The sequence below is a fragment of the Citrobacter sp. Cf087 genome (assembly GCF_030334285.1).
In the GTDB taxonomy this organism is placed as follows: domain Bacteria; phylum Pseudomonadota; class Gammaproteobacteria; order Enterobacterales; family Enterobacteriaceae; genus Citrobacter; species Citrobacter freundii.
In genome coordinates, this window is the sequence record NZ_JAOWED010000031.1 from 549,381 (window position 1) to 607,051 (window position 57,671).

Annotated in this window: 47 protein-coding genes (2 of these 47 cut by a window edge); 36 read left to right on the plus strand and 11 right to left on the minus strand. The window is 50.2% G+C overall.

Annotated features, from left to right (window positions below; all coding sequences use genetic code 11):
• The 8 genes from trhP to OGV57_RS19235 form a co-directional block, all read right to left on the minus strand.
• Positions 1-992, minus strand: partial view of a prephenate-dependent tRNA uridine(34) hydroxylase TrhP gene (trhP, locus tag OGV57_RS19200; protein ID WP_044701894.1) — the 5' portion only. 370 nt of this gene lie to the left of the window's left edge; 992 of the gene's 1,362 nt are visible here — the first part of the coding sequence; its start codon is at positions 990-992; the stop codon falls past the left edge of the window.
• A gap of 159 nt (positions 993-1,151) precedes the next feature.
• A complete protein-coding gene (locus OGV57_RS19205) occupies positions 1,152-1,484 on the minus strand; it encodes a YegP family protein (RefSeq protein ID WP_003841759.1) in 333 nt (110 codons plus the stop codon).
• A 135-nt stretch (positions 1,485-1,619) separates the two neighbouring features.
• Entirely contained in the window at positions 1,620-2,342 is a 723-nt protein-coding gene (gene baeR, locus OGV57_RS19210) for an envelope stress response regulator BaeR (protein ID WP_003036797.1), read from the minus strand.
• The gene (gene baeS / locus OGV57_RS19215; protein ID WP_003841761.1) at positions 2,339-3,742 is read right to left on the minus strand and encodes an envelope stress sensor histidine kinase BaeS; all 1,404 of its coding nucleotides are present in this window, start codon (positions 3,740-3,742) and stop codon (positions 2,339-2,341) included. Before baeS ends, baeR begins: the two co-directional genes overlap by 4 nt.
• Positions 3,742-5,154, minus strand: a complete 1,413-nt coding sequence (locus tag OGV57_RS19220) for an MFS transporter (protein WP_003036790.1) — start codon at positions 5,152-5,154, stop codon at positions 3,742-3,744. The genes baeS and OGV57_RS19220 overlap by 1 nt, the downstream gene beginning before the upstream one ends.
• Positions 5,151-8,231, minus strand: coding sequence for a multidrug efflux RND transporter permease subunit MdtC (mdtC, locus tag OGV57_RS19225; protein WP_054528567.1), 3,081 nt, complete (start codon positions 8,229-8,231; stop codon positions 5,151-5,153). Before mdtC ends, OGV57_RS19220 begins: the two co-directional genes overlap by 4 nt.
• Entirely contained in the window at positions 8,232-11,354 is a 3,123-nt protein-coding gene (locus OGV57_RS19230; protein WP_003844339.1) for an MdtB/MuxB family multidrug efflux RND transporter permease subunit, read from the minus strand.
• Positions 11,354-12,601, minus strand: coding sequence for an MdtA/MuxA family multidrug efflux RND transporter periplasmic adaptor subunit (locus OGV57_RS19235; RefSeq protein WP_054528566.1), 1,248 nt, complete (start codon positions 12,599-12,601; stop codon positions 11,354-11,356). Before OGV57_RS19235 ends, OGV57_RS19230 begins: the two co-directional genes overlap by 1 nt.
• Before the next feature lie 278 nt (positions 12,602-12,879).
• Between OGV57_RS19235 and OGV57_RS19240 the strand changes: the two genes are divergently transcribed.
• Positions 12,880-12,939 carry a type I toxin-antitoxin system Ibs family toxin gene (locus OGV57_RS19240; protein WP_106672390.1) on the plus strand — a complete coding sequence of 20 codons (60 nt, stop codon included), beginning with the start codon at positions 12,880-12,882 and terminating at the stop codon, positions 12,937-12,939.
• Positions 12,940-13,038: 99 nt separating this feature from the next.
• On the opposite strand, the gene yegD is transcribed toward OGV57_RS19240, so the two are convergent.
• Positions 13,039-14,391 carry a molecular chaperone gene (yegD, locus tag OGV57_RS19245; RefSeq protein ID WP_003841770.1) on the minus strand — a complete coding sequence of 451 codons (1,353 nt, stop codon included), beginning with the start codon at positions 14,389-14,391 and terminating at the stop codon, positions 13,039-13,041.
• A 136-nt stretch (positions 14,392-14,527) separates the two neighbouring features.
• Between yegD and alkA the strand changes: the two genes are divergently transcribed.
• The gene (alkA, locus tag OGV57_RS19250) at positions 14,528-15,397 is read left to right on the plus strand and encodes a DNA-3-methyladenine glycosylase 2 (protein WP_003841772.1); all 870 of its coding nucleotides are present in this window, start codon (positions 14,528-14,530) and stop codon (positions 15,395-15,397) included.
• Here alkA and OGV57_RS19255 read toward each other — a convergent pair.
• Positions 15,365-18,694 (minus strand): diguanylate cyclase, encoded by a 3,330-nt coding sequence (locus tag OGV57_RS19255; RefSeq protein ID WP_054528692.1) that lies wholly within the window; start codon positions 18,692-18,694, stop codon positions 15,365-15,367. The genes alkA and OGV57_RS19255 overlap by 33 nt on opposite strands.
• A gap of 315 nt (positions 18,695-19,009) precedes the next feature.
• Between OGV57_RS19255 and udk the strand changes: the two genes are divergently transcribed.
• The 3 genes from udk to asmA all read left to right on the plus strand — a co-directional run bounded on the left by udk (position 19,010) and on the right by asmA (position 22,204).
• The gene (gene udk / locus OGV57_RS19260; protein ID WP_003036776.1) at positions 19,010-19,651 is read left to right on the plus strand and encodes a uridine kinase; all 642 of its coding nucleotides are present in this window, start codon (positions 19,010-19,012) and stop codon (positions 19,649-19,651) included.
• A gap of 91 nt (positions 19,652-19,742) precedes the next feature.
• Positions 19,743-20,324, plus strand: a complete 582-nt coding sequence (dcd, locus tag OGV57_RS19265) for a dCTP deaminase (RefSeq protein WP_003036774.1) — start codon at positions 19,743-19,745, stop codon at positions 20,322-20,324.
• Between the two features lie 26 nt (positions 20,325-20,350).
• Complete coding sequence (asmA, locus tag OGV57_RS19270) at positions 20,351-22,204, plus strand: outer membrane assembly protein AsmA (protein WP_054528565.1); 1,854 nt, start codon at positions 20,351-20,353, stop codon at positions 22,202-22,204.
• Between the two features lie 44 nt (positions 22,205-22,248).
• On the opposite strand, the gene OGV57_RS19275 is transcribed toward asmA, so the two are convergent.
• Positions 22,249-23,832 (minus strand): TerC family protein, encoded by a 1,584-nt coding sequence (locus OGV57_RS19275; protein WP_003841782.1) that lies wholly within the window; start codon positions 23,830-23,832, stop codon positions 22,249-22,251.
• Between the two features lie 655 nt (positions 23,833-24,487).
• Between OGV57_RS19275 and OGV57_RS19280 the strand changes: the two genes are divergently transcribed.
• The 31 genes from OGV57_RS19280 to OGV57_RS19430 all read left to right on the plus strand — a co-directional run.
• On the plus strand, positions 24,488-25,627 hold the full coding sequence (locus OGV57_RS19280) for a polysaccharide export protein (protein WP_003036765.1): 1,140 nt from the start codon (positions 24,488-24,490) through the stop codon (positions 25,625-25,627).
• Positions 25,628-25,632: 5 nt separating this feature from the next.
• Entirely contained in the window at positions 25,633-26,082 is a 450-nt protein-coding gene (gene wzb / locus OGV57_RS19285; protein ID WP_003036763.1) for a low molecular weight protein-tyrosine-phosphatase Wzb, read from the plus strand.
• Positions 26,079-28,241 (plus strand): tyrosine-protein kinase Wzc, encoded by a 2,163-nt coding sequence (gene wzc, locus OGV57_RS19290; RefSeq protein ID WP_054528564.1) that lies wholly within the window; start codon positions 26,079-26,081, stop codon positions 28,239-28,241. Before wzb ends, wzc begins: the two co-directional genes overlap by 4 nt.
• 72 nt (positions 28,242-28,313) lie before the next feature.
• The gene (gene wcaA / locus OGV57_RS19295; RefSeq protein ID WP_003036760.1) at positions 28,314-29,156 is read left to right on the plus strand and encodes a colanic acid biosynthesis glycosyltransferase WcaA; all 843 of its coding nucleotides are present in this window, start codon (positions 28,314-28,316) and stop codon (positions 29,154-29,156) included.
• A 2-nt stretch (positions 29,157-29,158) separates the two neighbouring features.
• A complete protein-coding gene (gene wcaB, locus OGV57_RS19300; protein WP_003844327.1) occupies positions 29,159-29,647 on the plus strand; it encodes a colanic acid biosynthesis acetyltransferase WcaB in 489 nt (162 codons plus the stop codon).
• Positions 29,644-30,861: a colanic acid biosynthesis glycosyltransferase WcaC gene (wcaC, locus tag OGV57_RS19305; protein WP_044701909.1), complete on the plus strand. Its 1,218-nt coding sequence runs from the start codon at positions 29,644-29,646 to the stop codon at positions 30,859-30,861. Before wcaB ends, wcaC begins: the two co-directional genes overlap by 4 nt.
• Entirely contained in the window at positions 30,836-32,053 is a 1,218-nt protein-coding gene (gene wcaD, locus OGV57_RS19310; RefSeq protein WP_054528563.1) for a colanic acid polymerase WcaD, read from the plus strand. The genes wcaC and wcaD overlap by 26 nt, the downstream gene beginning before the upstream one ends.
• A 5-nt stretch (positions 32,054-32,058) precedes the next feature.
• On the plus strand, positions 32,059-32,805 hold the full coding sequence (wcaE, locus tag OGV57_RS19315; RefSeq protein ID WP_054528562.1) for a colanic acid biosynthesis glycosyltransferase WcaE: 747 nt from the start codon (positions 32,059-32,061) through the stop codon (positions 32,803-32,805).
• Between the two features lie 9 nt (positions 32,806-32,814).
• Positions 32,815-33,369 carry a colanic acid biosynthesis acetyltransferase WcaF gene (gene wcaF, locus OGV57_RS19320; RefSeq protein ID WP_003841800.1) on the plus strand — a complete coding sequence of 185 codons (555 nt, stop codon included), beginning with the start codon at positions 32,815-32,817 and terminating at the stop codon, positions 33,367-33,369.
• A gap of 24 nt (positions 33,370-33,393) precedes the next feature.
• On the plus strand, positions 33,394-34,515 hold the full coding sequence (gene gmd / locus OGV57_RS19325; protein ID WP_003036748.1) for a GDP-mannose 4,6-dehydratase: 1,122 nt from the start codon (positions 33,394-33,396) through the stop codon (positions 34,513-34,515).
• A gap of 2 nt (positions 34,516-34,517) precedes the next feature.
• A complete protein-coding gene (fcl, locus tag OGV57_RS19330; protein WP_054528561.1) occupies positions 34,518-35,483 on the plus strand; it encodes a GDP-L-fucose synthase in 966 nt (321 codons plus the stop codon).
• Positions 35,484-35,485: 2 nt separating this feature from the next.
• Positions 35,486-35,965 carry a GDP-mannose mannosyl hydrolase gene (locus tag OGV57_RS19335; protein WP_054528560.1) on the plus strand — a complete coding sequence of 160 codons (480 nt, stop codon included), beginning with the start codon at positions 35,486-35,488 and terminating at the stop codon, positions 35,963-35,965.
• Positions 35,962-37,185: a colanic acid biosynthesis fucosyltransferase WcaI gene (gene wcaI / locus OGV57_RS19340; RefSeq protein WP_003844321.1), complete on the plus strand. Its 1,224-nt coding sequence runs from the start codon at positions 35,962-35,964 to the stop codon at positions 37,183-37,185. The genes OGV57_RS19335 and wcaI overlap by 4 nt, the downstream gene beginning before the upstream one ends.
• A gap of 2 nt (positions 37,186-37,187) precedes the next feature.
• Complete coding sequence (cpsB, locus tag OGV57_RS19345; RefSeq protein WP_054528559.1) at positions 37,188-38,624, plus strand: mannose-1-phosphate guanyltransferase; 1,437 nt, start codon at positions 37,188-37,190, stop codon at positions 38,622-38,624.
• A gap of 136 nt (positions 38,625-38,760) precedes the next feature.
• Positions 38,761-40,131, plus strand: a complete 1,371-nt coding sequence (gene cpsG, locus OGV57_RS19350) for a colanic acid biosynthesis phosphomannomutase CpsG (protein ID WP_054528558.1) — start codon at positions 38,761-38,763, stop codon at positions 40,129-40,131.
• A gap of 54 nt (positions 40,132-40,185) precedes the next feature.
• Positions 40,186-41,580, plus strand: a complete 1,395-nt coding sequence (gene wcaJ, locus OGV57_RS19355) for an undecaprenyl-phosphate glucose phosphotransferase (RefSeq protein ID WP_049002530.1) — start codon at positions 40,186-40,188, stop codon at positions 41,578-41,580.
• A 1-nt stretch (position 41,581) separates the two neighbouring features.
• Positions 41,582-43,060, plus strand: coding sequence for a colanic acid undecaprenyl disphosphate flippase WzxC (gene wzxC, locus OGV57_RS19360; RefSeq protein ID WP_054528557.1), 1,479 nt, complete (start codon positions 41,582-41,584; stop codon positions 43,058-43,060).
• A 23-nt stretch (positions 43,061-43,083) separates the two neighbouring features.
• A complete protein-coding gene (wcaK, locus tag OGV57_RS19365) occupies positions 43,084-44,364 on the plus strand; it encodes a colanic acid biosynthesis pyruvyl transferase WcaK (protein ID WP_054528556.1) in 1,281 nt (426 codons plus the stop codon).
• The gene (gene wcaL, locus OGV57_RS19370; RefSeq protein ID WP_003841815.1) at positions 44,361-45,581 is read left to right on the plus strand and encodes a colanic acid biosynthesis glycosyltransferase WcaL; all 1,221 of its coding nucleotides are present in this window, start codon (positions 44,361-44,363) and stop codon (positions 45,579-45,581) included. Before wcaK ends, wcaL begins: the two co-directional genes overlap by 4 nt.
• Positions 45,582-45,592: 11 nt before the next feature.
• On the plus strand, positions 45,593-46,987 hold the full coding sequence (wcaM, locus tag OGV57_RS19375; RefSeq protein ID WP_286531580.1) for a colanic acid biosynthesis protein WcaM: 1,395 nt from the start codon (positions 45,593-45,595) through the stop codon (positions 46,985-46,987).
• Between the two features lie 165 nt (positions 46,988-47,152).
• On the plus strand, positions 47,153-48,046 hold the full coding sequence (gene galF, locus OGV57_RS19380) for a GalU regulator GalF (protein ID WP_049002535.1): 894 nt from the start codon (positions 47,153-47,155) through the stop codon (positions 48,044-48,046).
• 372 nt (positions 48,047-48,418) lie between these two features.
• Positions 48,419-49,504 carry a dTDP-glucose 4,6-dehydratase gene (rfbB, locus tag OGV57_RS19385; protein WP_054528554.1) on the plus strand — a complete coding sequence of 362 codons (1,086 nt, stop codon included), beginning with the start codon at positions 48,419-48,421 and terminating at the stop codon, positions 49,502-49,504.
• Positions 49,504-50,403, plus strand: a complete 900-nt coding sequence (gene rfbD, locus OGV57_RS19390; protein ID WP_054528553.1) for a dTDP-4-dehydrorhamnose reductase — start codon at positions 49,504-49,506, stop codon at positions 50,401-50,403. Before rfbB ends, rfbD begins: the two co-directional genes overlap by 1 nt.
• Positions 50,404-50,454: 51 nt before the next feature.
• Positions 50,455-51,333: a glucose-1-phosphate thymidylyltransferase RfbA gene (gene rfbA / locus OGV57_RS19395; RefSeq protein ID WP_048218077.1), complete on the plus strand. Its 879-nt coding sequence runs from the start codon at positions 50,455-50,457 to the stop codon at positions 51,331-51,333.
• 1 nt (position 51,334) lies between these two features.
• Positions 51,335-51,889 (plus strand): dTDP-4-dehydrorhamnose 3,5-epimerase, encoded by a 555-nt coding sequence (gene rfbC, locus OGV57_RS19400; protein WP_054528552.1) that lies wholly within the window; start codon positions 51,335-51,337, stop codon positions 51,887-51,889.
• Positions 51,886-53,142, plus strand: a complete 1,257-nt coding sequence (locus tag OGV57_RS19405; protein ID WP_054528551.1) for a flippase — start codon at positions 51,886-51,888, stop codon at positions 53,140-53,142. The genes rfbC and OGV57_RS19405 overlap by 4 nt, the downstream gene beginning before the upstream one ends.
• Before the next feature lies 1 nt (position 53,143).
• A complete protein-coding gene (locus tag OGV57_RS19410; protein WP_071684319.1) occupies positions 53,144-54,292 on the plus strand; it encodes an O-antigen polymerase in 1,149 nt (382 codons plus the stop codon).
• Positions 54,258-55,160, plus strand: a complete 903-nt coding sequence (locus OGV57_RS19415) for a rhamnosyltransferase (protein ID WP_054528550.1) — start codon at positions 54,258-54,260, stop codon at positions 55,158-55,160. Before OGV57_RS19410 ends, OGV57_RS19415 begins: the two co-directional genes overlap by 35 nt.
• Before the next feature lie 50 nt (positions 55,161-55,210).
• On the plus strand, positions 55,211-56,062 hold the full coding sequence (locus tag OGV57_RS19420; protein WP_257672816.1) for a rhamnosyltransferase: 852 nt from the start codon (positions 55,211-55,213) through the stop codon (positions 56,060-56,062).
• Positions 56,063-56,092: 30 nt separating this feature from the next.
• A complete protein-coding gene (locus OGV57_RS19425) occupies positions 56,093-57,202 on the plus strand; it encodes a glycosyltransferase family 4 protein (protein ID WP_226791411.1) in 1,110 nt (369 codons plus the stop codon).
• A gap of 23 nt (positions 57,203-57,225) precedes the next feature.
• Positions 57,226-57,671 carry the beginning of an FAD-dependent oxidoreductase gene (locus OGV57_RS19430; RefSeq protein ID WP_054528547.1) on the plus strand. 670 nt of this gene lie beyond the right edge of the window, so 446 of the gene's 1,116 nt are visible here — the first part of the coding sequence; the start codon lies at positions 57,226-57,228; its stop codon lies off the right edge, out of view.

Here is a 57,671-nt window from a genome sequence, read left to right on the forward strand (position 1 = left end):
TGCGCCAGGCCTTCCAGCGTTTCCAGCAGTTGCGGGTCGAACGGTTTACCGGCTGCGGCATCATCAATGGCTTTACGATAGACCTGCGCGGTACGTGCACAGTAATAGTACGACTTGGTGCGGCCTTCGATCTTCAGGGAATGCACGCCCATCTGCGTCAGGCGCTCAACGTGGGCAATGGCACGCAAATCCTTCGAGTTCATGATGTAAGTGCCGTGTTCGTCTTCGAATGCGGTCATGTACTCACCCGGGCGCTGGGCTTCCTCAATCATAAAGACTTTGTCTGTTGGTGCGCCAATACCCAGCGTGGGTTCGACGTTTTGTACCGGGATAGGCTCGTACTTATGCACGATATTGCCCACTACATCTTCTTTCCCTTCCTGCACGTTGTATTCCCAGCGGCAGGCATTGGTACAGGTACCCTGGTTTGGGTCACGCTTGTTGATGTAGCCAGAGAGCAGGCAACGGCCGGAGTAAGCCATGCACAGCGCGCCGTGAACGAAGATCTCAAGCTCCATATCCGGCACCTGGGTGCGGATCTCTTCAATTTCTTCCAGCGACAGCTCACGGGAGAGGATCACGCGGGTTAGCCCCATCTGCTTCCAGAATTTCACCGTCGCCCAGTTTACGGCGTTAGCCTGTACCGAAAGGTGAATGTCCATGTCAGGGAAGTTTTCGCGCACCAGCATAATCAGACCAGGGTCTGACATGATCAGTGCATCCGGCCCCATTTCCACCACCGGTTTCAGATCACGAATGAAGGTCTTCAGCTTGGCATTATGTGGGGCAATGTTAACCACCACATAGAATTTTTTACCCAATTCATGGGCTTCATTAATACCGAGCTGCAGGTTTTCGTGGTTGAATTCGTTGTTGCGTACGCGCAGTGAGTAACGCGGTTGGCCCGCATACACAGCGTCTGCGCCATAGGCGAAAGCGTAACGCATGTTTTTCAGCGTTCCCGCCGGGGAAAGGAGTTCCGGTTTAAACATAATTTTCTCGTTCTGATGACAGGTCAGACTCGCCTCACTCAATGAGGCGGTTAGGGGAGTGCCCCCATATTAAGGGCGGGCATTGTAGCGCTGCAGGGAAGGCAGGTAAAGAAAAACGCCGGGCGACAGCGTTGCGTTACCCGGCTGAGCGAGTAATTATCAGGTCTTATCTTTTATCGTCTGACTGACACCATTGGTCTTAACCGAAGTAATACCGGTCTCGCGTGACTGTTCATTCGCATACAGTTGACTGCTACCAATAATCTGGTGGTTTGCAGCTTTCAGGTTGAAATGTAATTTTCCATTAGCCGCTGTTTTTTTCTCATAACGCTCATCCAGAGGGCTGTTAGCCTGGACAGATGCGATCCCTTTTTCCGCAGCGCCTTTGGTAGTGTAAAGCTCGCTGGTAAGGATTATTTCCCCGTTCCCAGCTTTAAGAACAAAGCGGTACTGATCATCGCTACTTTTACTTAATTCAAACCAACCAGCCATATGAACTCCTTGATTAAAAGTTTTAGATCAAACAGTTATTGACGACAGTGTTGTCAGAAAGAGTATGAGCGATATTTGGAGAGTTGCTAGTCACCAGGGCCCCATGGAGCAGCGGGCCCTGAAGGGCAGAAGTGTTTAAGCAATTCGGCAGGCGTCGGCTTCCCAGCGATACCCCACGCCATAGACCGCGCGGATAAACGACTGCTCAGCATCCAGCGACTCCAGCTTGCGTCGCAGGTTCTTAATATGGCTGTCGATGGTGCGGTCGGTAACGACGCGATAATCGTCATAGAGATGGTTAAGTAATTGTTCTCGGGAGAATACTTTTCCCGGCTCATGTGACAACGTTTTAAGTAAGCGGAATTCGGCGGGCGTTAAATCGAGCATCTTCCCACGCCAGGAGGCCTGAAAACGGCCTTCATCGACGATAAGCGGGCTTTCTGCATCCATTTGTTGTAGTTCGCGCTGCGGTTTGCATCGGCGCAGGATCGTTTTAACACGCGCGACGACTTCGCGCGGGCTGTACGGTTTACAAATATAATCATCTGCACCGATCTCCAGCCCCAGCAGGCGATCAATCTCTTCGATTTTAGCGGTTACCATCATGATGGGGACTTCTGAGAAGCGGCGGATTTCCCGACACAGGGTCAGACCATCGGTACCGGGCAGCATCAGATCCAACAAGATCAGATCGGGCGGTGTTTGGCGCACGTAAGGCAGAACCAGGTCGCCGTGGCTGATGAGCGTAGGAGCGTAGCTCGCTGCCCGCAGGTAGTCGATGAGCAGTTGCCCCAGCTTGGGTTCGTCTTCCACGATCAGAATACGCGGCGTGTTTTCATCAATGGGTAACTCAGTCATACATCTCTCTGTAAATCGCGTTCCAGCGGTAACTCTACTGTAATGCTAACCCCACCAAAAGGCGAATGGGCGGCGCGGATCAGACCATTATGCGCTTGTACGATATTGACGCAAATCGCCAGCCCCAGTCCGGAACCTCCGCTGGCGCGGTTACGCGAGCCTTCGGTGCGATAAAATCGTTCAAACAGCTTCTGTAACTGCTCGTCACTTACGCCGGGAGCGGAATCTGCGAAGGTTAATAACACCATACGTTCGCGTTGTTCGGCGCTGATGTGCAGCCCGCCACCGCTGTCGGTATAACGCAGACTGTTTTCCAGCAGATTGTTGAACAACTGCATCAGACGATCCCTGTCGCCAAATACCGTCATGCTGTCCGGGAGCGAGAGTTGAAGCGTTAGTCCACGACTGGCAAAGCGTTCACGAAATGCGCCGCTTGCCACCTCAAGCAGCGGGATAAGATCCAGCGATGATTTCTGATAGGCCAGCGCACCTTCATCTGACATGGAGAGCTGATGGAGGTCGTCAACCAGTTTGGTGAGCGTACCCACTTCAGCCTGCAAAGAGGCAACGGAGTCGGGCGTGAACTGGCGGACACCATCCTGAATGGCCTCCAGTTCACCGCGCAACACCGCCAACGGCGTGCGCAGTTCGTGAGAAATATCGGCCATAAAGTCACGACGCATCTGCTGGTTTTTTTCCAACGTACTGGCGAGCTGGTTGAAGTCCTGAGCCAGCTTGCCTAGCTCATCCGTACTGGTTGGCGTAACGCGAGTGGTGAAATCGCCCGCCGCCAGTTTGTGCGTGCCTTCTACCAACCGTTTAACCGGGGCCAGCAGGCTGCGCGCCAGCGTAAACGTTGCCAGTGCTGCCAGGATCGTGGAGAGCGCGACAATAAGCCAGCTGGAACGTCTTTGCTGCATGTCGAAATTGATATCGGTATTACGCGTTAAACGCTCCACCGGAGAGGCAATCACAGCACCCACTTCGCTACCGTTGACGCGGATGGGATGGCGCATACCGTCGCGGGGGACAGGAGCCCGCGGGCCGACCAGTACGTGGGCATTTTGATCGACAACCCAAAACTGTGTACGCCAGCCGTGTGGCGGCATGCCTGGACCCGGTTTATCATCGTCGTTGTCGTGTTCAAAAGAGCGCAGGATCTGGAAAACAAAACGATCGTTATTGCGTAAGAATCGCCAGTTGCCGTGCTGCGCGTACTGCTCGCTTAACGCGTCGCTGAGCATTTGCAGCCGCTGTTCGTTACCGTGCTTAATATAGTCGATAAAACCGCGTTCGAAGCTTATGCGTACGGCCCAGTGCATGCTGATCAGCAACACAATGCAGGTGGCGAAAATCGCCAGAAACAGTTTGCCGGTGATACCGGGCCGCCAGAACTTCATCAGGTGCTCCTTTTGCGTCGTGAAATCACCGCATTGGTTTGCGTGTCGTTCGGCACGCGGGCAAAAATAATGGCGGGCAGCGCAATAATGAATGCAATGCACAGCCAGGTATACATAAAGACGCTATGCGTACTACCGCTGTCGATGGCGATATGTTGCTGGCCAAACATGCCTAACAGCAGACCCGCGATGGTCACCCCGATACTCATCGACAGCTGCATGATCATCGACAGCAAGCTGTTGCCGCTGCTGGCGAGATCGTCAGGCAGATCTTTTAACGTCAGGGTATTCATGGATGAAAAGCGCGTTGAGTTGACCATTCCCTGTAAAAACAGCACGAAGGGCAAGGCGTAATACCAGCCCAGCAGTGCCGTGGTCATTAGCAACAGACTGACCAGCGACAGGCCAAGCGTGGTGGTAATCAGTACGCGACGATAACCAAAGCGGTTAACGACCTGCACCACAATGCGCTTCATGCCCATACTGCCCAGCACCATCGGGATCATCATCAGTCCGGCATGAAACGGTGAAAAACCGAGGCCAATCTGTAAAAACACCGGCGTCATAAACGGCAGCATACCGCTGCCGATGCGTCCGGCAAAACTGCCGAACAGACCTAGCGAGAAGGTCGATGTGCGAAACAGATTCAGGCTAAACAGCGCGCGGGGATTTCGATGGGCGTGTTTCAGATACAGCGCAATAGCCAGCACCCCGCAGATGACCAACGCCGCCAGCGTGATACTGGAGAGACCTGTTCCTTTGCTGCCATCGAGCGCCAGCGTCAGAACCGCCATACCGACCGCCAGCATCGCGAATCCGGAGAGGTCGAAGCGTCGGGTTTGCATGGTGTAGTTGGGCATCAACATTAACGTCGCTATCGCGCCGACAATGCCTACCGGAATGTTAATCAAAAAGATCCAGTGCCAGGAGGCGTATTCAACCAGAATTCCGCCTAACGCTGGGCCCAGCAGCGGGCCGATTTGACCGGGTAAAGTGACAAACGTCATCGCCGCCATATATTGCTCACGCGGGACGATTTTCATCACCGTCAGCCTGCCGACTGGCACCATCATCGCACCGCCAACGCCTTGTAAGACGCGCGCCATCACCAGCTCGTTGAGCGTGCTGGACCCGGCGCAAAACAGCGAGCCAAGCGTAAACAGGATAATGGCGGTGAAGAAGATATTACGCACGCCAACTTTGTCCGCCAGCCATCCGCTGGCGGGCAGCATCACGGCAACGGTTAAAACATATGACACTATGACCATATGCATGTGTAACGGGCTTTCCCCGAGGCTTGCCGCCATCGAGGGAAGCGCGGTATTAACGATGGTGGTATCCAGCGACTGCATAAAAAAACCAAATGCCACAATCCAAAGTTGCCAGCGGGTGCTGTCGGGAAGTTCTGTCATAACTCTGCTACCGGTTTGCTGTTTTTACGCGAAAAACGCAGACGCAGACGGTCGAAAAAGAGATAGACCACAGGCGTGGTGTACAGCGTCAGGAGCTGGCTCACGACCAGCCCACCGACAATGGTTATCCCCAACGGCTGGCGCAGCTCAGAGCCATCCCCTGCGGATAACACTAACGGCAGTGCGCCAAATAACGCCGCCAGCGTGGTCATCATGATTGGGCGAAAGCGCAACAGGCAGGCCTGGAAAATAGCTTCTTCCGGTTGCAGCTTACCGTTTCTCTGCGCTTCCAGCGCAAAATCGACCATCATGATGGCGTTTTTCTTCACAATTCCAATTAATAGCATGATCCCTATCAGGGCGATTAGGCTGAACGGGGCATTGAACAGCTCCAGCGCCAGCAAAGCCCCGACCCCTGCCGAAGGTAGCGTGGAGAGAATGGTCAGCGGATGTACATAGCTTTCATACAGCATACCCAGCACGATATAGACGGTGGCGATGGCGGCGATAATCAGGATCACCTGCGAGTTCATAGTGTCCTGAAATACCTGGGCGGTACCGGCAAAGCTGCCACGAACCGTGGAGGGGACGCCGAGCTGGGTCATGGTTCTGTTGATGGCCTCTGTCGCTTCTGACAGTGAAGAACCTGTCGGCAGGTTAAACGACACGGTTGAGGCGGCAGATAATCCCTGATGGTTTACCGACAGTGGGGCATTCGCTGGCTGCCATTTGGCAAAGTACGATAACGGGATCGCTTTACCGTCATTGTTGATGACGAACATTTTGTCCAGTGCGCTGATGTCCTGGGTGTAACGTCGATCGACCTCCATCACCACTTTGTACTGGTTCATCGGCTGATAGATGGTTGAAATTTGTCGCTGACCAAAGGCGTTATTCAGCAGGCTGTTGGCGGCTGCCACGTCGATCCCAAGACGAGACATGGTGTCGCGATCGTAAATCAGATTCATCTCCGCGCCATTGTCCTGCTGATCGGAGTTGACGTCCGCCAGTTGGGGCAGGGCGGCAAGCGCCTTACGGATCTTCGGTTCCCACTCACGCAGCGCCGCCAGATCGTCGGACAGCAATGTGTATTGATAGCTGGCGTTGGCCTGGCGTCCGCCAACGCGGATGTCCTGCACCGCCATCAGAAACAGATTCGCACCTGGTTCTTTTGAAAGCGCAACGCGCAGGCGGTCGATCACCTGCTGAGCGGTTTCACGGCGCTCATCGCGTGGCTTGAGGGTAATAAACATCATCCCGCTGTTAACCCGTGACCCACCGGTAAAGCCGGTGACATTGTTCACCGCCGGATCGTCGCGGATGATCTTCATAAAATCCTGCAGTTTACCGCGCATCGCCTGGAAAGAGATGCTCTGGTCAGCCTGGATCCCTCCCATCAATACGCCCGTATCCTGCTCCGGGAAGAAGGTTTTGGGGATGGAAACATAAAGCCAGATATTCAGCGCAATGGTGCCGAGTAATACCACGCCCACCAGTCGCGTGTGGCGCAGTACCCATTTAAGTGAAGTGCTGTAGCTTTGCTGCAGCGCTACCAGCACGCGACCAAATCCCCGTTTACGCGGCTGTTCACGCGGGGCGCTGGATTTAAGCATCCAGCCGCACATCATTGGCGTTAATGTCAGCGACACCAGCAGCGAGATACCGATGGCAACCGACAGCGTGACGGCAAATTCGCGCAGCAGGCGTCCAGGCAATCCGCCCATTAACAGCAGCGGCAGGAATACCGCCACCAGCGACAGGCTCATGGAAAGCACGGTGAATCCCACTTCGCGCGTACCCTGTAACGCCGCCTGGAGTGGCTTCATTCCTGCTTCCAGGTGGCGGGCAATATTTTCCAGCACCACGATGGCGTCATCTACGACAAATCCCGTGGCAATGGTTAACGCCATCAATGACAGGTTGTTCAGGCTGAATCCGCACAGATACATGGCGGCAAAGGTACCGATCAGCGAGACCGGAACCGCTACCGCGGGGATCAGAGTCGCACGCCCGGATCGCAGGAAAACAAAGACCACCAGGATAACCAGCGCCACGGAGATAATCAGCGTCTGTTCAACTTCCTCTAATGAAGCGCGAATGGTCGGTGAACGGTCCTGGGCGATTTGCAGATCGATGGCGGCCGGGACCAGCGTTTGTAGCTCCGGTAATTTGGCGCGAATGCTATCTACCGTCTGAATAATATTGGCTTCCGGCAGCTTGCGGATCATCAGCAGAATGGCCGGTTTGGCGTTGGTCATCCCCGCGTTACGAACGTCCTGTACAGAATCGGTTATAGACGCAACATCACCCAGTCGCACCGCTGCGCCGTTGTTATAGTGGATGATAATAGGTTGATATTCGGCGGCGGTTTTCAGCTCATCGTTAGTTTGTACCTGCCAGCGATGGGTATCATTCTCGATAGCGCCCTGCGGCTTACGCACGTTGGCATTGTCGATCGCGCTACGCACGTCGTCCAGTGACACGCCCTGGTTAAACAGCGCCTGCGGGTTGAGTCCTACCCGCACGGCAGGCAGAGAACTGCCTCCAACGTCCACGTCGCCCACACCGTCGATTTGCGCGATGGTCTGCGCCAGTTGTGTTGATGCGAAATCGTACAGTTCACCCTGCGAGTAAGTGTCCGACGTCAGCGTCAGGATCATGATTGGCGCATCGGAAGGGTTAGCTTTGCGATACGTTGGTCGGCTCGGCATCCCGCTGGGCAGCAGGCTTTGCGCGGCGTTAATCGCGGCCTGAACGTCCCGCGCCGCGCCATTGATGTCACGGTCGAATTTGAATTCGAGAATAATACGCGTACTGCCAAGCGAACTACTCGAAGTCATTTCGTTTACGCCCGCGATGCGGCCCAGCGAGCGCTCCAGCGGAGTTGCGACCGAAGACGCCATCGTTTCAGGGGAGGCTCCGGGTAATGATGCGCTGACCATTATCACCGGAAAATCCACCTGCGGCAGCGGAGCGACCGGCAGCAGACGAAAGCCCAGAATACCGCATAGGGTGATAGCCACCGAAATGAGAATGGTCGCCACCGGCCGATGAATGAAAAGCGCGAAAAATTTCATTTACGCTTCCTCTTCCTGACGCGGGAAGCGGCTTTTCACATACAGCGACAGACGGTCAAACAGCAGATAAATTACCGGGGTGGTAAACAGGGTTAATACCTGACTCACAAGCAGTCCACCAACCATGCCAATGCCTAACGGACGGCGTAACTCTGCGCCCACGCCGGTACTTAACATCAGCGGCAACGCGCCGAGCAGTGCCGCCAGCGTAGTCATCAGAATTGGGCGGAAACGCAGCAGACAGGCCTGGAAAATAGCATCGCGCGGCGCCATGCCTTGTTCGCGCTCCGCGGCAAGGGCAAAGTCGATCATCATGATGGCGTTTTTCTTGACGATACCGATGAGCAAAATAATGCCAATAATCGCGATGACGTCCAGTTCGCTGCCGGCAATCATTAACGCCAGCAGTGCCCCGACGCCCGCCGTCGGCAGCGTGGAGAGAATAGTAATTGGGTGAATAAAGCTCTCATACAGCACGCCGAGGACGATATACATCGCGACAACCGCAGCCACAATCAACCAGATGGTATTTCCCAGCGCGGCCTGGAAGGCGAGCGTGCTACCCTGGAACTGGGTCGTAATATTTGCGGGCAGGTTAAGCGTTTTTTCGGCGTCCAGAATCGCCTGTACCGCATCACCCAGCGAATGTTCGTCTGGCACGTTGAACGAGATGGTGGTGACCGGGAACTGATCGAGGTGGTTAATCGACAGCGGGGCAAAACGCTGTTCAATACTGGCGATCGCGCTGAGCGGTACTATGCCACCGTCGCTACTGGTCAGACGTATTGTATCCAGTGCCGCAAGCCCCGGCGTATTGTTGGTGTTATGTTCTAACACCACGCGATATTGATTTGCCTGGGTGTAAATAGTCGAAATCAAACGCTGGCCGAAGGCGTTGTACAGGGCGTTGTCGACATCTGACATGCTGATGCCCAAACGGCTGGCGCTGTCGCGATTGACGTTCACATACGCTACCAGCCCTTTGTCCTGCCAGTCGCTGCTGACGTCGGACAGTTGCGGTAGCTGATTTAGTTTTGCTATCAGCTGTGGCACCCAGGTGCTGAGGGCATCAAGGGATGTCGCTTGCAGCGTGAATTGATATTGCGTCCGGCTCACCTGAGTATCAATCGTCAGATCCTGAGTAGGCTGAAGATAAAGGTCAACTCCGGGAACCCTGTCAACCGCGTCCTGTAAGCGCGCAATCACTTTCTGCACCCGATCGTCACGTTCATCCAGTGGTTTAAGGTTGATTTGCAAACGCGCACTGTTCAATGCCGGATTAGTACCATCCACGCCGACAAAAGCGGTCAGGCTCTCTACCGCCGGATCTTTAAGGATGACATCTGAAACCTGACGCTGGCGCTCGGCCATGCTGGCGAATGAGCTGGACTGCGGTGCCTGTAGCGTACCCTGGATAATGCCGTTGTCCTGGATTGGGAAGAAACCTTTGGGGATGAAAACCCATAGCATGACGCTCAATGCCAGCGTGCCGAGCGCTACGCTCAGCGTCAGCCACGGGTGGTTAAGTACTTTTGCCAGCCAATGACCGTACCCGGCGATGACGCGATCAAACATTCGCTCTGAGGCGCGGGAGAAGCGATTTTGCTTACGCAATGAGGCCTGATTCAGCATACGCGCGCACATCATCGGCGTAAGAGTGAGCGAGACAACGGCAGAAATCAGAATCGCCACCGCCAGCGTAACGGCGAATTCACGGAACAAGCGCCCGACGATATCGCCCATGAATAGCAGTGGGATCAATACCGCAATCAATGAAAACGTCAGAGAGATGATGGTAAAACCAATCTCGCCTGCGCCCTTCAGGGCAGCAGTCAGCGGTTTTTCGCCTTTTTCGATATAGCGTGAAATATTCTCGATAACCACGATAGCGTCATCCACAACAAAGCCTGTCGCGATGGTTAGCGCCATTAAGGTCAGGTTGTTGATGGAGAAATCAAGAAATACCATCACCGCGAAGGTGCCGATTAACGACAACGGTACGGCGACTGCAGGAATAATCGTCGCCGGAACATTGCGCAGAAACAGGTAGATAATCATCACCACCAGCGCTATCGCCAGCATCAACTCGAACTGGGTGTCTGCAACAGAGGCACGAATATTGGTGGTGCGATCGGAAAGTACGCTGACCTTAACCGATTTGGGCAGGCTTTCGGTGAGCTGTGGCAGCATCTGGCGGATACTGTCTGCCGTGGCGATGATGTTCGCCCCAGGCTGGCGCTGCACATTCATCACTATAGCTTGTTGCTTATTTGCCCATGCACCCAGCCAGCTGTTTTCTGCTCCTTGTTCGACGGTAGCAACATCGCCCAGACGAACCGGCGCACCGTTTTTATAGGCAATAATGAGCTGACGATATTCATCTGCGGACTGCATCTGGTCGTTAGCTGAAAGGGTAACGGCGCGCGTTGGGCCATCAAGACTCCCTTTTGCTGAATTGACGTTGGCACCGGTAATGGCCGTACGGATGGTTTCGCTGGTAAGACCGAGTGCGGCAATGGCCTGAGCGTTAAGTTTCACGCGGACCGCCGGACGTTGCCCACCGGAAAGTGTTACCAGACCCACGCCGGATACCTGAGAGATTTTCTGCGCGACGCGGGTTTCGACCATATCTTCCACCTGCGTCATCGGCATGGCGCTGGAAGTGACCGCCAGCGTCATGATCGGCGGATCTGCCGGATTTACCTTGCTGTAGACCGGAGGGTTAGGTAGATCGCTGGGTAATAAATTGGTGGCGGCGTTAATCGCGGCCTGAACTTCTTGCTCGGCAACATCCAGCGGGAGCGTCAGTTGAAACTGTAACGTAACGACCGATGCGCCACCGGAGCTTTGTGATGACATCTGTTTTAAGCCAGACATCTGGCCAAACTGACGTTCAAGCGGCGCGGTTACCGCCGAGGTCATGACGTCCGGGCTGGCGCCAGGGTAGAGCGTAACGACCTGAATCGTGGGGTAATCCACTTCAGGTAAGGCGGCGATTGGCAGGAAGCGATAACCGATAATACCGGCAAGCAAAATCGCGACCATCAGCAGCGTAGTGGCGACGGGGCGCAGAATGAACAGGCGCGATGGTCCGCCTGTGTTGTCCGGAGGTAACACCTGCATCAGGAGTTGGCTCCTTTTTTGCCGTATCCGCGTGGCGCTGTTTTCTCATCGGAAACAGAGGCGTCGTGCGCCTCAACGACTTCGACTTTTGCGCCTTCCGTCAGACGGTCAATACCGTCAGTCACGACCCGATCGCCTGCGGACAACCCAGCGGCGATCACCACTTTTTGGCTGTCCTGAATACCCGGTTTAACCAGATGCTTACTCACTTTGTTGTCGCTATTCAGTACCCAGACAAAGTGCCCTTCGTTGCCCATCTGCAGGGCTGCTGTTGGGATCACAACGGCATTTTGCTGTGTGTCGACCAGCATGCGGGCGTTGACGAACTGGTTAGGGAATAACGCATCATCCTGATTGTTAAAACGGGCTTTAACTTTGATGGTTCCTGTAGTGGCATCAATCTGATTGTCGAGACTGAGCAGGACGCCTTCACTCAGTTTTTGTGAATTGGTTCGGTCCCAGGCTTCGACCTTCACCTGGATCCCCGATTTTTGTGCCTGCAACACGGTAGCAATGTCGTTTTCAGGCAAAGTAAATATCAGGTCGATGGGATGAGTTTGCGTAATGACGACGATCCCAGTGGTATCGCCGCTGGAAATTTGGTTACCGACATCGACCTGCTTCAGGCCGACACGACCATCGACAGGTGCGGTTATCCGACTCCAGTCGAGCTGCAACTGAGCGCTGGCGACACTGGCTTCATCCGCTTTGATTGTGCCTAACGTCTCATTGACCAGCGCCTGCTGGGCATCCAGCTCCTGGCGGGAGACCAGATTGGTTTTAACCAACTGTTGATAGCGGGCAAGATCGCGACGGGCATTCGCCAGCGTGGCTTTATCTTTTGCCAGTTGTCCCTGCGCCTGAGCCAGAGCGACTTTGAACTGGCTGGGATCTATCTCTGCCAGCAGGTCGCCGGCTTTTACCTGTTGTCCTTCCTCAAAGTGTAAGGCAATGAGCTGACCGTCCACCCGGCTACGTACCGTGGCGGTATTGGCGGCAGTAATGGTACCCAGCCCTGTCAGGTAACGTGGAACGGCTTCCTCGGTGGCGGTGGCAGCCTGCACGGGAGCCAACGGTCCGGAGCGCATTCCACGGCGTGCCGACCCAGGCGTGTGCTGCGCTGGTTTGGTAGCGCCCGGTGCGGTTTCCTGGGAAGCGCTGCGGCTTTGCCAGAACCAGATGGCGGCGACGGCGGCCACGACGATCACGATTGCTATCACCCAGCGGGATTTATTACTGCCTTTCATTGTTATGAGTTTCTCATCCTGAAACGATTCGCGGAATGATACTAGTTTAGCCAGCGAACAAGGGAGAAAAATGGAGGAATTATGAAACACTGTCGGGATTCGTCTGAATGCTGACGCGGCTTTGCGAGGCGTTACGCAACAATTTGCGGCGAAAATAGCGAATGCGTCATTGCGCGTTAGAGTGCGGTCAAGGCAAAAGGAGGTAAGCCAGAGATTTCAGCGGGACGCTGGAACGGGAAAGCCCCTCCCGAGGAAGGGGCCAAAATAAGGAAAGGGTTATGATGAAGTACGTCATCATACTGGTGATACTCTTAGTCATTAGCTTACCGGCTTACTAAGACACCAGGGGGAGGGGAAACCTTCCCTAACCCTCACTCCTGAAAATAAGCCACAGCAACGGTGATGTCAATACGCACACCTTTCAGCTTGCGAGCCGCTTAGCGGAAAACAACGTCAGCCCAGCGGGCCAGACCGGCGGTGACAGAACCGAAGTCATCGCCACCCGCGATAGGGATCCCAGGAAGCTGCTGGGCGAGGGCTTTTTTAATCAGCGGTGAACGCGCGCTGCCGCCGGTCAGATAAATCACGTCCGGTTTTTCCTGCGCGTTGTCCAGCGCCAGTTGGACCTGCTCCAGAATGCGCGCCAGGGGCTGATTGAGCGCGGCCTCCAATCCATGTTGACTAATATCGGTTGCCAGCGTGTCGCTGATAAACGGTATCGCCGCCGTTACAATGGTCTGGTCGGAAAGCGCGATCTTGCTCTCTTCTGCGCTGCGCACCAGGCGATAGCTCAGACGCTCGCGCCAGACTTTGAGCAGCAAGGCTACTTTATCGGCTTCTTTCGCGTCGCGGACAAGATCGTTCAGTAAACGACCGTTGGCGCTGCTGTAGAAATCACTTTGCGCGGGAACATCGTTGATCGCGACCGCGTTCCACCAGGGGAGAATCGGTAAGGCGATCCCTTTTTCAGTCTCACCGCCCATACCTAGCAGCGGCATCAGGTGTTTAAACGCCAGCGCGATATCCAGATCGTTCCCGCCTACACGGCAGCCACTGTGTCCCAGCAGGCTGTTTTCGCGATCGGCGCGCTGATGCCATTGCGGCCCCATCAGCAGCAGTGAACAGTCGGTCGTACCCCCGCCAATATCTACCACCAGCACGCGTTTCTCATCCTGCAGTGTGGCTTCGTAATCCAGCCCCGCTGCTACCGGCTCGTACTGGAAGACGACATCCTGAAAACCGGCACGTTTGGCCGCACGTTCAAGAATCCCCTGCGCCTGGATGTTGGCGTCATCGCCACCTAATCCCTGGAAGTTGATGGGGCGACCAATTACGGCCTGAGTGATAGCTTCCGGCAATTGGCTTTGCGCCTGGTTGCGAATGTGCAGCATCATTGCACAGACCAGATCTTCAAACAGCGCAACTTGCTGCGGCTTCAGACCGCTGGCACCCAAAAATGATTTTGGCGATTTAACGAAGTACACCTCTTCCGGGTCTTCAATATACTGACCCAGCGATGTCAGACCGAACTGCACGCTGTTGGCGTTAACGTCGATGTCCTCTTCGCGATTGTAGCGCATCGCACGGCGAAGCAGCGCCTGTGTTTCATCGTCCGTGGTTGGAACGTCGTGATGGCGATACAGCCACTCGCTAACCGCTTCGCGCGTTGGTGCGCACAGCATTGAGGGTAGCAGCGTGCTGTTATTTTCCATTTTGAGCAGGTGGGGCTGCCCATCACGCATAACGGCCACTGAACAGTTTGCCGTACCGTAGTCAAAACCAATAAACACCGTAAAAATCCCCATGCCAGTGAAGAAGGGGCGTGACTTTAACGAATAGTTGACGCCCCGACAACTGGAATATGAAAGCAAGGCGTACTGATTGAATACCGTTTATGCTGTAAGTTTGCTTTAAAAGGAAAACCGAATGTTCACGCTGAGCTGGCAACCGCCTTATGACTGGCCCTGGATGCTGGGATTTCTTGCCGCCCGTGCGGTTGAAGGTGTCGAAACCGTAGAAGAACTGAGTTATGTCCGAAGTCTGTCCGTAGGGGAGCATCGTGGTCTGGTGAGCGTTGTCCCGGATCTGCACGCCAACGTGCTACACGTGACGTTGAGCTCAGGGTTACAGCCTGTAGCCTCCGAGTGCCTGGCAAAAATAACGCGCTTGTTCGATCTTTCATGCTGCCCGCAGCAAATTGTCGGCGCGCTGGGTAACCTCGGCGCGGCGCGTCCGGGATTGCGCCTGCCGGGATGTGTCGATGCTTTTGAGCAAGGGGTACGGGCGATTTTAGGGCAGTTAGTCAGCGTGGCGATGGCCGCAAAACTGACAGCGAAAGTAGCGCACGCTTATGGCAATACGCTGGAGGATGCGCCCGAGTATGTGTGTTTTCCCTCTCCAGAAGAGCTTGCCAACGCCGATCCGCTGCACCTGAAAACGTTAGGAATGCCGCTCAAACGCGCTGAAGCGTTGATTCACCTTGCTCATGCAACCCTTGAAGGAACGCTCGCGACAACAGCCCCTGCCGATATCGAACAAGGCGTTAAGCAGCTACAAACATTTCCCGGGATAGGGCGCTGGACCGCCAACTACTTTGCGCTGCGCGGCTGGCAGGCGAAGGACGTTTTTCTGCCGGATGATTATCTGATTAAGCAGCGTTTTCCCGGCATGACACCAGCCCAGATCCGGCGGTATGCAGAGCGCTGGAAACCCTGGCGCTCCTATGCGCTGTTGCATATCTGGTATACGGATGGTTGGCAACCGTCAGTTGATGGCGAAATTGCTGGTATTCAGTAGCAGATCCAGCGGTTGGGCGTCGGCAATAATATCGCCATAAATCATATCAATACCGATGCCAGAAAGCGTATCCATGATGAGTGGCAGTTGCACCGGACCGGCGATGGTTTTTATGTCCAGGCGCTGAGCATGACCCTGGATAATGGACACCCACATTTCGTCGATCAGGTTGCCGGGAGCGCTGGCACTTAGCTCGCTGTCGAGCAACAGGTAATCGACAATGTGATATTTCAGGTTGTCAAAAAGCTCTAAGTCGCGACCAACCTGACTTAACACAATTCGACAACCGTACTGGCGCAGTCGATGCAGTGCGGATACCGCCTGCGTTGGGTTTGTTTTGATGACGCTTGATGGAACGGTCAGATGCAGCAATCGTGGCGGTAGCGGGCTGCGTTGCAAGTGCTCCAGCAGCTCATCTACCAGCTCTGTGTTGAGCAGGCCGGCGGCGGAAAGGGGCAGGGCAATACTGAGGCCCTTGTTGGCGACAGCCGGGGCAGCACTCTGGAAGAACTCGCCGAACACCCGACGATCGAGCGCTTGACTCAACGTGGGATCGACCAACCCGGCATGGAAGGCTTGATCTTCAATGACTTCGCCCTCAGCGGTGCCTAAGCGAAGCGAGATAATCCAGAAGCTAAAAGTCTCCGGTATACGCGGAGAAGCAACGCCTCTGGCGATCATCAGCATAGGGTTGTGTGTAATAGTGTGTCTTTGTTCATCCAATGACAGTTGGCTACGCGCGGCATGGGCCTGGCTTTGCTGAGGCTCATAGACACAGACTCGCCCACGGCCGCTGTTTTTCGCCGCGTAGCAGGCGATATCGGCCTGAGACATAACGTCAGTCGCGACATGGTTTTTCTCATCAATCAGCGTAATTCCCGCACTGGCGCCAATACGGTGCAAACGGCCTTCCCACATAAATTGGTAATTGTTAATAGCACTGATGATGCGTCCTGAGATAAAGCGGGCGCTTTCGATATTACAATCCGGCAGCAACAGACCAAACTCGTCGCCGCCAAGGCGCGCCAGCATATCGCTGGATCGCAACATGCTGAGCATAAGCGCAGAGAGTTCACGCAGCAGGGCATCGCCGGCGGCATGACCCGCGCTGTCGTTCACCGCTTTAAAACGATCCAAATCGATAAAAACCAGTACATGGCACTGGCGCGTGTCGTGTACTGAATGCAGCAATTGTTTTAGATGGTTTTCGAAGCTGACCCGGTTTGCCAACTGCGTCAGGTCATCATGTGAGGCACTGTAGCTAAGCTGGCGGAGCATCTTCCGTGACTCTGTGACGTCCTGAATAACCAACACCGAACCAATGCTGCCGCCGTCAAGGGTGCTGAGGGGCGTGATGCTGTACTGAATGTCATAACTGTTGCCATTACGACAATGCAGGACCACTTCCTGCTCGATTGCCGTACGCGACATGTCAGCACTGTAGATATTTTCCATCAGCGGACCGTTCTCGCCAAAAGTAATATGTAGTACCGTCAATAGCGGAATGCCGATGGCACTGTCCTGCTGCCAGCCGCTCATTTTCTCAGCGACCGGATTCATAAAGGTCACGTTCATATAGACATCAATACAAATTACCGCTTCGCCGATTGAGTCCAGCGTAATGTGCAGGCGCTCTTTTTCCTGATACAGCGCTTCGTTAAGCTGCTTCACTTCGGTCATATCCATATTGATACCAAGTAAGCGTTCAACTTCACCGTCTTTATTCAGCACCCGGTTGGCCAACGAGCGGATATGGCGTATGCCATCTTTTACTGCGATACGAAACTCAAGCTTAAACGGAACCCGCGCGGCCAGCGAATCACGAATCACATTTTCGGCGTACTCGCGATCTTCGGGTACAACGCACTCATACCAGACTTGCCAACTGGGTTTGATATGTGCGGGAACTTCATACAGATCGAACATCCGTTTATCCCAACTGATCACGTCAGGCTGCAGTTCCCATTCCCAAATCCCAATCCCCCCGGCTTCATTGGCGAGGGTAATGCGTTCCATCAACCGTTTGTTAATCCACTCGGTATGCTTCAGGTCGTTAATGTCCTCAACCTGCGCGATAAAGTAGAGTGGAGTGTTGTCGCTATGACGCACCAGCGAAACGGCCAGCAACGCCCAGACGACGTCGCCCGCGCGGGTGTAATAGCGTTTTTCCATGGAATAGCTATTAATCTCTCCGCGTGCCAGCATGTTGAGCTGTTCAAGGTCGTTGTTCAGATCTTCCGGCCAGGTTAACTGCTGGAAGGTCAGCGAACGTAGCTCCTCCTGGCTATAGCCCAGAAACTGGCACAAGGCTTTATTGGCCTGTAGCCATTGCCCCTCGGTGCCAACCAGTGCCATGCCAATCGCGGAATATTCCATGGCGTTGCGAAAGCGTGACTCGCTTTCTGAAATGTTCTTGCGTTCGGCTCGAAACGCGTACATCACCATGGTCATCATGTTGGCGGGCAACAGGATCATCAAAAACGGCAACCAGGGGATGTCCGTCATCATGTTCTGTTTCGGGGTGTAAAGCAGTGAAGGGGCGGCGGCCAGCATCAGCGAAACCATCATCACGGTGCTGAGGAATATTAAAAACGCCTCCATACGCGGCAGACGGACAGCGCTCCACATCAGCAGGACAATAACGCAGGTAAATGGCCATGGAATGTACATCATGGATAGCCAACTGAACGTTAAGGTCACCAGAAGCGTAATCAGGGTCTCAAGCAATAATCGCGGGTCGCGATGGCGCAGCAGGTAATGTGGTTTAAACAGCAAACCTAACGGCACCAACGCCAGTGCGCCAATGGATTCTGACAGTACCCAAATGAGAAAGGTATTTAACGTAGTTTCCTTCGGCAACAACATCCACATCAATACGCCGCCCAGCAGTGGCGGAACAACCGCGCTGCCAAATGCCAGACGCGCCCAGTCGTTAAGATTTTGTAAGGGATTGTACCAGGGCAGCAGTTTACGCAATAACATTGCGGCAACAACAGCCTCAATAATGTTAATGACCGTATAGGAGAAATTAAGCGACTGTCCGGGGAAGAAGAGTAAAGAGGCGCCGATGCTACCGAATGAGCAAGCCAGCGCGATCCCAGGCCACATCTTTCCAGCGTGACGGTAAAAAGCCACCATCATGATAGAGGTTGGAAACCACAGCGGTGCAAGCTGTGCGCCGTAACGTGACAGTTCCAGCGAAAACAACGTAAAGATGAAAGCCACCAGACCTAAACTGGCCAGGCGCAGTAGAGGATGGGGTAAGGTAACTAAAACATGTTGGGATTGTTTACTCATTACCACTCTACCCAAATAGCCGTTGTCGCCCAGCAGAGATGCCGGACGCATCACATTTAATCTGGGATTATGCTAGTACAAACAATTTACAATTTATACGCCAGCTGCTCATAAATTAACACTCCCAAGCTATTAATTCCTAAGGCAGGTGAATAAATATAGCGGCTGTTCTAAATCTGACCATTTTAATTTGCGACAGGGACAGCATTGGTGCAGCCTGGGGTGGCATCGCGCCGCTGAAATCCCTATAATTGCCGCGTTTGGCGTTTCGGCGCCGCCCTTCCTTACATCCAGGTTAATCAGGTCGCTAAATTTATGACTGATCAGTCCCATCAGTGCGTCATTATCGGCATTGCCGGCGCATCGGCTTCCGGCAAGAGCCTTATTGCCAGTACTCTTTATCGCGAATTGCGTGAACAAGTCGGTGACGAACATATTGGCGTTATTCCCGAAGACAGCTATTACAAAGATCAAAGCCATCTGTCGATGGAAGAACGTGTAAAAACCAACTACGACCATCCGAACGCGATGGACCACAGCCTGCTGTTTCAACATCTGCAAACGCTGAAACGCGGCTCTGCCATTGAGCTGCCGGTATATAGCTATGTTGAGCACACGCGTACGCAAGACACTATTCATATCGAACCAAAGAAAGTCATCATTCTGGAAGGCATTTTGCTGCTGACGGATGCGCGTTTGCGTGACGAGATGAACTTCTCTATTTTTGTTGATACGCCGTTAGATATTTGCCTGATGCGCCGTATCAAGCGGGATGTGAACGAACGTGGTCGTTCAATGGATTCGGTGATGGCGCAATACCAGAAAACCGTCCGCCCAATGTTCCTGCAATTTATTGAGCCTTCAAAACAATACGCCGACATCATTGTGCCGCGCGGGGGTAAAAACCGCATCGCCATCGATATTCTGAAGGCTAAAATCAGTCAGTTCTTTGAATAAGTTCAGCGAATTGTGTACCGTTCAGTGATAACCTGGTTCACCCTTAACGCACCTGGCATTAAGGGTTTGAAGCACGAAAGGAGAAAGTGCCATGCGTTTATGTGACCGAGATATTGAAGCCTGGTTGGATGAAGGTCGCCTGTCGATCAATCCACGCCCTCCTGTCGAGCGAATCAATGGCGCCACGGTAGATGTGCGCCTTGGCAACAAATTCCGTACGTTCCGCGGTCATACGGCGGCGTATATCGATTTAAGCGGACCGAAAGATGAAGTCAGCGCCGCGCTGGATCGCGTGATGAGTGATGAAATCGTCCTTAAGGACGGCGAAGCATTTTTCCTGCATCCGGGGGAACTTGCACTGGCGGTAACATTCGAATCCGTGACACTGCCTTCCGATCTCGTCGGTTGGTTAGATGGCCGTTCTTCGCTGGCTCGTCTGGGACTGATGGTACACGTCACCGCTCACCGTATCGATCCGGGCTGGTCTGGCTGTATCGTACTGGAGTTTTACAACTCCGGAAAATTACCGCTGGCTCTGCGTCCGGGGATGCCGATTGGCGCGTTAAGTTTCGAACCGCTTTCCGGTCCGGCAGCGCGACCCTACAACCGTCGTCAGGATGCGAAATATCGCGACCAGCAGGGCGCCGTTGCCAGCCGGATCGATAAAGACTGAGTGTTTATCAGTCTATTGGGGATAGCATGAGACGATTTCTGACGACGCTGATGATTCTTCTGGTCGTGCTGGTGGCCGGTTTTTCTGCGTTAGTACTGTTGGTGAATCCGAATGATTTCCGCGCGTATATGGTCAAGCAGGTTGCCGTACGTAGCGGGTATCAGCTGCAGTTGGATGGCCCCCTGCGTTGGCACGTATGGCCGCAACTGAGTATCCTCTCAGGGCGAGTGATGTTAACGGCTGAAGGCGCCAGCGAACCCCTGGTTCGTGCTGATAATATGCGTCTCGACGTTGCATTGTGGCCGCTGTTGAGCCACCAGCTCAGCGTGAAGCAGGTGATGCTCAAAGGCGCAGTGATTCAATTGACCCCGCAAACTGAGGCGGTACGCGGCAAAGATGCACCCGTTGCCCCAAAAGACAATATGTTGCCCGATCTGGCGGAAGACAAAGGATGGTCGTTTGATATCGCCCGTCTGCGCGTTGCCGACAGTGTTCTGGTGTTCCAACATGAAAACGATGAACAGGTTACCGTTCGCGATATTCGTCTGGAGATGGAACAAGATAGCCTGCACCGCGGCACGTTTGATTTCTCCGGGCGTGTGAACCGCGATCAGCGCGATCTCGCGTTATCCTTTAACGGTACGGTCGATGCCTCCGATTATCCGCACAACTTATCTGCGAATATTGAGCAGTTAAGCTGGCAACTGCAGGGGGCCGATCTGCCGCCGCAGGGGATTAACGGTCAGGGACATCTTCAGGCGCAATGGCTGGAAGAGAAAAAACAGCTTTCATTTAGCCAGATAAATTTGACCGCTAATGACTCTTCTTTCTCCGGGCAAGCGCATGTGGCCTTGTTGGAAAAACCGGAATGGGCCGTTGACCTAAAATTTGGTCAGCTCAATCTGGATAACCTGCTCGTACAACATGACGCAGCGGTGACAGCAAAAGGTGAAGTTCAGCAAGGTCAGAGTCAGTCAACGCTGGCGCGCCCCGTTATTGCTTCCCAGGTTGATGCTGTTTCGTATCAGGGACTCAAGGGTTTTTCGGCAGACATCGCTTTGCAGGCTGACAAAGTGCTGTGGCGGAAAATGGCGTTTGAGAATGTCTCGGCAAAAATAGACAACCGGTTCGGCTTACTGAACATTGCACAGTTGCAGGGAAAAAGTGATGGCGGGCTGATCTCATTGCCCGGCACGCTGGATGCCAGAAAGGGAGAACCGCGAGCGGTCTTTCATCCGCGCCTGGAAGGTGTAGAAATTGGCACTATTCTGAAGGCCTTTGATTACCCCATCGCACTCACCGGCAAGCTGTCGTTGGCGGGAGATTTTTCCGGCTCGGATATTGACGCCCAGGCGTTTCGTCACAGCTGGCAAGGGCAGGCCCATGTCGAAATGAACGATACGCGAATGGAAGGGATGAACTTCCAGCAGATGATACAGCAGGCCGTCGAGCGTAGCGGTGGAGATGCTAAAGCCCAGCAAAATATGGAGAACGTGACCCGTCTGGATCGTTTTGTAACCGATATGACGCTGGATAACGGTGAGGTAACGCTGGATAACATGGTAGGGGAGTCCGCTATGTTGGCACTGACCGGCAAAGGAACGTTAGATCTGGTGAAGCAGAATTGCGACACGCTGTTTAACATTCGCGTTCTGGGCGGTTGGGATGGCGAAAGTAAGTTGATTAATTTCCTGAAGGCCACCCCGGTTCCTCTCAGAGTCTATGGTCAATGGCAGTCACTGAACTACAGTCTGCAAGTTGATCAGCTTTTGCGTAAACATCTGCAGGATGAAGCAAAACGTCGCCTGAATGACTGGGCCGATCGCAATAAAGATTCCCGCAACGGCAAAGATGTTAAAAAGTTGCTGGATAAGCTCTGATTCATATTGCCGGATGGTGGCTAATGCCCCATCCGGCTCGTGACTTACACCTCGTAATCCATCTCTTCTTCACTGTGTAGCGGTATCAGCTGGACTTTTTGCACGCGATGATTTTCCACCTGCAGGGTTTTTAGCCGATAGTCGCCAACCTGGACTTCCTCCCCGGTTTTTGGGATGCGCTGCAAATATTCCATTAAAAGCCCGGCAATGGTGTGATACTCACGTTTTTCATCTAATGGGATAGGGACGTACTGCACAAGGTCTTCCAGCGGCATATGCCCGTTAGCGGTCCATGAACCATCGGCGTTTTTCTGAATATCATGGCGGGCGTCGATTTCCTCTACCTCGTTTGGCAGATTGCCGGCGATGGTTTCCATCACATCACTCAGCGTCACAATCCCTTCGACGGAACCAAATTCATCGGCTACAAACGCGAAGTGCGTCCGGGCGTTTCGGAACTGCTCAAGCGCCGGAAGTAGCGGCAGAGTTTCCGGGAACACCAGCGGCTGGCGAATCAGGACGCGCAGGTCGAGCGGCTCGCCGCGCAGAGACTGTTGCAGCAAATCGATGACATGCACCACGCCAAGCAGTTCTTCCTGCCCGTCTTCGCCAGTGACCACCAGACGCGTATGCTGGTTTTTTTCCAGTAAGGCGCGGATTTCTGCTTCGGGAGCATTGAGGTCGATGTGTTCAATATCGTGACGCGAGGTCATGATACTGCTGACGGTACGCTGATTAAGGTTCAGCACACGTTCAATCATCCTCCGCTCCTGAGGCGCGAAAATCTGACCTTCATGATGGTCTGCCAGCATTGCCGCGGTTTCGGCATCCAGTTCGGCATCTTCTTTTTGCCCGCTCAGCAGCCGCATTACCGCCTCGGCGGTGCGCTGGCGCAGAGTATGGTTGGCTGACAGGAAGCGACGACGGTTAAAGATAGCCAACTGGTTCAATGCTTCGATCATCACCGAGAAGCCGATGGCCGCGTACAGGTAACCTTTCGGGATATGGAAACCAAATCCTTCGGCCACCAGACTGAAACCAATCATCAGCAGGAAGCTCAGGCACAGAATAACGATAGTTGGATGGCTGTTGACAAAGCGTGTCAGCGACTTGCTCGCCAGCACCATCAGGCTGATGGCAATAATCACCGCAGCCATCATCACGGCCAGGTGATCGACCATCCCAACAGCGGTAATGACGGAATCGAGAGAGAATATGGCGTCCAGCACCACGATCTGCGCGACCACACCCCAGAACTTAGCGCCTTTACGCTGGGTGGGATTGTCGCTGTCTTTTCCTTCCAGCCGTTCGTTGAGCTCCATAGTGGCTTTAAACAGCAGGAAGAAACCGCCGAACAGCATGATCAGATCGCGGGCGCTGAAGCTGAGATCGCGAATGCTGAACAGCGGCGTGGTCAGTGTTACCAGCCAGGATATTGATGCCAGCAGCAGCAGGCGCATAACCATCGCCAGCAGTAGCCCGGTAATACGCGCCTTATCCCGCTGGGCAGGAGGTAGTTTCTCCGCGAGGATGGCAATAAAAACAAGATTATCAATGCCAAGAACAAGTTCGATCACGATTAACGTGACCAGTCCGGCCCAGATTGACGGATCGGCAATCCATTCCATAGTAAATGCTATACCCATAGTTGTATGACAATTGTCACAATTCGATCATGGGTAAAACTGGCGAAAAATGCAATGGCGAGAGGGGATTTCTCTGTCGGTTATATCAGAACAGATGCAGGATAATAGCCTCAATGTCACTACAGGAAATTATTTTACTAATCTAAATATATTTAGGAAATATCGCAGGTGGGATGTTTTTATATCAATATTGTCAACATCAATAAAATCCTAAAAATATACAAATCCAACGCTTAATATTAATCTTAAAAGCTTGGTATTGGTGGTTTGTTATCTTGCCTGATATTCGCTTAGCTGCAACAATTCTTGCGGTAATAATCAAAAGATAAATATTTCCTCATTAACCAGTGACGTCATTCCCGATGCGTTGCCGCTGTAAATGTGATGAAAATAAAGGAGAAGATAAAAATTTAAATTAATCAGTGCATTGGTAGCTAGTGAAGCCAGGGGCGGTAGCGTGTCTGGTCGCCTGAAACAAGCCTAAATTATTCTGTCAAGAGACCGCAGATGAATTCATTTTTTTTAGGACTGATGCCAGTTAAATTCCATTTCAATTAACGGCAAGGTAAATACGTACAGGCGAAGTCGCTATTTAGATTGCATGTGATAATTACTCTGCCAAAGTGATAAATAATCAATGATGAAATCCAAACTTAAATTGATACCAGTATTGGTATCGGTAATCTTGATAAACGGTTGTACCGTGCTTCCGGGCAGCAATATGTCTACGATGGGCAAAGATGTGATTAAACAGCAGGACGCTGATTTTGATATCGATCGCATGGTGAATGTTTATCCACTCACCCCACGACTGGTAGAACAATTACGTCCTCGACCAAATGTTGCACAACCTAATATGTCGCTGGACCAGGAGATTGCCGGGTATCAGTACCGAGTCGGTCCGGGGGATGTCCTGAATGTGACCGTCTGGGACCATCCTGAACTCACCACGCCAGCCGGGCAGTACCGTAGCTCAAGCGATACCGGCAACTGGGTACAACCTGATGGCACGATGTTTTACCCCTACATCGGCAAAGTCAGCGTGGTAGGGAAAACGTTGGCAGAGATTCGTAGTGATATTACCGGGCGCTTAGCGAAGTACATTGCTGACCCGCAGGTGGACGTTAATATCGCCGCTTTCCGCTCGCAGAAGGCCTATGTCTCCGGACAGGTGAACAAATCTGGTCAGCAGGCCATCACCAACGTGCCACTTACCGTTCTCGATGCCATTAACGCCGCAGGCGGTCTCACCGAAGCGGCAGACTGGCGCAACGTTGTGCTGACTCATAAAGGGCAGGAGCAACGCATTTCACTGCAAGCACTGATGCAAAATGGCGACCTGAGCCAGAACCGACTGCTCTATCCTGGCGACATTCTGTTTGTCCCGCGTAATGACGATCTGAAAGTCTTTGTAATGGGGGAAGTGAAAAAACAGAGCACCCTCAAAATGGACTTCAGTGGCATGACGCTTACCGAAGCGCTGGGCAATGCCGAAGGTATTGACCTGACCACCTCCAATGCCAGCGGTATTTTCGTTATTCGACCATTGAAAGGCGAAGGCGGGAACAACGGCAAGATCGCCAATATCTATCAGCTTGATATGTCCGATGCGACGTCGCTGGTGATGGCAACATCATTCCGACTCCAGCCATACGATGTGGTGTACGTCACTACTGCGCCGGTTGCTCGCTGGAACCGTTTGATCAATCAGTTGCTGCCGACTATTAGCGGTGTTCGCTATATGACGGACACGGCCAGCGACCTTCACAACTGGTAATCGTCATGTTTAACAAAATCTTAGTTGTCTGTGTGGGGAACATTTGCCGTTCCCCGACGGCAGAGCGCTTGTTAAGGCAATTTCACCCGGCGTTGACGGTCTCTTCTGCCGGTCTTGGGGCGCTGGTGGGGAAAGGCGCGGATCCGTGCGCCATTAGCGTGGCACAGGCGCACAACCTGTCACTGGATAATCATTGTGCCCGGCAGATCTCGGGACGAATGTGCCGGGAGTATGACCTGATCCTGGCCATGGAAAAGCGCCATATCTCTGCCCTGTGTGAAATGGTGCCGGAGATGCGCGGTAAAGTGATGCTTTTTGGTCACTGGGACAGCGAGCGCGAAATTCCCGATCCATATCGTAAAAGCCGTGATGCGTTTGACGCGGTGTACACATTACTTGAACGGTCTGCCCGCCAATGGGCTCAGGCACTGAACGCAGAGCAGGGAAAAAGATGACAGAAAAAGTAAAACAGTCTGCTGCGCCGGTAACGGGCAATGACGAAATCGATATTGGTCGTCTGGTCGCAACGGTGGTGGAAGCCCGCTGGTGGGTACTTGGCATTACCGCGGCTTTTGCATTGTGTGCCGCGGTCTACACACTGTTCGCCACCCCCATCTATAGTGCGGACGCGCTGGTGCAAATTGAGCAAAATACTGGAAATTCATTGGTGCAGGATATTGGCTCGGCGTTGTCGAACAAACCCCCGGCCTCGGAAGCGGAAATTCAGCTCATTCAGTCACGACTGGTATTAGGGAAAACGGTAGACGATCTCAACCTCGATATCGGCGTTACCAAAGATACGTTCCCTATTTTTGGCGCGGGCTGGGACCGGCTGATGGGCCGTCAGAACGAAACGGTTAATGTGACTACCTTCACGCTGCCAAAGGCAATGAATGAACAGACCTTCACGCTCAATGTGCTGAATGACAAAAGTTATCAACTGGTGAGTGACGGGGGTTTTAGCGTTCGGGGGCAAGTCGGCAAGGTGTTGGAACACGATGGCGTGACGATGCTGGTTGAGGCGATTCATGCCAGCCCGGAGAGCCAATTTACCGTCAGCAAATTCTCCACGCTGGGCATGATAAACACCCTGCAAAATAACCTGATGGTGACGGAAACAGGCAAAGATACCGGTGTATTGAGCCTGACTTTTACCGGTGAAGACCGCGAGAAAATCCGCCAGATCCTCGACAGTATTACCCGTAACTATCTGCAACAAAACGTGGAACGTAAATCCGAAGAAGCCGCCAAAAGTCTGGCGTTTCTGGCCAGACAGTTGCCTGAAGTGCGTAACCACCTGGATGTTGCTGAAAACAAGCTGAACGCCTTTCGTCAGGATAAAGACTCCGTGGATTTGCCGCTGGAAGCCAAAGCGGTGCTGGATTCGATGGTGAATATCGATGCGCAACTGAATGAACTGACCTTCAAAGAAGCGGAGATTTCCAAGCTGTTCACCAAAGCGCATCCGGCGTACCGCACGCTGCTGGAAAAACGCCAGGCGCTGGAAGATGAGAAAAGTAAGCTGAACGGGCGTGTAACGGCGATGCCGAAAACACAGCAGGAAATTGTTCGCCTGACGCGTGATGTGGAGTCCGGTCAGCAGGTCTATATGCAGTTGCTGAACAAGCAACAGGAACTGAAGATTACCGAGGCCAGTACGGTCGGTGATGTGCGCATTGTCGATCCCGCGATTGCCCAGCCTGGCGTGCTGAAGCCGAAAACGGCGCTGATTATTCTCGGCAGTATCATTCTCGGTTTAATGCTTTCCGTGGTGGGCGTACTGCTGCGTTCTCTGTTTAATCGCGGTATTGAAAGCCCCCAGGCGCTGGAAGAGCATGGTATCAGCGTGTATGCCAGTATTCCGCTGTCTGAATGGCAAAAAGCGCGTGATAACGTTCAGACCATTAAAGGTGTGAAACGCTACAAGCAAAGCCAACTGCTGGCCGTGGGGAATCCAACGGATCTCGCCATAGAAGCGGTCCGTAGCCTGCGTACCAGCCTGCACTTTGCCATGATGCAGGCGCGTAACAACGTATTGATGCTGACCGGCGTCAGTCCGTCGATTGGGAAAACATTTGTCTGCGCTAACCTGGCGGCAGTTATTAGCCAGACTAACAAACGCGTGCTATTGATCGACTGCGACATGCGCAAAGGCTATACCCACGAACTGCTGGGGACCAATAATGTTAACGGCCTGTCTGAGATCCTCATTGGCAAAGGGGATATTTCATCCAGCGCTAAACCGACATCGATTCCGCATTTTGATCTGATCCCTCGCGGTCAAATTCCTCCCAATCCTTCCGAACTGTTGATGAGCGAGCGCTTCGGCGAACTGATTGCCTGGGCCAGTTCGCACTATGACCTGGTGTTGATTGACACCCCACCAATTCTGGCGGTGACCGATGCGGCTATCGTAGGGCGCCACGTCGGAACCACGCTGATGGTAGCGCGTTATGCGGTCAACACGCTGAAAGAGGTGGAAACCAGCCTGGGCCGCTTCGAGCAAAATGGCATTCAGGTGAAAGGGGTGATCCTCAACTCGATCTTCCGCCGCGCCAGCGGGTATCAGGATTACGGCTACTACGAATACGAATACACGTCGGATTCGAAATAACTAACAGCAACGCATATCGAATGTAGGCCTGATAAGCGTAGTGCCATCAGGCAACTTTTTTTGGAAACGAAAATGACCACAGAAAACCCGCTAATTTCAATTTACATGCCAACCTGGAACCGCCAGCAGTTGGCCATTCGGGCGATTAAATCGGTGTTGCGCCAGGACTATCCTCACTGGGAGATGATCATTGTGGATGATTGCTCTTCCTCATATGAGCAGTTGCAGCAGTTTGTTGAGGAACTCAACGATCCGCGCGTGTCGTATACGCATAATTCCACCAACTCCGGGGCCTGCGCGGTGCGTAATCAGGCCATTATGCAGGCCAACGGACAATACATTACGGGGATTGATGATGATGATGAATGGACGCCGAACCGACTGAGTGTATTTCTCAACTATCGCCATCATTTGGTCACGCGGGCGTTTCTGTATGCCAATGACTATGTCTGTGAGGGCGAAGTGTATTCGCAGCCGACCAGTCTGCCGCTCTATCCTAAGTCCGTTTATTCACGCCGCAGGTTTTATAAGCGCAACATCATTGGTAACCAGGTATTTACCTGGGCATGGCGGTTTAAAGCATGTCTGTTCGATACCACGCTGAAAGCGGCGCAGGATTACGACATCTTCCTGCGCATGGTGGTGGCGTATGGCAAACCGTGGAAGGTCAAAGAGGCGACGCAGATCCTGCATGTAAATCACGGTGAGATGCGCATTACCTCATCGCCGAATAAATTCTCCGGCTACTTTCAGTTTTACCGCAAGCACAAAGGCAAATTTGACCGGGCCAGCAAGAAGTATCAGTTGTTTACCCTCTATCAGATCCGCAACAAACGGATGAACTGGCGCACGCTGCTGACGCTGCTTTCTGTTCGCAACAGTAAGCGTCTGGCCGACGGACTGCGAGGACGCTAATTATGCTGGAAGATTTACGCGTGAACGGCTGGAGTCTGCGCCCCTGCTGCATGGTGGTGGCCTATCGGATTGCCCATTTTTGCTCCGTCTGGCGTAAAAAAAACATCTTAAACAACCTGTGGGCCGCACCGGTACTGGTGATGTACCGCCTTATCACCGAATGCCTGTTTGGCTATGAAATTCAGGCCGCTGCATCAATCGGTCGTCGTTTCACCATCCATCATGGCTATGGGGTGGTTATCAATAAACACGTGGTTGTGGGGGATGATTTTACCCTACGTCACGGCGTCACCATCGGCAATCTTGGCACCAACGATTTGTCCTGCCCGGTAATCGGTAACAGCGTTGAGCTGGGGGCCAATGTCACTCTGCTTGGCGACGTTGCTATTGGCGATAACGTGACGATTGGTGCCGGGAGCGTCGTGGTGGATAGCGTTCCGGACAATGCGCTGGTCGTGGGCGAGAAGGCACGGGTGAAGGTAATAAAATGAAGATATTACAATTTAATGTGCGACTCGCAGAAGGTGGGGCGGCAGGCGTGGCGTTAGATTTGCATCTGAGGTCGCTGGAAAAAGGACTGTCGTCGCGTTTTGTCTATGGCTATGGCAAAGGCGGTAAAAAAAGCGCCAGCCATGCGAAATACCCGCAGGTTATCAAATATACGCCGCGCCTGACGTCGGCGGCGAACATTGCGCTGTTTCGTTTCGCGAACCGCGACATGTTCGGCAATCTCGACAAGCTATATCGTACGGTTACCCGCACTAACGGCCCGCTGGTACTGCATTTTCATGTGCTGCACAGCTACTGGTTGAACCTGGAAGAGGTAGTCTCCTTTTGCCAAAAAGTGAAAGCGCATAAACCGGATATCACCTTCGTCTGGACGCTGCACGATCACTGGAGTGTGACCGGGCGCTGTGCCTTTACCGATGGTTGCGAAGGCTGGAAAACGGGCTGTCTGCAATGCCCAACGCTGAGCAACTATCCGCCGGTAAAAATCGATAAAGCCCATCAGCAGTTGCCCGTTAAGCGGCAGATGTTTCGTGCGATGCTGGCGCTGGGTTGCCAGTTTATCTCGCCCAGTCAGCATGTGGCCGACGCGTTCAACAGCCTGTATGGCGCGGGACGTTGCCGCATTATCAATAATGGCATTGATGTGGCAACTGAAGCCATTCTTGCCGAACTACCCGCGATGCATGAGAAGAGCGGTCGGCCGAAAATTGCCGTGGTGGCTCATGACCTGCGCTATGACGGCAAAACCAGTCAGCAACTGGTGCGAGCGATTACCGCGCTCGGAGACAAAATTGAGTTGCATACCTTCGGCAAATTTTCGCCATTTGCGGGAGATAACGTCATCAATCACGGTTTTGAGAGCGATAAGCGCACGTTGATGAGTGCGCTTAATCAGATGGATGGATTGGTGTTCAGCTCCCGTGTCGATAACTACCCGCTGATTCTGTGCGAAGCGCTGTCCATCGGCGTACCGGTAATAGCCACGCACAGCGATGCCGCGCAGGAAGTGCTGGCTAAATCAGGCGGAAAAACGTTCAGCGAAGCTGAAGTGTTGCAACTGGTGCAGCTGAAAAAATCAGACATTGCGCAGGCGGTTTTTGACACGTCGCTTGCCGCATTTAGCCAGCGCAGCCGGTTGGCATACAGTGGACAACAGATGCTGGAGGAATATGTCTCGTTCTATCAGAATCTGTAGCTATCTGGTGCTACCGCTGCTTTATCTGCTGGTAAACGTCAAACTCGCCCAGCTTGGCGAGAGCTTCCCGATCACTATCGTTACCTTTTTACCCGTTCTGCTGTTGCTGTTTATCGAACGCATCAATATCAAAAAATTAATGATCGCGCTGGGCGTAGGGGGCGGACTGACGGCATTTAACTATCTGTTCGGTCAGTCACTGGATGCCAGCAAGTACGTGACGTCCGCCATGTTGTTTATCTATACCGTGGTGATTATTGGCATGGTATGGAGTATTCGCTTCAAAACCATTTCACCGCATAACTACATTAAAATCTTGCGCTTTTTCTGGCTGGTTGTGGGACTGGTGGTGGGGTTAGCTGCGGTTGAAATGGCACAGATAATTCTCAGCGGCGGCAGCAGTTTAATGGAAGTTATTTCGAAATATCTTATTTACAGTAATAGCTATGTTCTGAACTTTATTAAGTTTGGTGGGAAACGAACCACCTCGCTCTATTTCGAACCGGCATTCTTCGCTCTGGCGTTAATCTCAATTTGGCTCAGTATCAAACAGTTTGGTATCAAAACACCTAAGTCCGATGCTATGATTCTGGTAGGGATAATATTATCGGGTTCGTTTTCAGGAGTAATGACGTTTATTTTGTTTTACCTCCTGGAATGGGCGTTTCAGTACCTAAATAAGGATGCGATAAAAAAGAAACTACCTCTGGCGATAATCTCATTGAGCGTGTTTTTAGTTGGTGTGATATTTGCTTTTCCGTACATCGCAACGCGGCTTGGTGATTTAGGAACTGAAGGTTCGTCATCGTATTATCGTATCGTAGGACCATTAGTGATGGTCGGTTATTCATTACTGAACGTTGATGGCGTAGTGAGATTTGGCTCACTTTATGAATACGTCGCGTCATTCGGAATTTTTAACGGTGCAGATGTCGGTAAAACAATAGACAATGGCTTGTATCTGCTGATTATTTATTTTTCATGGTTCGCGGTGATATTAGCCCTATGGTACATGGGGAAGGTCATGAAAATGATGATCAATGCGTTTGGCGATAATCAGAATTATCGGGTGCAGCTTTATCTTTTTACACCATTGTCACTGTTTTTTACAGGTTCAGTATTTAGTCCGGAATACGCATTTTTAATTGTGTGTCCGTTTATTTTGCGCAAGGCGCTGAATATCGCGAGGTAACTCACATGCTGCTCAGTATCATTACCGTCGCCTTTCGCAATCTGGAAGGGATCGTCAAAACTCACGCGTCGCTGGCACATCTGGCGCAAGCGGGTGATATCAGTTTTGAGTGGATTGTTGTTGATGGCGGCTCCTCGGATGGTACGTCGGCGTTTCTTGAAGGACTCAGTGGAGAACACCGGTTACGGTTTGTCAGCGAGCCGGATAACGGCATCTATGATGCGATGAACAAAGGCATCGCCATGGCGCGCGGGCGGTTTGCATTGTTCCTCAACTCCGGGGATATTCTGCATGTGAATGCGGCTTGTTTTATCCGCCAGCTAAAAATGCAGAGTGACCAAACTATGGTCATTGGCGATGCGTTGCTGGATTTCGGCAATGGCAACAAAATTAAGCGTCGGGCAAAACCGGGTTGGTATATTTATCACAGCCTGCCCGCCAGCCATCAGGCAATATTCTTTCCTCTCTCAGGACTGAATGTCTGGCATTATGATTTGCAATATAAAATATCGTCAGATTACGCGTTGGCAGCCAAATTATACAAATCCGGTTACGCTTTTAAAAAGCTGCGCGGGTTGGTTTCGGAATTTTCTATGGGCGGAGTGTCAACGACGAATAATCTGGAATTGTGCCGGGATGCCAAAAAAGTACAGCGCCAGATATTAAACATGCCAGGTTTTTGGACCGGTTTGTCAGAATATTTACGTCTGCGCACAACCGATAAAGCAAAAACCTTATATGGAAAAACGTAAGAGCACAATATGCAAGACTTAAGCGGATTTAAAGTGCCTGGAGGTTTTCGCGGCGGCGGCGCTATTAAAGTGCAATTATGGTGGGCGGTGCAATCAACATTATTTCGCTGGTCTCCACAGGTCATGTATCGCTGGCGTGCATTTTTATTACGGATGTTTGGCGCAAAAATAGGAAAAAACGTAGTCATTCGGCCTTCAGTAAAAATTACTTATCCGTGGAAACTAACTCTGGGAGATTATGCCTGGGTGGGTGATGACGCGGTTTTATATACGTTAGGTGATATTACGATTGGGGCCCACGCAGTTATTTCGCAAAAAAGTTATTTATGCACCGGGAGTCATGATTATGCCAGCCAACATTTTGATATTAACGCCACACCGATAGTGGTTGGCGATAAATGCTGGCTGGCGACAGATGTCTTTGTCGCGCCTGGCGTAACGATTGGCGATGGCACCGTCGTCGGAGCACGAAGCAGCGTATTTAAATCGCTGCCAGCAAATGTCATTTGTCGGGGAAATCCCGCAGTAGTCACGCGCGAACGCGTCGAGAAAGTTACTCCCTGAGGGGATCACTGAAGAGGTTATAACATGTCAAAAGTCGCTCTCATTACTGGCGTAACCGGGCAGGATGGTTCTTACCTGGCAGAACTCCTGCTGGAAAAAGGGTACGAAGTACACGGTATTAAGCGTCGCGCTTCATCATTCAACACCGAACGTGTGGACCACATCTACCAGGATCCGCATTCAGGCAATCCCAAATTTCATCTGCACTATGGCGATTTGACGGACTCCTCCAATCTGACCCGTATTTTACAGGAAGTCCAACCGGATGAAGTCTATAACCTGGGTGCCATGAGCCACGTTGCGGTGTCGTTTGATTCACCGGAATACACCGCAGACGTTGATGCGATCGGCACCTTGCGCTTGCTGGAGGCGATCCGCTTCCTGGGTCTGGAAAAAAAGACCCGTTTTTATCAGGCGTCCACCTCTGAGCTGTACGGTCTGGTTCAGGAAATCCCGCAGAAAGAGAGCACGCCGTTCTATCCGCGTTCACCGTATGCCGTTGCTAAGCTGTATGCCTACTGGATAACCGTCAACTACCGTGAGTCTTACGGGATGTATGCCTGTAACGGCATTCTGTTTAACCACGAGTCTCCGCGCCGCGGCGAAACCTTTGTCACTCGCAAAATTACCCGGGCGATCGCCAACATCGCTCAGGGGCTGGAGTCTTGCCTGTACCTGGGCAACATGGATTCACTGCGCGACTGGGGGCATGCCAAAGATTACGTCAGGATGCAGTGGATGATGCTGCAGCAGGATAAGCCGGAAGATTTCGTGATTGCCACCGGCGTGCAGTATTCCGTGCGCCAGTTTGTAGAAATGGCGGCAGCACAACTGGGGATTAAATTGCGCTTTGAAGGTGAGGGCGTGAATGAAAAAGGCATCGTGGTTTCCGTGACCGGACATGATGCGCCGGGCGTGAAGCCAGGCGATGTCATGATTGCCGTTGACCCGCGCTACTTCCGTCCGGCTGAGGTGGAAACGCTGCTGGGCGATCCGGCCAAAGCACATGAAAAACTGGGCTGGAAACCGGAAATCACGCTGCGCCAGATGATCTCGGAAATGGTTGCTAACGATCTTGATGCGGCGAAGAAACATTCCCTGCTCAAGTCGCACGGTTACGAGGTTGCCATCGCGCTGGAGTACTGAGGATGAAGACACAACGTATTTTTGTGGCGGGCCATCGCGGGATGGTGGGGTCCGCCATCGTCAGACAATTGTCGCAGCGAAATAATGTGGAGCTGGTGCTGCGTACCCGCGACCAGCTTAATCTGCTGGACGCCAGTGCGGTGCAGGCGTTTTTTGCCGCTGAACGTATTGACCAGGTTTATCTGGCGGCGGCAAAAGTAGGAGGGATTGTGGCAAACAATACTTATCCTGCTGATTTTATTTATGAAAACATGATGATTGAGAGCAACATTATTCATGCTGCACATCTGCATAACGTGAATAAACTGTTGTTTCTCGGGTCATCCTGTATTTATCCCAAGCAAGCTACCCAGCCAATCGCCGAGGGTGAACTGTTGCAGGGGACACTTGAACCGACCAATGAGCCGTATGCGATTGCCAAAATTGCCGGTATCAAGCTGTGTGAATCGTATAACCGACAGTATGGCCGTGATTATCGCTCGGTGATGCCGACCAATCTGTATGGGCCGCATGACAACTTTCATCCGAGTAATTCGCATGTGATCCCGGCGCTGCTGCGCCGCTTTCATGAAGCTCGCGGGCAAAATGCGCCGGATGTGGTGGTATGGGGCAGCGGGACGCCAATGCGTGAATTTCTGCATGTCGACGATATGGCGGCGGCCAGTATCCACGTGATGGAGCTGGCTCAGGAAGTGTTGCAGGAATATACCCAGCCGATGCTGTCGCATATCAACGTGGGGACCGGCGTGGACTGCACCATCCGTGAACTGGCGCAGACTATTGCGGAGGTCGTGGGCTACAAGGGGCGTGTGGTGTTTGACGCCAGCAAACCGGACGGCACGCCGCGCAAATTGCTCGACGTTACGCGTCTGCATCAGTTGGGCTGGTATCACGAGATATCTCTGCAAGCGGGGCTTGCCAGTACATATCAGTGGTTCCTTGAAAACCAGCAGCGTTACCGGGGGTAAGCATGTTTTTACGTCATGAGGATTTTGCCACCGTTGTACGTTCAACTCCGCTGATTTCCATCGATTTGATCGTGGAAAACGCCCACGGTGAATTTCTGCTTGGCAAGCGCCTCAATCGTCCTGCGCAGGGGTACTGGTTTGTGCCCGGCGGTCGGGTGCAAAAAGATGAACCGTTGCACGCGGCCTTTGAGCGGCTTACTGAAGCTGAGCTGGGGTTACGTTTACCGCTGTCCGCTGCGCAGTTTTACGGTGTCTGGCAGCACTTCTATGACGACAACTTTTCCGGGGAAGATTTCTCAACGCATTACATCGTGCTGGGATTTCGTCTGCGGGTGTCGGAAAACGACCTGCAACTGCCTGACGTTCAACATGACGCGTACCGCTGGTTGGCAATTGAAGAGATTCTGGTCAGTGACCACGTGCACGACAACAGCCGGGCTTACTTCTGTGAGAAGAGTCAGGCCGGAGCACCCGGGCTATGAAGATCCTTGTGTATGGCATCAACTATTCGCCGGAGTTGACCGGTATCGGTAAATACACCGGTGAAATGGTGGCGTGGATGGCGCAACAGGGGCATGACGTACGGGTGATCACTGCGCCGCCTTATTATCCGCAGTGGAAAGTCAACGGTCGCTATTCATCCTGGCGCTACCGTCGTGAAGAGGGCGATGCCATCGTCTGGCGTTGCCCGCTGTATGTGCCTGAGCAGCCCTCCACGCTCAAGCGTCTACTGCATTTAGGCAGTTTCGCCCTGAGCAGTTTCTTCCCGCTGCTGGCGCAGCGCCGCTGGAAGCCGGATCGCATCATTGGGGTAGTACCGACGCTGTTTTGTACGCCGGGAATGCGCCTGCTGGCGAAGCTGTCCGGGGCGCGCACGCTGCTGCATATTCAGGATTACGAAGTTGATGCCATGTTGGGACTTGGCATGGCGGGCAAAGGCAAGCGCGGTATGGTGGCAAAACTGGCCAGCGCTTTTGAGCGCAGTGGGCTGTTGAATATGGATCATATTTCGACCATTTCTCGCTCAATGATGAATAAAGCACAGGAAAAGGGCGTTGATGCACAGAAGGTTATTTTCTTTCCGAACTGGTCAGAAGTAGCGCGTTTTCGCGATGTGGACGCCGCCGATGCTCTGGCGTTGCGCCAGCAACTGGGCTTGCCTGATGGAAAAAAAATCATTCTCTACTCTGGCAATATTGGTGAAAAGCAAGGGCTGGAGAGTGTAATCGACGCAGCGGCCCTGTTGAGCGAGCGGCCCTGGCTGTTTGTGATTGTCGGGCAGGGCGGGGGTAAAGCGCGGCTGGAGAATATGACCAGCGAACGCGGCCTGAACAATGTGATGTTCTTTCCGCTGCAATCTTATGACGCGCTGCCTGCACTGCTCAAAATGGCGGACTGTCATCTGGTGGTACAAAAGCGCGGTGCGGCGGATGCCGTACTGCCCTCCAAACTGACCAATATCCTCGCCGTTGGTGGTAACGCTGTGATTACCGCCGAGCCGGAAACCGAGCTGGGGCAGCTCTGTAACATTGTTCCAGGCATCGCTGTATGCGTGGAGCCGGAATCGGTAAATGCGCTGGTTTGCGGTATCCAACAAGCGTTGAGGATGCCAAAAGTCAATACGGTGGCACGTGACTATGCCGAACGCACGCTGGATAAAGATAACGTGCTTAGCCAATTTATTGCTGATATTCGGGGTTAATGATGAGTCAAAGCAAACTCTTTCCGGTAGTGATGGCCGGTGGCTCGGGTAGCCGTTTATGGCCTCTGTCCCGCGTATTGTATCCAAAGCAGTTCCTGTGCCTGAAAGGTGATCTCACCATGCTGCAGACAACGATCTGTCGTCTGAATGGCGTGGAGTGTGAAAGCCCGGTGGTTATCTGTAATGAACAACACCGTTTCATCGTCGCGGAACAGCTACGGCAACTGCACAAGCTGACTGAGAACATTATTCTCGAACCCGCCGGACGTAACACGGCACCGGCGATAGCGCTGGCCGCACTGGCGGCAAAACGTCAAAGCCCGGAGGAAGATCCGCTGCTGCTGGTATTGGCGGCCGATCACATGATTGCCGACGAAGAGGCATTTCGCGAGGCGGTTCGCAATGCTATGCCCTATGCCAGTGCGGGTAAGCTGGTGACGTTTGGTATCGTGCCGGACCAGCCGGAAACGGGCTATGGCTATATCCGCCGTGGCGTGGTTTCGCCAACGAATACCGACGCCGTGGCGTTCGAAGTGGCGCAGTTTGTTGAAAAACCCAATCTGGAAACCGCGCAGGCTTATGTGGCGAACGGCGATTACTACTGGAACAGCGGCATGTTCTTGTTCCGCGCCGGACGTTACCTGGAAGAACTGGAAAAGTACCGCCCCGACATTCTTGAGGCTTGTGCGAATGCCATGAGTACGGTCGACCCCGATCTCGATTTTATCCGCGTTGATGAACAGGCGTTTCTCGCCTGTCCGGAAGAGTCTGTGGACTATGCGGTAATGGAACGTACAGCCGATGCGGTGGTAATGCCCATGAACGCAGGCTGGAGCGATGTTGGCTCCTGGTCATCGCTGTGGGAAATCAGCGCCCATACCGCCGAAGGCAATGTGCATCATGGCGACGTCATTAGCCACAAAACGGAGAACAGCTACGTGTATGCCGAATCTGGCCTGGTGACGACCGTCGGGGTGAAGGATCTGGTGGTGGTGCAGACCAAAGATGCGGTGCTGATCGCCGATCGCAACGCGGTGCAGGACGTCAAAAAAGTGGTGGAGCAAATTAAAGCTGACGGACGACATGAACACCATATTCACCGTGAAGTTTACCGTCCGTGGGGCAAGTACGACTCCATTGATGCCGGAGACCGTTACCAGGTGAAGCGAATTACCGTTAAACCCGGTGAAGGATTGTCCGTGCAGATGCATCATCACCGGGCTGAACACTGGGTAGTGGTGGCCGGTACCGCGAAAGTGACGATCAATGATGACATCAAACTGCTCGCTGAAAACGAGTCTGTCTATATTCCGCTTGGGGCGACCCATTGTCTGGAGAATCCCGGGAAAATCCCGCTCGATCTGATTGAAGTGCGCTCCGGATCTTACCTCGATGAGGATGATGTGGTGCGGTTTGCGGACAGATACGGGCGCGCCTGATGCAGGATGCGCCGCGCTTATCCGGCCTACAACACCGTAGGCCCGGTAAGCGAAGCGCGCCGGGAAATGCATTTAACACTCATTAAAAAGGCTCATTAAGAGTCAGGGCCTCCTGTTGCCTGAAGAAGGGTAAATCATGACGAAATTAACCTGTTTCAAAGCCTACGATATTCGCGGCAGGCTGGGCGAAGAGCTGAATGAAGATATCGCGTGGCGTATTGGCCGAGCTTACGGTGAGTTCCTGAAGCCAAAAACGATTGTCCTCGGCGGCGATGTGCGCCTGACCAGCAAGACGCTAAAGCTGGCGTTGGCGAAAGGACTTCAGGATGCGGGGGTGGATGTGCTGGATATTGGCATGTCGGGTACCGAAGAGATTTACTTCGCCACCTTCCACCTGGGTATTGACGGCGGTATTGAAGTGACCGCCAGCCATAATCCGATGGATTACAACGGCATGAAGCTGGTGCGGGAAGGGGCACGGCCCATCAGCGGTGATACCGGTCTGCGCGACGTACAGCGCCTGGCGGAAGCCAACGACTTCCCGGCGGTTGATGAGACAAAACGTGGCCGCTACCAGCGTATTACTACCCGTGATGCCTACATTGACCACCTGCTGGGTTACATCAATCCCGCCAATCTGAAACCGATGAAGCTGGTGCTCAATTCCGGCAACGGCGCGGCAGGTCCGGTGGTTGACGCCATTGAAGCCCGTTTTAAAACATTGGGCGTGCCGGTCGAGTTCATCAAAATCCACAATACGCCGGATGGCAACTTCCCCAACGGTATTCCCAATCCTCTGCTGCCAGAATGTCGGGCTGACACGCGCAACGCGGTGATTGAACACGGCGCAGATATGGGGATTGCCTTCGACGGTGATTTTGACCGCTGCTTCCTGTTCGATGAAAAAGGTCAGTTCATTGAGGGTTACTACATTGTCGGCCTGCTGGCGGAGGCGTTTCTGGAGAAGAATCCGGGGGCGAAGATTATCCACGACCCGCGTCTGTCCTGGAACACCGTGGACGTGGTGACGGCGGCAGGCGGTAAACCGGTGATGTCAAAAACCGGGCACGCGTTTATCAAAGAGCGGATGCGCTATGAAGATGCCATTTATGGCGGCGAAATGAGCGCGCACCACTATTTCCGTGATTTTGCCTACTGTGACAGCGGCATGATCCCGTGGCTGCTGGTGGCTGAACTGCTGTGTCTGAAAGGACAGTCGCTGGGCGAACTGGTCCGCGACCGGATGGTGGCCTACCCGGCGAGTGGTGAAATAAACAGCACGCTGGCAGAGCCGGCGGCAGCGATTGCGCGCGTGGAGCAGCATTTTTCCCGTGAGGCGCTGACGGTAGACAGAACGGACGGTATCAGCATGTCGTTTGTCGACTGGCGCTTCAATTTACGCTCTTCCAATACCGAACCGGTGGTGCGCCTGAACGTGGAATCGCGCGGAGATATTCCGTTGATGGAAGCGCGAACGCGCACTCTTCTGGCGTTACTGAATCAGTAATGCTGGTGCTTCCTTTGCCCGATTCTGGGCAAAGGGTGACTAACAGGAACCACGATGACACATCTAAAGAAGCGCGAGCGCGCCAAAACCAATGCGTCGTTAATTTCGATGGTGCAACGCTTTTCAGATATCACCATCATGTTTGGCGGGTTGTGGGTAATCTGCGAATTAAGCGGTTTGCCTTTCCTGTACATGCACCTGCTGGTGGCGTTGATCACGCTGGTCGTTTTTCAGATGCTCGGTGGCATAACGGATTTTTATCGCTCCTGGCGTGGTGTCAAAATGACCACTGAGCTGGTGCTGTTGCTGCAAAACTGGACGTTGAGCCTGATTTTTTGCGCAGGTCTGATCGCCTTTAATGATGATTTTGATAACCGTCTCGCCGTCTGGCTGGCGTGGTATCTGCTATCCAGCGTTGGCCTGGTGTTGAGTCGTTCGTTTATTCGCTACGGCGCGGGATGGCTGCGCAATCGCGGGTACAACACTCGCCGGGTGGCGGTGGCAGGGGACCTGCCTGCCGGACAAATGCTGCTGGACAGCTTTCGCCATGAACCGTGGCTGGGGTTTGAAGTTGCAGGTATCTATCACGACCCTATCCCTGGAAAAAACTCCCGCGACTGGGCCGGTAATCTGCAACAACTGGTGGATGACGCCAAAGCCTCACGCATTCATAACGTTTATATCGCCATGTCGATGAGCGATGGTGCCAGCGTCAAAAAATTAGTGCGCGAGCTGGCCGATACCACCTGTTCAGTGATCCTAATTCCTGATGTCTTTACCTTCAACATTCTGCATTCACGGATTGAAGAGATGAACGGCATTCCGGTGGTGCCGCTGTATGACACGCCACTCTCGGGGATTAATCGTCTGTTAAAACGCGCGGAAGATATCGTGCTGGCTTCACTGATCCTGCTACTTATTTCCCCGGTGCTGTGTGGCATAGCGCTACTGGTAAAACTGACCTCCAAAGGACCGGTGATTTTCCGCCAGACTCGCTATGGCATGGATGGGAAGCCGATCAAAGTCTGGAAGTTTCGCTCAATGAAAGTGATGGAAAACGATGCGGTGGTGACGCAGGCCACGCAAAACGATCCGCGCGTTACTCCTGTGGGGAATTTCCTGCGTCGGACGTCGCTTGATGAACTGCCGCAGTTTATTAACGTGCTCACCGGGGGGATGTCTATCGTCGGACCACGTCCGCATGCGGTGGCGCATAACGAACAGTACCGCCAACTGATTGAGGGATACATGTTACGCCATAAGGTGAAACCGGGTATTACCGGCTGGGCGCAAATCAACGGCTGGCGCGGTGAAACCGATACGCTGGAAAAAATGGAGAAACGTGTGGAGTTTGACCTCGAATACATTCGCGAGTGGAGCGTGTGGTTCGATATCAAAATTGTTTTTCTGACGATATTCAAAGGCTTTGTTAACAAAGCGGCGTATTAACATGAGCTTACGAGAAAAAACGCTTAATGGCGCAAAGTGGTCGGCGATTGCCACGGTGATCATTATTGGGCTCGGACTTATTCAGATGACCGTCCTGGCGCGAATTATTGATAACCACCAGTTCGGGTTGTTAACCGTGTCGCTGGTGATCATAGCGCTGGCCGATACGCTGTCGGATTTCGGTATCGCCAACTCAATTATTCAACGCAAAGAGATTGGTTATCTGGAGCTGACGACGCTGTACTGGCTAAACGTTGGGCTGGGTATCGTGGTATGCGTGGCGATGTTTTTGCTGAGCGAGACGATTGCCCATGTTCTCAATAATCCAGAACTGGCACCGCTCATCAAAACCTTATCACTGGCGTTTGTGGTTATACCGCACGGGCAGCAGTTTCGCGCGCTGATGCAAAAAGAGCTGGCCTTCAACAAAATTGGCATGATTGAAACCAGTTCGGTGCTGGCTGGATTTACCTTTACCGTGGTCAGCGCCCATTTCTGGCCGCTCGCGCTGACGGCCATTCTTGGGTATCTGGTGAATAGTACGCTACGTACGCTGCTGTTCGGCTATTTTGGCCGCCGGATTTACCGACCCGGGCTGCATTTTTCGCTGGCATCCGTTTCGTCGAACCTGCGTTTTGGCGCATGGCTGACGGCAGACAGCATCATCAATTACATCAATACCAACCTTTCCACGCTGGTTTTAGCCCGCACGTTGGGAGCTGGCGTGGCGGGCGGATTCAATCTTGCGTGGAACGTGGCGGTTGTCCCGCCGATCAAACTGAACCCGATTATCACCCGCGTGCTGTTTCCGGCGTTTGCCAAAATCCAGGACGACAGCGAAAAACTACGGGTGAATTTTTACAAGCTGCTGTCAGTGGTTGGGATTATCAACTTCCCGGCGCTACTGGGACTGATGGTGGTGTCGGACAATGTGGTGCCGCTGGTGTTTGGCGAGAAGTGGAACGGCATTATTCCGGTCCTGCAACTATTGTGCATTGTGGGTTTGCTGCGCTCGGTGGGGAATCCAATAGGATCGCTCTTGATGGCGAAAGCCCGGGTCGATATCAGCTTCAAATTCAATGTGTTCAAAACCATTCTGTTTATTCCTGCCATTTTCATTGGCGGTCATCTGGCGGGGGCGATTGGCGTGACGCTGGGCTTTTTGCTGGTTCAGGTGATTAATACGATCCTCAGCTACTTCGTGATGATCAAACCTGTTCTTGGCTCCAGCTACCGTCAGTACATGCTCAGCCTGTGGCTGCCGTTGTATCTCTCCTTACCAACCCTTGTGGTGAGCTATACGTTGGGCTTAACCCTGCGTAACCAGGTGCCATTAAGCGCGCTGCTGGGGATCCAGATAGCGGCAGGAGCACTGGTGTTTGCGCTAATGATTGTGCTGTCGCGCCATCCGCTGGTGGTGGAATTAAAACGCCAACTCTGTCGCAGTGAAAAAATGAAAACCTTGCTCCGTGCGGGATAAGAACAACGTTTTAAGAGGTCATAATGAAATTACTAATTTTAGGCAACCATACCTGCGGGAACCGAGGGGATAGCGCGATCCTGCGCGGTTTGCTGGATGCCATTAACGCGTTGCGTCCCGAGACCGAAGTGGATGTGATGAGCCGTTACCCGGTGAGCTCTTCGTGGTTGTTAAACCGCCCGGTGATGGGCGACCCGCTGTATTTGCAGATGAAGCAACATAACAACGCAGCGGGTGTTATGGGGCGCGTGAAGAAAGTGCTGCGTCGTCGCTATCAGCATCAGGTACTGCTCTCGCGTGTTACTGATTCCGGTAATCTGCGCAATATCGCTATCGCCCAGGGGTTTACCGATTTTGTCCGTCTGCTATCGCGCTATGACGCCATTATCCAGGTCGGCGGATCGTTCTTTGTCGATCTGTATGGCGTGCCGCAGTTTGAACATGCCCTGTGTTCGTTTATGGCGAAAAAACCGCTGTACATGATTGGTCACAGCGTGGGGCCATTCCAGGATGGGCAGTTTAATCAACTGGCGAACTACGTGTTTGGTCACTGTAATGCGCTGATTTTACGTGAATCCGTCAGTCTGGATCTGATGAAGCGCAGCGCAATTATCACGGATAAAGTCGAAACAGGCGTAGATACGGCCTGGCTGGTCGACAATCATCATGAGGATTTTGAGCCCGGTTATGCGGTACAGCACTGGTTAGACATGGCGGCTAAACAGAAGACCGTTGCCATTACATTGCGTGAGTTGGCGCCTTTTGATAAGCGTCTGGGGACAACGCAGCAGGCCTATGAGCAAGCCTTTGCCGGGGTGGTGAACCGCATCCTTGATGAAGGTTATCAGGTGATTGCACTGTCAACCTGCACCGGTATTGATAGTTACAACAAAGATGATCGCATGGTAGCGTTAAACCTGCGCCAGTATGTTAATGACCCGGCCCGATATCACGTGGTGATGGATGAACTTAACGATCTGGAGATGGGGAAGATTCTGGGCGCATGCGATCTGACGGTGGGGACTCGCTTGCATTCTGCCATCATCTCGATGAATTTTATGACGCCTGCCATCGCCATTAACTACGAGCACAAATCGGCTGGGATCATGCGACAACTGGGGTTACCGGAGATGGCTGTTGATATTCGTCATCTTCTCGATGGCAGTCTGGAAGGGAAGGTTGCCGATACTCTCGGACAGTTACCTGAGCTGCGCATACGTCTCGGCGACGCGGTTATGCGCGAACGCGAACGTGGGGTACGCATGGTGCAGTCGGTTTTAACGCGTATTGAGGGGGATAAATGAAGATTGGTTTTTTCCTGCTTAAATTTCCGCTCTCCTCCGAGACATTTGTACTCAATCAGATAACCGCATTTATCGATATGGGCTACGACGTGGAGATTGTCGCTTTGCAGAAGGGCGATCTTGAAAATACTCATGCCTCCTTTAATACCTACCGTCTGGGTGAAAAAACGCGCTGGTTGCTGAATGAACCGGAAAGCAAACTGGCGAAACTGAAATATAGGGCAGCGGCGGCTCTGCACGGTATTACCCGCGCAGCGACCTGGAAAGCGCTTAATGTTGCACGCTATGGTGAGGAGGCGCGCAATCTGATTTTGGCAGCTATTTGCGGCGGGAATCCGCGAGCGTTTGAGGCGGATGTTTTTATTGCTCATTTTGGGCCCGCAGGCGTAACGGCCGCCAAGCTGCGTGAGCTTGGGATGATCCGCGGAAAAATCGCCACGGTATTTCATGGGATTGATGTTTCGCACCGGGGCGTTTTGGCCCGCTATACCCCTGAGTATCAGCAGCTGTTTCAACGCGGTGATTTAATGTTGCCCATCAGCAATCTCTGGGCCGGACGGTTAAAAAACATGGGATGTCCGCCGCAAAAAATCGCGGTCTCGCGTATGGGAATCGATATGACACGCTTTACGCCACGCCAGTTGAAATCGCCAACTGCACCGCTGGAAATAATCTCTGTTGCCCGGTTAACCGAGAAAAAAGGACTGCACCTCGCCATCGAAGCTTGTCGTCAGTTAAAAGAGCAGGGCGTTTCATTTCGTTATCGAATTCTGGGTATCGGCCCTTGGGAGCGTCGTTTACGTACGCTGATCGAGCAATATCAACTCGATGGCGTTATTGAGATGCCCGGCTTTAAGCCCAGTCATCAGGTAAAGGAGATGCTTGAACAGGCGGATGTATTTTTGCTGCCTTCGATCACCGGAAGAGACGGCGATATGGAAGGGATCCCGGTGGCACTGATGGAGGCAATGGCGGTGGGTATTCCGGTGATTTCCACCGTTCACAGCGGGATCCCGGAGCTGGTCGAGTCGGGTAAATCAGGCTGGCTGGCACCGGAAAACGACGCGCAGGCACTGGCAGAGCGTTTAGCGGCATTTAGCCTGCTCGACAGTGAGCAGGTACAGTCGATTGTTCAGTGTGCGCGTGAAAAAATTGAAAATGAATTTAATCAGTTAGCTATCAATAAACAGTTAGCCAGTCTGCTGCAAACGATGTAAATCGAGGTTGTATGTCAGAGAACAAACTCTCACGCCGTACTTTTCTGACGGCGGGCTCTGCGCTTGTCGTGCTGCATTCTCCCGTTGTTCGCGCGCTTGAATCATCGGGCAGCGTCAACATTCAGGATTACAACCCACAGGATTGGGTGGCCTTTTTCAGGCAGGCGTTCAAAGAAGGGCAAATGGTCGTCGTACCAAAAGGCCTGGAATGTAAGGATCTCAATACTGCTATTGTTATTCCGCCAGGCAAAACGCTCTTCATACAAGGGCGAATAAGTGGCAATGGCCGTGGGCGCTTTATTCTGCAGGATGGATGCAAAGTGGTGGGCGAGCAGGGCGGGAGCCTGAAGAATGTTACCCTGGATGTACGTGGTTCGGACTGTGTAATAAAAGGGATTGCCATGTGCGGTTTCGGTCCGGTGACGCAAATTTATATCGGCGGTAAAACTTCAAGGCTGATGCGTAATCTGATTATTGATGATATTACTGTCACACGCGCTAACTATGGGATTTTACGTCAGGGTTTTCATAACCGAATGGATGGCGTAAAGATTACAAACTGCCGATTTAGCGATCTCCAGGGAGATGCCATTGAGTGGAATGTGGCTATCAACGACAGCAACATCCTCATTTCTGACCATGTCATTGAACGTATTAACTGTACCAATGGCAATGTGAACTGGGGCATCGGTATCGGGCTGGCGGGCAGTACCTATGACAATAGCTATCCCGATGAACTGGCGGTAAAAAACTTCGTGGTGGCGAACATCACCGGTAGCGACTGTCGGCAGTTAGTTCATGTGGAGAACGGCAAGCATTTTATCATTCGTAATATTACCGCGCGAAATATCACACCGGATTTCAGTAAGAAAGCAGGCATTGATAATGCGACGGTTGCTATTTATGGATGTGATAACTTCGTGATTGATAATATCAATATGGAGAACAGCGCAGGTATGCTCATTGGTTATGGCGTCATCAAAGGTCGATATTTATCCATTCCACAAAACTTTAAGCTAAATAATATCCATCTCGATAACACCAAACGTGAATACAAATTACGCGGAATTCAGATCTCCTCTGGTAATGCAACGTCATTCGTGGCCATCACCAACGTGGAGATGAAGCATGCCACGCTTGAGTTGCATAACCAACCGCAACACCTTTTTTTACGTAACGTCAGGGTGATGCAGCAATCGGGCACGGGGCCCGCACTTAAGATGCACTTCGATCTGCGCCAGGACATACGCGGTAAGTTTATGGCCAGGCAGGACACACTACTCTCACTGGCCAACGTACATGCAGTAAACGAAGCTGGGCAAAGTTCAGTTGACATCGACCGTATAAACCATCAGGTAGTGAATGTAGAAGCGGTGAATTTTCGACTACCGGGGCAGGGGAGGTAACTTTGCGACCATTCCTGGCTCAAGTCGCACATACTTGAGCTTAAGATTACTGCATTCTACAGATAAGCGGCGTAACATACGCGGCAACTGTACAATGTAATTCATACTGGCTAAAACAAGCTAAAAAGCTATAATTCAGCAACTAATGAATAGGTGAATGACTTAATGATTAATTTGAAAGCAGTTATTCCGGTAGCGGGTCTGGGGATGCACATGTTGCCAGCCACTAAGGCAATCCCTAAAGAGATGCTGCCGATCGTAGACAAGCCGATGATTCAATACATTGTCGACGAAATTGTAGCTGCAGGTATCAAAGAAATCGTTCTGGTAACTCATGCGTCTAAGAACGCGGTTGAGAACCACTTCGACACCTCTTACGAACTCGAATCGTTGCTTGAGCAGCGTGTTAAGCGCCAGTTATTAGCCGAGGTGCAGTCTATCTGTCCTCCGGGCGTGACTATCATGAACGTCCGTCAGGCTCAGTTACTGGGTCTGGGTCACTCCATTCTTTGTGCTCGTCCTATCATTGGTGATAACCCGTTTGTCGTGGTATTACCTGACGTTATTCTGGATACCGCAAGTGCGGATCCGCTGCGCTATAACCTCGCTGCTATGGTTGCTCGTTTTAATGAAACCGGGCGCAGTCAGGTGCTGGCTAAGCGTATGGAGGGCGATCTGTCTGAATACTCTGTTATTCAAACCAAAGAGGCTTTGGACAACGAAGGTAAAGTCAGCCGTATCGTTGAGTTCATCGAAAAACCGGATCAGCCGCAAACGCTGGATTCCGATCTGATGGCCGTAGGACGCTATGTGCTTTCTGCTGATATTTGGGCAGAGCTGGAAAAAACTGCTCCAGGTGCCTGGGGACGTATTCAGCTGACTGATGCCATTGCAGAGTTGGCTAACAAACAGTCTGTTGATGCCATGCTGATGACGGGTGACAGCTACGACTGCGGTAAAAAGATGGGCTACATGCAGGCATTCGTTAAGTATGGGCTGCGTAACCTGAAAGAAGGTCCGAAGTTCCGTAAGAGCATCGAGAAGCTACTGAGCGAGTAGATATTTACAGGTCTTTGTGACGGTAAGCCAGAAAAAATAGCGGCAGCTAACATCCCAGCTTCTATGCTTTAAGCAATGGAATGTTACTGTCGCTTTTTTATGAAAAATGACCAATAACAACAAGTTAACCTACCAAGTTTAATCATGGCTTTATCAGATTTTTTCTTGTTTCTGGTAGCATTTGGTAAGACAATTAGCGTTTGAATTTAACAGAGCTTTGCGAAAGCTGGCGGGGCTGGTTACATCTTTGGAATTTAGGTAGTGCTCTGGTAGCTGCAAGGCCAGGGGCGGTAGCGTGCATAATGCCCAGATGCGTGCATTATGTGCCAGCATATTAATAGTATTCGTATAAACGATATTCGGAATTAAAACGTGAAAATACTAGTTACTGGTGGGGCGGGTTTCATTGGATCTGCAGTAGTTCGTCATATTATTAATAATACTCAGGATACCGTTGTTAATGTCGATAAACTTACCTACGCCGGTAACCTGGAGTCGCTTGCCGAAGTCAGCGAAAATAATCGCTATTATTTTGAACACGCGGATATCTGTGATAAAGCGGCAATGGCGCGTATTTTTGCCACTCATCAACCGGATGCGGTGATGCATCTGGCTGCTGAGAGTCATGTTGATCGCTCTATTACAGGGCCTGCGGCTTTTATCGAAACGAATGTCGTCGGTACCTATGTACTGCTGGAAGCTGCTCGTAGCTACTGGAACGGGCTGGAGGCAGATAAAAAACAGGCATTTCGTTTCCATCATATCTCCACAGATGAAGTATACGGCGACCTGCCACATCCAGATGAAGTGGCTGCTGGTAGTGTGTTGCCTCTGTTCACCGAAAAGACGGCTTATGCACCGAGTAGCCCATACTCTGCTTCAAAGGCCTCAAGCGATCATCTGGTTCGCGCGTGGCTGCGCACCTATGGCTTCCCAACAATTGTCACCAACTGTTCCAATAACTACGGGCCGTATCACTTCCCTGAAAAACTAATCCCGCTGGTGATTCTGAATGCACTTGAGGGCAAAGCATTACCAATTTATGGCAAAGGCGATCAAATTCGCGATTGGCTGTATGTTGAAGATCATGCCAGAGCATTATACACCGTTGTGACTCAGGGACTTGTAGGTGAAACCTACAATATCGGTGGTCATAACGAGAAGAAAAACCTGGACGTTGTCCATACTATCTGCGATTTGTTGGATGAGATTGTGCCTAAAGAAAGTTCTTACCGCGAGCAAATTACATATGTAGCGGATAGACCTGGGCACGATCGCCGCTATGCGATTGATGCAGCGAAAATCAGCGATGAACTGGGCTGGAAGCCGCTGGAAACCTTCGAGAGCGGGATCCGTAAGACTGTTGAGTGGTATCTGTCGAATACGCAGTGGGTTGAGAATGTGAAAAGCGGCGCCTACAAGACGTGGATCGAACAGAATTATGGAGAACGTCAGTAATGAATATTCTGCTGTTTGGTAAAACGGGCCAGGTGGGTTGGGAATTGCAACGTGCGCTAGCCCCGTTGGGGAACCTGATCGCATTAGATGTACATTCGACTGACTATTGTGGTGACTTTAGTAATCCACAAGGCGTGGCAGACACCGTTCGTCGTATCCGGCCTGACGTTATCGTCAACGCGGCTGCCCATACGGCAGTAGATAAGGCTGAGTCCGAAGTTGAATTTGCCCGGTTGCTTAATACGACCAGTGTGGAGGCAATTGCCAGAGCTGCCGCAGAAATCGGAGCGTGGGTAGTGCATTACTCCACGGACTATGTTTTTCCTGGCACCGGCGAAACACCATGGCGCGAAACGGACGCTACAGCGCCGCTTAATGTCTACGGTGAAACCAAACTGGCGGGAGAAATGGCGCTTCAGACGCACTGCGCCAACCATTTGATTTTCAGAACCAGTTGGGTGTATGCAGGTAAAGGCAATAATTTTGCGAAAACGATGCTGAAACTGGCAAAAGAGCGCGCAGAGCTTTCGGTAATTAACGACCAGTTCGGTGCGCCAACTGGAGCTGAACTTCTTGCTGACTGTACGGCGCATGCTATCCGTGTTGCAATGAACAAACCCGATGTGGCTGGACTCTACCATCTGGTTGCGGGTGGAACCACGACCTGGCATGACTATGCAGCACTGGTGTTCGATGAAGCCCGTAAGGCAGGAATTGAACTGGCATTGACCCAGTTAAATGCGGTGCCGACCAGTGCGTATCCTACTCCCGCACACCGCCCAACAAATTCTCGCTTGAACACCGATAAATTCCAGAATAACTTTGAGCTGGTATTACCGCAGTGGGATGCTGGTGTAAAACGTATGTTGGCTGAGTTGTTCACGACAACGGCGATCTGAATTTATTTTAATGCCCCTTGACGGGCATTTTGCACATAAAGAGATGATGAAATGAAAACGCGTAAAGGGATTATTTTAGCTGGTGGCTCAGGTACTCGTCTTTATCCTGTCACTATGGCTGTAAGCAAACAACTGCTGCCAATCTATGATAAACCTATGATCTATTATCCGCTTTCTACGCTAATGTTGGCAGGGATTCGTGACATCTTGATTATTAGTACTCCTCAGGATACCCCTCGATTTGAGCAGTTATTGGGTGACGGTAGCCAGTGGGGACTTAATTTACAATATAAAGTACAACCGACGCCAGATGGCCTAGCCCAGGCATTTATTATTGGTGAAGAGTTTATCGGTAATGATGATTGTGCTCTTGTTCTGGGTGACAACATTTTTTACGGACATGACTTACCAAAATTAATGGATACTGCCGTAAATAAAGAAAGCGGTGCAACTGTATTTGCCTATCATGTCAACGATCCTGAACGTTACGGTGTGGTTGAGTTCGATAAAAGTGGTACAGCAGTTAGCCTTGAAGAAAAACCACTCGAGCCTAAAAGTAATTATGCAGTAACCGGGTTGTATTTCTATGACAACGATGTTGTTGAAATGGCAAAGCACTTAAAACCTTCTGCACGTGGTGAGCTTGAAATTACCGACATTAACCGAATTTATATGGAACAGGGAAGGTTATCTGTTGCAATGATGGGACGTGGCTATGCGTGGCTTGATACAGGGACGCATCAGAGTCTAATTGAAGCAAGTAACTTCATTGCCACAATTGAAGAACGTCAAGGTTTAAAAGTTTCCTGTCCAGAAGAGATAGCATACCGTAAAGGATTTATTGACGCGGAGCAGGTTAAACAACTAGCTATCCCATTATCAAAAAATGCTTATGGACAGTATTTGATTAAAATGATTAAGGGTTATTAATATGAATGTTATCAAAACTGAAATTCCTGAAGTTATAATCTTCGAACCTAAAGTGTTTGGTGATGAACGTGGTTTTTTTATGGAGAGCTTTAATCAGCGATTATTCGAAGAAGCAACGGGTCGGAAAGTTGAATTTGTACAGGATAATCATTCGAAATCAAGCAAAGGTGTATTACGTGGTCTACATTTTCAACGTGCTCCCTATGCTCAAGGGAAACTAGTTAGGTGTGTTTCTGGCGAAGTATATGATGTCGCTGTTGATATAAGAAAAAATTCCAAAACATTTGGCCGATGGGTAGGTATTACTTTATCTGCAGAAAACAAAAAACAATTGTGGATTCCAGAAGGATTTGCTCATGGCTTTATGACTCTTACAGATAATACAGAGTTTCTTTATAAAACTACAAATTATTACCACCCGGAGAGTGAATGCTCTATATTATGGAGTGATCAATATATTAATATTGAATGGCCAAATGTTGAAAGTATCATTTTATCTCAGAAAGATAGGAATGCCGATAGTCTAAAACTCTTGGTTGAAAATAAAATAATATGAGTTTACTGAAAAATACTGGGTGGAATATTTTTGGTCTGGTTTTACCTTTATTGATGGCAATCCCTGTTATGGGGATTCTTGCAAGATTACTTGGTGTTGAACGTTTTGGGCTATTTACCATAGCCTATGCACTCATGGGTTATGCCAGCGTTTTTGACGGTGGGATTTCACGAGCAGTAATTCGTTTTGTTTCTGCGCATAGAGATAATGATAGCAAAGTTAATGACATTTTAGGGACTTCAATTTACACCGTTACTTTGATTAGTATACTTGTTGCTCTTCTTGCATATTTTTCATCACCTGCTCTGGTTCGATTTCTGAATGTATCATATGAAATTCATAATGAAATCACAGTTGCACTCCAATTACTCGGTTTATGTGTTCCTGCTTTGTTATTAACTCAAGTATGGCGAGCATATCTCGAGGGTGTGGAAAATTTTTCATCCTTAAATATTCAACAGGTTTTGACTAGTCCATTTATTATATTGCTTCCCCTTCTCGCTACTTGGTATTCGCCATCGTTGATCTCTGCGATTGCTGGGTTAGTATTAGGTAGGTGGATTGTCGCATTCATAACATGGAAGCTTTGTTTGCGACATATTAAATATTTTACTCACGTCTTTAGTAAAAATATATTGACTGAATTAGTAACTTTTGGAGGATGGGTTACACTTAGTAACATTATTGGTCCATTGATGGGGTTTGTTGATCGCTTTGCGGTTTCTCATTTTTCCGGAGCAAGTGTTGTGGCTCATTATTCTGGCCCATCAGATATGGTTACTCGATTATCATTGTTTCCAGGTGCTGTTGCCAGAGCACTTTTTCCTAGACTAAGTTTTGTTCAATCAAAAGATGGGCGGCAGGTATATCTGCGAACATTAATTTCAGTATTCTTTTTCTCTATAGTTTTAGCGTTGCCCTTTTTTGTTTTTGCTGGTGATATCCTTGGTATTTGGTTGGGTAATGGATATAGAGGTGATGCAGCTACTGTTTTTAGGATTTTACTTGTTGGTTTTATTTTTAATTCAGTTGCACAAATTTGCTTCGCCAGAATACAATCGGCAGGTCATGCTAAATGGACTGGGCTAGTACATATTTTTGAATTTATCCCGTATATGTTGATACTTTATATACTCACAACAGAGTATTCTATTTTTGGAGCCGCATTTGCATTCACAATAAGGTCGTTCATTGATTTTATTATCTTATTTTTAGTAGAGAGAATCGGCATCTATAATAAAGCGGGAGTCTAATATGGATGTTGTATTAACAATGACGGTGGTGTATTTTTGTAGTTTAGTATTCTGTTTCTATCTTAAGTTAGAATGGACACATCCAGCAGTAGTTCATTCGATAATATGGTTGGCTTGCTGTCTTTTAGTTGGCTATTTTTCTGAGTCAACATACTTGCCAAAGGACTATTATATTCTTGTAGCCAACTTAATGTTCTTTATTTTTGCAATTTTAGGAGCGCAAACATTTAGGAATAAAAATGTTAATTATAAACTATGCTTGAGTGCTCAATCATATGTCAAATTCTTGCCATTTGTATTTATCTTAACATTTTATTTTGTCATTTTTTCCAAATTTAGCATTGGATCTTTATTTAATATATCGGCATTCCGTGAATATTTAGTAGCAGATGATGGGGCAAATTATGGTATGCTCGGGCGCTTGGCTTTATTATCATTATTTTCATCTTGCTTTCTTATCTTAAGATGTAAGTGGACATTTTTTATTAGTTCTATTTTTTGCCTTCCAATGGTAATTATGTTGGGCGCTAAAACGTTAATTTTATTATATCTAGTAGTAATGTTAGTCCTGACACCAAAAAAACTGCGATTTTCGAAAGTGCTGTTTTTTAGTATTTTATTTATTCTGTTCTTTTATATAATCATGAGCGTCAGATACCCTGACTCGTCATTTAGTTTAATTTCATATTACTTATATAATTATATATCTGGTGGTTTTTTGGCTTTCGCACAATTAGATCATGCGGAACAGAAAATATTCGGTTTCAACTCATTAAGAAATATTTATCTGTGGATAAGTTTGTTTTATCCATCTGAAATTGCGAGTATTTTACAAAATTGGGTTTTTGTACCATTTCCTGTAAATGTTTATAGTTATTTAAGGCCCTACTACCTTGATTTTGGTTATGTTTCGATTGTCTTCCCTATGTTATTTGGTTTTATTTCTGGGCGTGTTTATGTATTGAAATTTAAAAACATCCGTTCTTATTATATATTATATCCAATAATATTATATGCTATATTAATGCAGTTGTTTGATGATCAGTATTTGACGTGGATATCAAATTGGATTTTGCTTATTATTGTCGGATACCTTATGACATGGGATAGAAATTGTGCTAAAAATAGCTGTGTTAATAGTAACTTATAATCCTGACATTATCGTGTTAGGAAAACTGATAGATAGACTGAAGAATACTGATTTAGATATACGTATTTTTTTAGTGGATAATGCAAGTACTAATTCTGGTAAATTAAAAACTGAATATCATGATTATAAGGATTTTATTTATCTTTCAGAAAATATAGGCTTGGCAGGGGCTCAAAATTTAGGTTTACAAAAAATAATTGAATCTGATTGTGAGGCCGTCCTTTTTTTTGATCAAGATTCAGAGCCAACAAAAGATTTTATAGTAAACTTAGTTCGTGCTTTGATCAATCTTGCAAATAACGGACATAAGATAGGTGGAGTTGGTCCCGTATTTTATGATCCGCGTACAGAAACAAATTATCCATTTATTGAAATAAATGGAGTGAGAGTTAAAAAGATATATCCTGTAGATCGAATTCCATTGAGAGTTTCATTTTTGATAAATTCAGGAATGCTTGTTTTTGTAGATACACTACAAGATGTAGGAGTCATGCGAAGTGAGTTATTTATTGATTACGTTGATCTTGAATGGTGTTTTAGAGCAGCAAGTAAAAATTATAGTTTCTATGCAATTCCTGACGCAAAGATGAGTCACTCAATTGGTGACGAAAGAAAACTGGTCATGGGAAGAGAGGTTAGTATTCATAGCCCGTTGAGACGTTACTACCTAGCGCGGAATTTTATTTATATGCTGTGGCTTCCTTATGTTCCGTTAGGCTACAAAATAAGGGAAATTTTTTTTACTATATTACGAACACTATTATTTATTTCGACAGTTAAAGAGAAAAAAATCTATATGCAATATATTGCTAAAGGATGGAAGGATGGTCTCTTCAAAAAATATGGCAAATATGACGGTAAAAATTAATACTGTAGACGAATGAAAGTTAGAGGCTATAATTGAACAGCTCAGTTACTGTGACATACAATCCAGATATAGAGTGCTTGAAGAAACAACTACAATCACTGGCTAACCAAGTTGATTTTTGCACTGTCGTCGATAATGGATCATCAAATATTGATGAGATTGAGGCAATGCTTACTTATTTACAATTTGATCTTGTAAAGTTAGATAAGAATTATGGCCTGGCTTATGCTCAAAACTACGGAATAAAGTTAGCGATTGAAAAAGGTGCACTCTATCTGTTGCTTTTAGATCAAGATAGCATTTTAGACAATGGCTTTGTCAATAGCTTGAAAAGCATTTATTTGAAATATAACGTTGGCATTTTAGGCGCATCCTTTTATGATCCACATACAAATAATGTCTATCCTGGTACATCCTATAAAGGGCCTTTCATCAGTAGGGATAAAATTAATGAAATAACGGATGTGACTTTTGTGATTGCATCTGGTTCATTTTTCTCTAAAGAGGCCTTTCAAAAGATTGGATGTTTGAAAAATGAATTATTTGTTGACTATATTGATGTTGAATGGTCACTCAGGGCGAAATATTTAGGATATCGTGTAGCGATGACTAATAAGGCCACAATGTCTCATACCATCGGTGATGCTCGTATTAATATTTTGGGGCGAACAATATCTCAGCATAGTGCATTAAGACGTTATTATCTGGTTAGAAATAGCTTTTATATGCTAAGATTGAAATATGTCCCAGGGGGCTATAAATTAAGAGAGTTATTTTTAAATGTGTTACGTTCTGCAATTGCACTGGTTTTAAATAAAAACAAAAAAGAAACAGCAAAGAAAATCATGCAAGGCATTGCAGATGGTGTCCGTGGTAAATATGGTTCTTACTATGACAGATGATATTTAACTCTGTACGATTGTGAATGAAATATGATGATGGCAAAAAAATTAAAAGTACTGCATGTTCAATTACTTCCTTTACTCAGTGGCGTACAACGCGTGACTTTGAATGAGATTACTGCATTGAGTAACGAATTTAATTATTCATTAGTGTGTTCAACTAATGGCCCTCTAACTCAAGCGTTATCAGACTATAAAGTAAACATATTCTATGTTAATGAACTATGCCGTGAGATTTCCGCAATTAAAGATTTCCGAGCAATTATTAAACTTTATAAATTAATAAAGAAAGAGAAGTATGATGTCGTACATACTCATTCATCTAAAACAGGTGTGTTAGGTCGATTGGCTGCAAAGTTAGCTGGGGTTACGCAGGTAATTCATACTGTCCATGGATTTTCTTTCCCAGCGGCAAGTTCGAAAAAACAGTATGCAGTTTATTTTTCTATGGAATGGATTGCAAAATTTTTCACCGATAATCTAATCGTATTAAATAAAGATGATTATGATATAGCAATTAATAAGCTAAGGTATTCTCCTGCAAAAGTCCATCTCATTGCAAATGGTATTGATGTTACTAAGTTTGTGCCCGTTACGAAAAAACGTATAAGTAATAAGTTAAAAGTGATAATGGTTGGCCGTTTATCGGAACAAAAAGATCCTCATACCTTACTAAAGGCTATGAAGGAAGTAATGAAAGTTAATTCAAATGTAACACTAACATATGTAGGCGATGGTGAACTCCGTGCTCAGTTAGAACAAGAGTCATTTGATTTTAAAGAAAACATTTTTTTCCATGGATGGTCAAATGATATTGCAAAATTACTCTCTGAACATGATTTATTTGTGCTTCCTTCTTTGTGGGAAGGAATGCCTCTGGCTATATTGGAGGCATTAAGCTGTGGTTTGCCATGTATTGTTAGCGACATACCAGGAAATAAAAACCTGGTAGTTAATGGCTATAATGGGAGGCTGTTTGAACCTAAAAATCACATACAATTAGCCGAAATAATTAAATTATATGCTAATGAATATGATGATTATCATCGACAATCAGTAAATGCTCGCGAATTTGTTGTTGATAATTATACATTAGAAAGAAGAAATAAGATGGTCAAGTATTTATATAGTAAAATCTAATTTATATATATCGGATATATTTTATGAGAAAAAACATAATAATAGTTGGAGGGGGCTTCTTTGGCATGTACCTCGCAGAGCAGTTGGCTAATATAGGTCATAAGGTAAAGCTCTTTGAGAAAGAAAGCAAATATATGTCACGAGCGTCATTTAATAATCAAGCTCGTGTGCACAACGGGTATCATTATCCTCGCAGTATGCTCACTGCACTTCGTTCAAGAGTCTCATTTCCTCGTTTTGTTTCTGAGTTTGAAGATTGCATAACATCCGATTTTGAAAAGTATTATTTAATTAGTGAACTGTTGGGTAAGGTAACTGCAACTCAATTTCGAATGTTCTGTGATCGTATTGGTGCTGAATGTGATGATGCTCCCATGCGGATAAAAAGAATGGTTAATCCGCAGTTGATTAACGCCTGTTTTAGTGTGAAGGAATTTGCATTTGATGCTTCCAAACTGTGCAATCTGAT

Coding starts and splice junctions, on each gene's coding strand:
- wcaE (WP_054528562.1), top strand. CDS start 32,059: ATGCTGCTCAGTATCATTACCGTCGCCTTTCGCAATCTGGAAGGGATC.
- OGV57_RS19335 (WP_054528560.1), top strand. CDS start 35,486: ATGTTTTTACGTCATGAGGATTTTGCCACCGTTGTACGTTCAACTCCG.
- wcaI (WP_003844321.1), top strand. CDS start 35,962: ATGAAGATCCTTGTGTATGGCATCAACTATTCGCCGGAGTTGACCGGT.
- cpsB (WP_054528559.1), top strand. CDS start 37,188: ATGAGTCAAAGCAAACTCTTTCCGGTAGTGATGGCCGGTGGCTCGGGT.
- OGV57_RS19425 (WP_226791411.1), top strand. CDS start 56,093: ATGATGATGGCAAAAAAATTAAAAGTACTGCATGTTCAATTACTTCCT.
- rfbD (WP_054528553.1), top strand. CDS start 49,504: ATGAATATTCTGCTGTTTGGTAAAACGGGCCAGGTGGGTTGGGAATTG.
- alkA (WP_003841772.1), top strand. CDS start 14,528: ATGTTCACGCTGAGCTGGCAACCGCCTTATGACTGGCCCTGGATGCTG.
- rfbA (WP_048218077.1), top strand. CDS start 50,455: ATGAAAACGCGTAAAGGGATTATTTTAGCTGGTGGCTCAGGTACTCGT.
- udk (WP_003036776.1), top strand. CDS start 19,010: ATGACTGATCAGTCCCATCAGTGCGTCATTATCGGCATTGCCGGCGCA.
- OGV57_RS19280 (WP_003036765.1), top strand. CDS start 24,488: ATGATGAAATCCAAACTTAAATTGATACCAGTATTGGTATCGGTAATC.
- wzc (WP_054528564.1), top strand. CDS start 26,079: ATGACAGAAAAAGTAAAACAGTCTGCTGCGCCGGTAACGGGCAATGAC.
- wcaB (WP_003844327.1), top strand. CDS start 29,159: ATGCTGGAAGATTTACGCGTGAACGGCTGGAGTCTGCGCCCCTGCTGC.
- mdtC (WP_054528567.1), bottom strand. CDS start 8,231: ATGAAATTTTTCGCGCTTTTCATTCATCGGCCGGTGGCGACCATTCTC.
- OGV57_RS19205 (WP_003841759.1), bottom strand. CDS start 1,484: ATGGCTGGTTGGTTTGAATTAAGTAAAAGTAGCGATGATCAGTACCGC.
- OGV57_RS19255 (WP_054528692.1), bottom strand. CDS start 18,694: ATGAGTAAACAATCCCAACATGTTTTAGTTACCTTACCCCATCCTCTA.
- galF (WP_049002535.1), top strand. CDS start 47,153: ATGATTAATTTGAAAGCAGTTATTCCGGTAGCGGGTCTGGGGATGCAC.
- wzb (WP_003036763.1), top strand. CDS start 25,633: ATGTTTAACAAAATCTTAGTTGTCTGTGTGGGGAACATTTGCCGTTCC.
- wcaC (WP_044701909.1), top strand. CDS start 29,644: ATGAAGATATTACAATTTAATGTGCGACTCGCAGAAGGTGGGGCGGCA.
- wcaK (WP_054528556.1), top strand. CDS start 43,084: ATGAAATTACTAATTTTAGGCAACCATACCTGCGGGAACCGAGGGGAT.
- cpsG (WP_054528558.1), top strand. CDS start 38,761: ATGACGAAATTAACCTGTTTCAAAGCCTACGATATTCGCGGCAGGCTG.
- wcaM (WP_286531580.1), top strand. CDS start 45,593: ATGTCAGAGAACAAACTCTCACGCCGTACTTTTCTGACGGCGGGCTCT.
- OGV57_RS19220 (WP_003036790.1), bottom strand. CDS start 5,154: ATGACAGAACTTCCCGACAGCACCCGCTGGCAACTTTGGATTGTGGCA.
- OGV57_RS19405 (WP_054528551.1), top strand. CDS start 51,886: ATGAGTTTACTGAAAAATACTGGGTGGAATATTTTTGGTCTGGTTTTA.
- OGV57_RS19235 (WP_054528566.1), bottom strand. CDS start 12,601: ATGAAAGGCAGTAATAAATCCCGCTGGGTGATAGCAATCGTGATCGTC.
- wcaF (WP_003841800.1), top strand. CDS start 32,815: ATGCAAGACTTAAGCGGATTTAAAGTGCCTGGAGGTTTTCGCGGCGGC.
- wzxC (WP_054528557.1), top strand. CDS start 41,582: ATGAGCTTACGAGAAAAAACGCTTAATGGCGCAAAGTGGTCGGCGATT.
- baeS (WP_003841761.1), bottom strand. CDS start 3,742: ATGAAGTTCTGGCGGCCCGGTATCACCGGCAAACTGTTTCTGGCGATT.
- baeR (WP_003036797.1), bottom strand. CDS start 2,342: ATGACTGAGTTACCCATTGATGAAAACACGCCGCGTATTCTGATCGTG.
- asmA (WP_054528565.1), top strand. CDS start 20,351: ATGAGACGATTTCTGACGACGCTGATGATTCTTCTGGTCGTGCTGGTG.
- OGV57_RS19410 (WP_071684319.1), top strand. CDS start 53,144: ATGGATGTTGTATTAACAATGACGGTGGTGTATTTTTGTAGTTTAGTA.
- gmd (WP_003036748.1), top strand. CDS start 33,394: ATGTCAAAAGTCGCTCTCATTACTGGCGTAACCGGGCAGGATGGTTCT.
- wcaL (WP_003841815.1), top strand. CDS start 44,361: ATGAAGATTGGTTTTTTCCTGCTTAAATTTCCGCTCTCCTCCGAGACA.
- fcl (WP_054528561.1), top strand. CDS start 34,518: ATGAAGACACAACGTATTTTTGTGGCGGGCCATCGCGGGATGGTGGGG.
- OGV57_RS19275 (WP_003841782.1), bottom strand. CDS start 23,832: ATGGAATGGATTGCCGATCCGTCAATCTGGGCCGGACTGGTCACGTTA.
- dcd (WP_003036774.1), top strand. CDS start 19,743: ATGCGTTTATGTGACCGAGATATTGAAGCCTGGTTGGATGAAGGTCGC.
- OGV57_RS19230 (WP_003844339.1), bottom strand. CDS start 11,354: ATGCAGGTGTTACCTCCGGACAACACAGGCGGACCATCGCGCCTGTTC.
- wcaJ (WP_049002530.1), top strand. CDS start 40,186: ATGACACATCTAAAGAAGCGCGAGCGCGCCAAAACCAATGCGTCGTTA.
- wcaD (WP_054528563.1), top strand. CDS start 30,836: ATGTCTCGTTCTATCAGAATCTGTAGCTATCTGGTGCTACCGCTGCTT.
- wcaA (WP_003036760.1), top strand. CDS start 28,314: ATGACCACAGAAAACCCGCTAATTTCAATTTACATGCCAACCTGGAAC.
- rfbC (WP_054528552.1), top strand. CDS start 51,335: ATGAATGTTATCAAAACTGAAATTCCTGAAGTTATAATCTTCGAACCT.